The sequence below is a fragment of the Glycomyces artemisiae genome (assembly GCF_003002955.1).
Lineage (GTDB): Bacteria > Actinomycetota > Actinomycetes > Mycobacteriales > Micromonosporaceae > Glycomyces > Glycomyces artemisiae.
The window spans coordinates 287,853-342,943 of record NZ_PVTJ01000004.1 but is presented as its reverse complement, the minus strand read 5'-3'; the positions used below and the strand labels follow the sequence as shown (position 1 = coordinate 342,943).

The following is a 55,091-nucleotide window of genomic DNA, read 5'->3' as shown; positions in this document are numbered from 1 at the left end:
ACGGCAGATTGTGGATGTTGTAGGGACTCTCGTCGGCCCCGGGAACCCAGCACGTCGTCACTTGCTCGTCCTCCATCGGATCGGTGGTGAAGGACTAACGAGCGCGGACGCCCCGAGGTCACTCGGGACGGCGGTGGCGGCGCAGAACTGTGAACCAGCCCACCCACGCGGCGACGGCGACGGCCGCGAAGACCAGGCGCACCCCCGAGTCCATGTCGGAGCCGAGGAGCGCGGGGACGGCGAAGACCACGGCGATCCCGAGGAGCACGGAGCGGCCGAGGGCGCCGCGGAACAGGCCGGGGCCGTAGAGCTTGCTGCGCCAGGCCGGGTCGGCGGGGTCGGCGTCGACCCAGCGGCGGCGCACGCGGCGGGCCTCGGGCGGCATGACGTGGACGTTGTCCTCGACGGCCAGGCCCGGGTCGAGTTCGGCGGCGGCCCGGCGGGAGCGCTTCGCGAGGTCGTCCATGCCGAGGTCCTCGGCGATGGCGGCGAGGACCCGGTGGGTGCGCGGCTGGTCCGGGGCGATGTTGACGGCGTTCCACGCCGCGTCGAGCGCGGGCTGGGCCGCGCCGGCGCGGCGGGTGATGAGCGCGTAGTGGACGTGGTGGAGCCAGGAGGTGCGGTCCAGGTCGAGGAGCGACGCGGCGGCCTGCATGGCCTCGTCCTTGCGGCCCGCGTCGGCGAGCGCGTACCCGCGGGTGATCATGGCGCGGCGGTGGCCCGGGATCTGGGCGAGCGCGGCGCCCGCGTAGACCAGGGCCTCGTCGGGGTCGTTGTCGGCGAGGGCGCACGCGGCGGCCATGGCGTTCGCGTCCGGGCTGAGGGGGTCGAGGCGCAGGGCCGCGTCCGCTTCGGCGCGCGCGTCGGGCACCTGGCCGAGCTCATAGAGCAGCTCGGCGCTCTGGAGGTGCTCGGCGACCGTGCGCTTGGGGTCTGCGTCCATGGGTCTACTCCCGGACAGGTCTCAGGGCTGGTACAGCAACGCTACCGCGGTCGCCGCGACGCCCTCGCCGCGTCCGGTGAAGCCCAGGCCGTCGGTGGTGGTCGCGGAGAGCCTGACGGGGGCGCCGACGGCGGCGGCCATGGCGGCCTCGGCCTCGGCGCGGCGGGACCCGATGCGGGGGCGGTTGCCCACGACCTGGACGGAGACGTTGCCGATGGCCCATCCGGCGTCGCGGACGCGGCGGGCGGTCTCGGCGAGGAGCGCGGCGCCCGAGGCGCCGGCCCATTCGGGGCGGTCGGTGCCGTAGTTGGACCCGAGGTCCCCGAGTCCGGCGGCGGAGAGCAGCGCGTCGCAGGCCGCGTGGGCGGCGGCGTCGCCGTCGGAGTGCCCGGCCAGCCCGGCCTCGCCGGGCCATTCGAGGCAGGCGAGGCGACAGGGCTGGCCATGGTCGAACCGGTGCACGTCGGTGCCGTGCCCGATGACGTAGGGCGTATTGGGACTGGTCACGGTGCGGTCTGCTGGCGGTGCCGGCCTACTTGACCGGGGCCTCCTGGAGCAGGACCTTGTCGAGGATGTTGTCGGCCTCGTCCTTGACGCAGTCCTCGGCGAGGGCGATCTCGCCGGTGAGGATCTCGCGCGCCTTGGAGAGCATCCGCTTCTCCCCGGCCGAGAGGCCGCGCTCGCGGTCGCGCCGCCACAGGTCGCGGACGACCTCGGCGATCTTCAGCGGTGAACCGGAGGCCAGCTTCTCGACGTTCGCCTTGTAGCGCCGCGACCAGTTGGTGGGTTCCTCGGTGTGGGGGGCGCGCAGCACCTCGAAGACCTCTTCGAGGCCTTCCGCGCCGACGACTTCCCGGACGCCGACGAGCTCGACGTTCTTGGCTGGAACCTTGACCGTGAGGTCACCCTGCTCGACGCGCAGCACGAGGTATTCCTGTTCGATACCACCGATGGTGCGAGTCTCTACAGCTTCAACGAGTGCGGCCCCGTGGTGGGGGTAGACAACGGTCTCGCCGACACTAAAACCCATAGGATCGAAACCCCTTTCGCTGTGTCCAGCTTAACACGGCGGTCGGGGTTTTCCCGACATCGGATCGCCACGAATTCCCTGGTCAATTGGTATGTGACTGATTACTCTACGGCACCTTGGGCTTTCGCGCGGCCGACGGTTGGGGCGAATGAGGCCCAGGTCGCTCCGGCGTGCGCGGCGCCGCCCCGGGCGTGCGCGGTGCGGACCGGTGTTCGCAGGAGTGGACGAAGCGTAACCGTCCGGGACGGGCCGGGCGGGGCCGGGCGCTCACCGATGCCGCAGGGCCGCAACGGGACCGGACGGTGCGTGAGACGTGCGTTCCACCGCCGCACCGGCCCGGGCGAGAGGTGAGAGCGAGTCGTCTACGCTGTCGTCAGCATTCCTGTCGGAACTCGGAGAGGACCAGCAGTGGCCAAGGGGATCAGGACGGCGATCACGGCCCGCCGCGCGGCCGCCATCGCGATCGCGGGCGCCGCGGCCGCGGCGCTGTCGGCGTGCGGCGCGGGTCAGGAGACCCAGACCGACCTGAAGGTGAGCGCGATCGCCGGGGTGAACGTCGACGAGGGCGACCTCGCGCTGCGCGACCTCCAGGTCGAGTTCGACTCCGCCGAGGGCTACGCCGCGGGCGACACCGCCGCGCTGCGCGTGTGGATCGGCAACGAGGGCGAGGAGGAGGTCAGCCTCGTCGGCGTCGAGACCGAGGCCGGCACCGTCACCTTCGTGAGCCCGGCCGCGCAGGCCGCCGAGGAGGCCGAAGAGGCCGCCGCGTCCGACGAGCCGAGCAGCCCCGCCGAGGGCGAGTCGTCCCCCGAGGGCGCGGAGAGCTCCGCCCCCGCTGTTGAAGAGGACCCCTTCGAGGGCGAGACGACCTTCGACATCCCGATCGCCGTCGGCGACTACGAGCGCCTCGACGAGGGCGTCGAGGGCGGCGACTACCTCCTCATCGAGGACCTCGCGACCGAGCTGAAGTCCGGCGACACGATCGAGGTCGTGTTCCTGTTCTCCAACGGCCAGGAAGTGGCCGCGCAGCTCCCCGTCGGCCAGGCCCTCGAACCCGACGAGCGCGAGTACTACGAGCCCGCCGAGGAAGCCGAAGGCCACTGAGGCCCAGGCGCACAGCAGCTTCGTTTCCGGGGCCCGGTCCGCGAGGACCGGGCCCCGTCCGCGTCACCGCTGGAGCGGCCAGCGCCGGTCCACCGCCTCCTCCCGCCCCTTGCGCTTGAAGTACGCCTCCAGGCTCGCGGCGTCCTCGGCGTGCCAGCGGACCTGCGAGGCGTGGAGGTCCTGCGGGGTGAGGTCGCCGACCTCCGGGTAGAGCGCGCCGATCGCGCGGGCGAGCGCCACCGTCGCCTCCGCGTCCCCGGCCGCGGAGTGGGCGCCGTCGTGGACGACCCCGTACTGGAGGGCCGTCGCCCCGAGAGTGCGCTTGCCGCGCCGGTACTTGTCGACGCGCTTGTCGAGCACCGACGGGTCGATGACGGCGAGGCGCTCCCAGGCGGGCTGGTCGAGGCCGTGGCGCTCCAGCTCGTACGACAGGAGCGTGCAGTCGAACCCGGCGCGGAACGCCACGACGGGCGTCCCGGTGTCGGCCGCGGCGCGCAGCGCGGCGGCGACTTCGGCGAGGGCCTCGGCCGGGGGCCGGCCCGCCGCGCGGACCTGCTCGTCGGTGATGCCGTGGACGCGGGTGGCGCCCGGGGGGATCGGGACGCCGGGGTCGATCAGCCACGTGGTGCTCCCGGTCCCGGTGACCAGGGCGGCCTGGACGATCCGGTCCTGCTCGACGCTGACGCCCGTCGTCTCGGTGTCGAACCCCAGCAGGGGCCCCTCAAACCATCGCTCGCTCATGCGAACACCGTAGCGGGCGGCACCGACAATCCCCTATATGCTCTCCGGGCGCGGTACAACCCCGGCGTACCGCACGTAACCCCCGCGAAAAGGAGCTATACGACTCAATGGACTTCCTCGATCCCGTGACGGACGCCGTCCAGACCTGGTCCGACGGACTCACCGCCCGCTACGGCGACGCGGTCGCCGACGTCGGCGCCGTGGTCTGGGGGCCCCTGCTGGTCTTCACGCTGTTCGGCGTCGGCCTGATCTTCACCATCCAGCTCAAGGGCGTCCAGTTCCGGCGCCTCGGCTACGCCCTGTGGCTCGCCCTGTTCAAGCGCAAGGAGAACGCCGGCTCCGAAGGGGACCTGAGCCACTACCAGGCCCTGTCGGTGGCCCTCGCCGCCACGGTCGGCGTCGGGAACATCGGCGGCGTCGGCGCGGCCATCGCGATCGGCGGGCCCGGCGCCCTGTTCTGGATGTGGGTCACCGGGTTCCTGGGGATGGCCACGAAGTACTCCGAGGCGCTCCTGGGCGTCAAGTTCCGCACCGTCAACAAGCACGGCGAGCAGTCCGGCGGCCCGCAGCGGTACCTCTCGGACGGCATCCCCGGGCCCATCGGGAAGGTCCTCGCGTTCCTGTTCGCGCTGTTCGGCGTCGTCGCGTCCTTCGGCATCGGCAACGCCGTCCAGTCGGGGAACGTCACCAGCGCCCTCGACGCGCAGCTGCCCGCCGACTCGTGGTGGACGCCGCAGCTGACGGGCCTGGTCATCTTCGTGCTCGTCGGCGTGACGATCCTCGGCGGCATCAAGTGGATCGGGCACGTCGCCGCGGCCCTGGTGCCGTTCATGATCGTGTTCTACGTGGCCGGGGCGCTCGCGGTCCTCGCGTTCAACTGGGACGCCCTCGGCACGGCCATCGCCACCATCTTCGAGCAGGCGTTCACCGGCGGCGCGGCCGTCGGCGGGTTCACCGGCTCGGCGATCATGCTGACCATCCAGATCGGGTTCGCGCGCGGCATCTTCTCGAACGAGTCGGGCCTGGGCACGGGCGGGTTCGCCGCGGCCGCCGCGAAGACCGACCAGCCCGTGCGCCAGGCGATGGTGTCGATGACGCAGACGTTCATCGACACGATCATCGTCGTCACCATGACCGGCCTGGTCATCGTCGTCACCGGCGTCCTCGGCACCGTCGACGCCGACGGGGAGCTCGTGACCTCCTCGGCGCTGACGCGCCTCGCGTTCGAGGAGGGCCTCGGCGGGCCCGGCACGACCGGCGGCGCGATCGGCGGGTTCATCGTCGCGGTCGGCCTGGCGACGTTCGCGTTCTCCACGATCATCGGCTGGTCCTACTACGGCGAGAAGTGCCTGGAGCGGTACACCGGCCGGGCGCTCATCCTGCCCTACCGGATCGTGTACGTCCTCGTGTCCTACCTCGGCGCGGTCACCAGCCTCGACCTGCTGTGGGGCCTGTCGGACATCGCGAACGGGCTCATGGCCCTGCCCAACCTCATCGGCCTGATGATGCTGACGCCGCTGGTGTACCGGGAGACCCGCGAGTTCTTCTCGCGCCCCGACTGGCGGATGCTGCCCTCCGACGCGGTCGCCGACGCCGCCGAGCCTTCGAACAGGACGGTCCCGGCGCCCGCACGGGACTGACGGACCCCGCCGCTACCGTTGCGGCATGGCGGAGGAGCAGCGGCGCCCCGGCGGCGCCCCTCGAAGCGACGGCGTGCCGGGCACGGTCCTTGAGGCGGTGCTCGAACGCGTCACGTACGCGAACGAGGAGACCGGCTACACGATCGCGCGCGCCAGCCCCGCCCGCGGCGGCCCCGACCTCGTCACGGTGGTGGGGCCGCTGCTGGGCGCGCAGGTCGGCGAGTCCCTGTCGCTGACCGGCCGCTGGTCCAGCCACCCCAAGTACGGCCGCCAGTTCGACGTCTGGTCCTACCGGACCGTGCTGCCCGCCACCGTCCAGGGCATCGAGCGGTACCTCGGGTCCGGGCTCGTCAAGGGCGTCGGCCCCAAGACCGCCGCGAAGATCGTCGCCCACTTCGGGACCGCGACCCTCGACGTCATCGACGCCGACCCCGGCCGCCTCATCGAGGTCCCGGGCCTGGGCCCCAAGCGCACCAAGGCGATCGGCGCGGCCTGGGAGGAGCAGCGGGCCATCAAGGAGGTCATGGTGTTCCTCCAGTCGGTCGACGTGTCCACCTCCCTCGCCGTGCGCGTCTACAAGCAGTACGGGGACGCGTCGATCGGCGTGGTCAAGAACGAGCCGTACCGGCTCGCGAACGAGGTGTGGGGCATCGGGTTCAAGACCGCCGACGCGATCGCCCGCGCCGTCGGCGTCCCCGAGGACTCCCCCGAGCGGATCAAAGCGGCCCTCCAGTACACGCTGTCGCAGGCCTCCGACGGCGGCCACTGCTTCCTGCCCGCCCCGAACCTCGTCGCCGACACCGCGGAGCTCCTCGCGCTCCCCGCGCGCCTCGTCGCCGCCGCACTCGCGGAGCTCGCGGAGGCGGGGGAGCGGGTGATCGCCGAGGACGTGCCCGTCGGCGACGCCACCGTGCCCGCCCGGTACCTCGCGCCGTTCTTCCACGCCGAGCGCGGCCTCGCCGCGGGGCTCCTCGCGCTCCTGCGCACCAGCGAGGACCGGCTCGGCGTCTTCGGCGGCGTCGACTGGGACAAGGCGTTCGCGTGGCTGCGGCGCCGCACCGACGCCGAACTCGCCCCCGAGCAGGCCGAGGCGGTGCGCCTCGCGCTCACCGAGCGGGTCGCGGTCCTCACCGGCGGGCCCGGCTGCGGGAAGTCGTTCACCGTCTCCTCGATCGTCGCCCTCGCCCGGGCCAAGGGCGCCAAGGTGATGCTCGCGGCCCCCACCGGCCGCGCCGCGAAGCGCCTCGCCGAGCTCACCGGGTTCGAGGCCCGCACCCTGCACCGGATGCTCGAACTGCGGCCCGGCGGCGACGCCGCCTACGACCGCGACAACCCCCTCGACGTCGACCTCCTCGTCGTCGACGAGTCCTCGATGCTCGACACGGTCCTCGCGAACAAGCTCGTCAAGGCCGTCCCGCCCGGCGCGCACCTGCTGCTCGTCGGCGACGTCGACCAGCTGCCGTCCGTCGGCGCCGGGGAGGTCCTGCGCGACCTCCTCGCCGCCGACACGATCCCCCGCGTGCGCCTCACCCGGATCTTCCGACAGGCCGCCGAATCGGGCGTGGTCGCCAACGCCCACAAGGTCAACCGCGGCCAGTTCCCCGAACTCGACGGCTACCCCGACTTCTTCTGGTTCACGTGCGACGACAACGACCTGGTCGCCGACCGCGTCGTCGAGATCGTCTCCCGCCGCATCCCCGCCCGCTTCGGACTCCACCCCGTCCGCGACGTCCAGGTCCTCACCCCCATGCACCGCGGCGGCCCCGGCGCCGGGAACCTCAACGCCCGCCTCCAGGAGGCCCTCACGCCCGCCCGCGACGGCCTGCCCGAACGCCGCCACGGCGGCCGCGTCTTCCGCACCGGCGACAAGGTCGTGCAGATCCGCAACGACTACCAGAAGGGGAAGGCCGGGGTGTTCAACGGCACCGTCGGCATCGTCCAGGGCATCGACACCGTCGCTCAAACCCTCACTGTCCGCACCGACGAGGACGAGGACGTCGACTACGAGTTCACCGAGCTCGACGAGCTCCAGCACGCGTACGCGCTCACCGTCCACCGCTCGCAGGGCTCGGAGTACCCCGCGGTCGTCGTGCCCGTCACCACCAGCGCCTGGACGATGCTCCAGCGCAACCTCGTGTACACGGCCATCACCCGCGCGAAACGCCTCGTCGTCCTCGTCGGCTCGAAGCAGGCCCTCGCGGTCGCCGTGCGCACCGCCGGGAGCGGGAAGCGCCACACCGGGCTCACGCACCGGCTCGCCGCCCAGGACCCGCGCTAGTCCTCCTGCGGCGCCTCGACGCGCCGGACCGGGTTCTCGATCTGCTCGATGGGCTTCTCGCCGTTCGCGGTCGGGTACACCACCCAGAACTCGGAGCGCTCGTCCTTCTTGTACGCGCGCTGCGTGATCACCACCATGAGCGCGACCAGGCCCCCGCCCACCACGAACAGGGCGAGGGCGACCAGGTCGGAGACGTCCATCGGATCAGCGGTAGTTCGTGAACTGGAGCGCGACGTCGAGGTCCTTGCCCTTCAGGAGCGCGATGACCTCCTGGAGGTCGTCCCGCTTCTTCCCGGTGACCCGCAGCTTGTCGCCCTGCACCTGCGGCTTCACGCCCTTCGGGCCCTCGTCGCGGATGATCTTCCCGATCTTCTTCGCGTCCTCGGTCGAGATGCCCTGCTTGAACGCGACGTCGATCTTCGTCTCCTTGCCCGACTGGCGCGGGTCCCCCGCGTCCAGGGCCTTCAAGGAGATGCCCCGCTTGATGAGCTTCTCCTTCAGCACGTCCAGGGCCGCCTTCGCGCGGTCCTCGGTCTCGGCGGAGATCACCGCCGCCTCCTCGCCGGAGCGCTCCACCGCCGCGCCGGTCCCGCGGAAGTCGAACCGGGTCCCCAGCTCCCGCTGGGTCTGGTTGATCGCGTTGTCGAGCTCCGCGAGATCGATCTCGGAGACGATGTCGAACGAGGCGTCGGCCATGGCGTCCGGTCCTTCCAGTGTCGTAGGCGGCTCAGCATCGGCGCTGCGGCGGCCGCGGGCGCGGCGGCGCGCGCCGCGCAAGGGGCGCGACCGCCAAGCTTAGTCCCGCACCGCCGCACAGGGCGACCGCGCCCGCGGCCGCCGCAGTGAACGCCGTCTCAACCGAGGAGAACCCGCTTGCGGACCCGCCGGGAGGGGACGCTATTCTTGCTCTCGCTACACGCCACGGCAGGTTACCCAAGTGGCCAAAGGGAGCTGACTGTAAATCAGCCGTCATCGACTTCGCAGGTTCGAATCCTGCACCTGCCACCGACAAGGCCCGCATCGCTCGATGCGGGCCTTACACGTTCCCGCCGAACCGGATCGTAGATCCTATTTCCTATAGGATCTACGATCCCGCGGCGTCGGCGCGGACCTCGGCCACCGCCCGCGGCAGCCACGCCGCCGTCTCCCAGCCGCCCTCCGGACGCACCTGCGCCCGCAACTGCCCGCCGACCGCCTCGACGCGCTCACGCAGCCCCACCAGGCCCAGGCCGCCGCCCGACTCCGCCAGGGGCTCGCGGCCGAGGCGGGACCGCGCCGCCCGGCCGTCGTCCCGCACCGACACCTCCACACCCTGCCCGCCCGCAGCGGCCACCACGACCCGCACCCGCGTCGCCCCCCGCGCGTGCTTGCGCACGTTCGTCAGCGCCTCCCGCACCACCCGGTGCGCCGTCGCCGCGATCTCCGGCGCCACCGCGCCCGCCAGCTCCGGCGAGATGAAGCACGACGCGTCCATCCCCTCCCTCGTGAACCGGTCCACCAGGTCCTCGATCTGCGAGAGGTCCCCCAGCGGGTTCACGCCCCCCGCGGCGTCGTCGTCGCGCAGCATCCGCACCATCCGCCGCATCGACGCCAGCGCCGCCAATCCCGCCTCCTCGATGTCCGCGAACGACTTCAGCGGATCGGTCGCCGCCACCTGCCCCGCCTGCGCGAGGACCACCATGCCCGTGACGTGATGCGCCACGAAGTCGTGCATCTCCCGCGCCAGCTCCAGCCGCTCGGCCCGGCGCACCTCCTCCTGCGTCTCGCGCCGCAGCTTGTCCATCGACCGCAGGTACGCGCCGAACCCGATGACGCTGAGCATCGCCATGAGGATCAGCGCCGTCCCGCCCACCGCCGCGCCCTCGATGACGAACAGGCGCGACCCGATCGTCATCACCGCGGCGCCCGTCGCGAACGCCACCCACCGCCCCGGCGCGGCGTCCCAGTGGCGCACCGCGAACAGCATCAGCAGACCCAGGGAGAGCAGCTCCGCGGTCCCCACGCCGCGCACCTCCCCCTGGTCGTACACCGCGTCGAGACCCGTCGCGGCCAGCGACGCGAGCGCCGCCGCCGCGATCCACCGCTTGCGGCCCGGCCGGTAGTACGTGTACACGCCGATCGCGAACAGCGCCGTCGCCATCTGCACCCACGACACCCACGACACGTACGGCGGCCGCTCATCCGGCAGGCTCGACATCGACTCCGCGAGGAGCACCAGCAGCAGGCCTGAGACGATGCCGATCTTCAGCAGCCGCATCACGAGCCGGTTGAAGCGGCCGCCCGCGGCCGCCCTGGGAGCGTTCATGGGCTCGAAGGTAACCCGGATACAGGCGTCCTCGGTCGAACGGCCGACCCGCGCCGCCCGAAACCCGTCGCCGAGCCGAAGCGGCGGGGGCCCGTCCGGGACGAGGCTTGCTGCATGAACGGAATCCTGGCAATCGGCACCGCCCTGGGCCTCGTGCTCACCGCGGTCTTCCTCATCGCGGGCACCGCCGCGCCCTTCCTGACCGAGCCCCGCAAGGCCCGCCGATGAGGCCCCCCATGCTCAGCGCCCGCGCCCTCGTCAAGCACTTCGGCACCGCCCCGGCCCTCGACGGCGTCGACTTCGCCGTCGCACCAGGCGAATCGGTCGCCGTCACCGGGCCCTCCGGGTCCGGGAAGTCCACGCTCCTGCACTGCCTCGCCGGGATCATGCGGCCCGATTCCGGAGAGGTGCGCCTGTTCGACGAGCGCATCGACACCCTCTCCGAGCGGTCCCGCAGCCACCTGCGGCGCACCAGGTTCGCGTTCCTGTTCCAGTTCGGGCAGCTCCTGCCGGAACTGCCCGCCGAAGAGAACGTCGCCCTGCCGCTCATGCTCGACGGCACGCCGCGCAAGGCCGCGCTCGGACCCGCCCGCGAGCAGCTGCGGCGGCTCGGCCTCGAAGGCAAGGAGGGTCGCCGCCCCGGCGAGCTGTCCGGCGGCGAGGCCCAGCGGGTCGCGCTGGCGCGGGCGCTCGTGATCCGCCCGGCCGTCGTGTTCGCCGACGAGCCGACCGGCGCGCTCGACCGGACCACCGGCGACCAGGTGATGGGCGTGCTCCTCGACACGGTCAAGGACCTCGACGCGGCGCTGGTGGTCGTCACGCACGACCCGCGCATCGCCGCGCGGTGCACGCGCACGATCGAGATCCGGGACGGCCGCCTGGGAGGCGTGCCGCGGGCGGGCAAGGGCTTCGACGGCTTCGGCGGCGACGCCGCCGGGCAGCGCCCCGTGATCGCGGGCGACGGCCGCTTCGGGCCCGAGCCGGTCGCGGAGGTGTGGCGATGACGGCGCTGGCCTGGCGCCTGACCCGGCTGGGCGGGCGCAGCGCGCTGCTGAGCACGGGCCTGACGGCGCTCGCCGTCGCTGTGGCGACGCTGCTGCTCCAGTTCGCGGTGGCGGGGAACTTCGCGTTCGACGCCCGCGCGGACCGCACGTCGTGGCGCGCCGCGCCCGAGGCCGACGGCGGGGACGTGCTGCTCGCGACGGCCGCCGACCACTACGGCGGGGACTCGATCACCCGCGTGGACCTCGCCGCGCTCGACGGCGACGCGCCCGCGCCGCCCGGCATGGACGCGTTCCCGGCGGTCGGCGAGGTGTGGCTGTCCCCGGCCGCGGCCGACCTCCTCGACGGCGTGCCGGACTCGGACTTCCTGGCGCGCTACGGCGACGTGGAGGTCGCGGGCGAGCTGGGGCCGGAGGCGCTCGCGCACCCGAACGAGCTGGTCGCTGTCGTGGGGCGCAGCGCCGACGACCCGGTGATGGCCGCGGAGCGGTTCAGCGCCGACGGGGTCTCGCCGCGCGCGGTCGACGGGTTCGGCGGTGGGCAGCCGGACTCGGTATACGGGTTCTACCTGATCCTCATGGTGCTCGCGGCGATCCTCATGGCCGTCCCGGCGGCGGTGTTCGGTGCCGCGGCGGCCCGGCTGACGGTGTCGCGCCGCGACGAGCGGCTCGCGACGCTGCGGCTCATCGGTGCGACCCCGGGCCAGGTGATGCGGTTGACGCTCATCGAGACGGTGCTCGCGGCGGTCGCCGGATCGATCGCGGGCTCGATCCTGTGGATGCTCGTGACGCCCCTCGTCGCGCTCATCCCCATCGACGGCGGCCGCTGGTTCACCGCCGACCTGTGGGCCGGCGCGCCGTGGATCGCGGTCGTCGCCCTCGCGGTCCCGGTCCTCGTCGCCGCCTCGGCCCTCCTCGGCCTCCGCAGCGTCGTCATCAGCCCCCTGGGCGTGGTCCGCCGCGTCAAACCCAAAGGCCTCAAGGCGATCCGAGTCCTGATCTTCGCGGGCCTGGCAGCCATGTTCATGATCGCGACGCAACTGGTCAGCGGCAGCATGATCGCAGTGGCAATCCTCATAGTCCTCTTCGCCGCGACCCTCGCCGCAGTGAACCTCATCGGCCCCTGGCTGGTCCAGCGCCTCGGCCGCATCCTCGCCCGCACCGCCCGCGGCCCCGCTCGCCTCCTGGCGGCGCGGCGCCTCGCCGAGGACCCGAAGGCCGCCTGGCGCACCGTCTCGGGTGTCGCCATCGCGGGCTTCGTCGCCGGATCGGTCGCCCTCTTCCCGATGCTCGTGACCGACACCGGCGCCCAGGCCACCGAGTCCGTCGCCGCCCTGGTCCCCGCAGCCGACGCCGAAGCGCTCGCCGCGACCCTCGCGGCCGACCTCGGCGACCGGGGCGACGTCGCGGTCGCCGACAGCAGCGGCTACCTCACCGCCGGCCCCGGTTCGGCCGTCATCGAGGCGACCACCTCGGGCGCCGACCTCGAAGCGGTGCGCAGCACCATGACCGCGGTCCTCCCCGGCGATCCGCCACAGCGGGAGATCGACTCCAGCATCATGTCGAACCGCCTGGTCAACTCGGTCCGCACCGGCGTGACCGTGGTCCTCGCGGTGGTCTTCCTGACCGCGGCCGTCTCGACTGCGATCAACGCCATCGGCTCGGTTCTCGACCGCCGCCGCACCTACCGCCTCCTCCACCTCGCCGGGACTCCCCAACAGGTCCTCGACCAGGCGCGCCGCCAGGAGACCCTGCTCCCGCTCGCCTTCCTCGGCGGCGCATCGGTCCTCACCGGCATGCTCCTGACCGCCCCGGTCATCGGCGCCATGGGCTTCGACGCGAGCGGCGCCCTGATCCTCGGCGGCACCCTCGCCGCCGGGACCGCATCGGTGATCGCCGCCGGGGCCCTGGCCCGGCCGCTGCTGCGGTCGGTCATGCGGGATGTGAGCCCGCGGCCCGATTGATCCGGCCCGTGACGGGTGCGAGGGCCGGTGGTCGGTTGCCGGTTGTTTGGTGCGGGCGCATCGGCTGGGTGCCGGTGCGCCCGCGATTCGTACCTCGCGAGGTGGTGTTCCGGTAGGAGCCGCGAGCGGATGCACCCGCTCGCGGTCTTCGGGGGCGGCCCCCGGGGATTCCCACATTCACCGCCAGTCCTACCGGAACCAGCTCCACCTGCCTCCTCTCCACCACCACCAGAGACAGGTGTTTTTGCTATCCACAATCACATGCCGGGAAAGTCTTGCCAAGGTTTGATTTTCCGGTTGTGGATAACTTTTGTCTGTGCTGGTGGCGGGGGTTTTGGGGTGGATGTGCCTACTAATGCCTTCTGGTCGGGGGAGATTGGGGCGGGCGCGGCGGGCATGCGGGTGGGGCGGCGGGGTACAACTGATGGGGTGAGGGTTAGGTTCGCCTAACCATGCTTCTCCAGGCGGGGCCGGTGTTGCGGCTCGGGGGTCCTGCCGCATGGAGTCGTTGAGCCGCTTGACCGAAGGAGCCCGAATGGCTGAACGTCGTGAGCGCAGGAGCCCCATCCTCAGGGCCGCCGAAGTGGTGCGGACCGAGCGGGTCACGCCGCACATGATCCGCGTGGTCCTCGGCGGCGAGGGCCTCGCGGACTTCCAGTGCGGCGACTTCACCGACCACTACCTGAAACTCCAGTTCCCGATCGAGGGCGTCGACTACCCCGAGCCCTTCGACCTCGCCAAGGTCCGCGAGGAGCTCCCGCCCGAGCAGTGGCCCGTCACCCGCACGTACACCGTGCGCCGCTGGGACCCCGCCGCCCGCGAGCTGTGGATCGACTTCGTCTACCACGGCGACGAGGGCGTCGCCGGCCCCTGGGCCGCCAACGCCCGCCCCGGCTCGCTCCTGCGCTTCGCCGGACCCGGCGGCGCCTACGCGCCCGCCCCCGCCGCCGACTGGCACCTCCTCGCCGGAGACGCCAGCGCCCTCCCCGCGATCGCCGCCGCCGTCGAGAGCCTCGCCCCCGGGGCGCGGGCCCACGTGTTCCTCGAAGTCGACGGACCCGACGAGGAGCAGCAGCTCAAGTCCGTCGGGGACGTGACCGTGACCTGGCTGCACCGCGGCTCGGAGACCTTGGGGCGCAAGCTGGTCGACGCGGTCCGCGGGTTCGAGTTCCCGGCCGGGGACGTGGACGCGTTCGTCCACGGCGAGGCCGGGTTCGTCCGCGAGATCCGCCGCTACCTGCGGTTCGACCGGGAGCTGCCGCGCGAGCGGATGTCGGTCTCGGGGTACTGGCGCGCCGGGCACGACGAGGACGGGTGGCGGTCGTCGAAGCGGGAGTGGAACGCCGTCGACGAGGCCGACGAGGCCAAGGCCGCCAGCCGGCGAGGTTAGGCGCCCCGGCCGGAGCGGCGCCGGAGCGGTCCCGCATCGGAGCCGCAGCGCGCCGGAGTCCCTCAAGCGCTCAGCCGCTCAGTCGGTTCCCTCGGATTCCGTCTCGGTTCCCGCGTCCGTGTAGCTGTCGGGGTTCGCCGCGTCGCTCTTGACCCATTCGGGGTTCGCGGCCATCCACGCGTCGAGAGTGTCGTCCTGGAGCGCCTGCCACAGGGACGCCGCCGCCTCCGCTTCGACGCCTTCGTGGATGACTTCGACGTCCCCCAGTTCGGTGCCCTGCTCGGAGCTGGCCGGGACGCGGATCGTCGTCATGGTGCTCGGGTCGATGTTCCGCAGGTTCACCGCGAGGTCGGTGACCGTGACACCCTCGGGGAGGTCGAGGGTCACCTTGTCGCCGAAGCCTTCGAGGAGTTCGGTGAGCTTCGCGGGGTCCTGGAGGAAGCCCTGCTCCTTCGCGCGCTCCAGCAGCGACTTGATGGCCTGCTGCTGGAAGTTCTGCCGCGCGTAGTCGCCGTAGAGGTTCAGGTCGTAGTCGATCGTGTCGTAGAACTGGTACCGCTGGCGCACCAGGTCGAGGGCCGCCTCCTTGTCATAGTCGTGGCAGCCCTCCTCGAAGACGCGGTCGGTGTGGTGGGACTGGAAGGTCTTCCACGTGCAGATCTCGACGGTGCCGACCAGGTCGACCATGTCGACGAACCCGTTGAAGTCCGCGGTGGCGCCCATGTGGAACTGGACGCCGGTGAGGTCGTGGACCGTCTGGACGACGTTGGCGCGCGTGACGTCCCAGTCGTCGGAGATCGACGCGGCGTGGTTGAGCTTGTTCTGGCACGGGTTGTCGCCCCAGTCGGGGCCGCAGTCGGGGATGTCGACGAGGAGGTCGCGCGGGAGGGACACCATGGTGGCCTGGGTGAGGTCGCCGTTGATGTGGACGATGATCATGGTGTCGGAGCGGGTGGAGCCGCCCTGCTTGTCGGTGCCGAGGACGAGGATGTTGAGGGGCCCCTCGATGTTCTCCACGTCCATCTCGGCGCGGTTGTCGCCGAGGATGTCCTCGTGCTCGATGGTGTTGTTCGCCCGGTTCAGTGCGTACTGCGCGACCCCGGCGGTCGCGCCGGCGACGACCATCGTCAAGCCGCCCGCGTACATCAGGAAATGGGCCCACCAGGGCGCGCCGCTCTTGCCGGCCATGCGTCTCCAAGCGTCGTCGGAACCGTTCCGACCATAGAGACGCCGCGGACGCGCCCCGGCGTTGCCCTCAGTCGGTGGTCGACTCGGAGGCGCCGTCGCCCGCGGGCTCGTCGGTCGCCGGGCCGGTGTTGCTTCCGGTCTGCTTGACCCATTCGGGGTACTGGGCGATCCACTCGGTCATGGTGTCGTTCTGGAGGGCCTCCCAGAGCGCGTCGGCGGCGATCTGCTGCTCGCCTTCGGCGATGACCTCGGAGGAGCCGACCTCGGTCTCCTGGGACGTCGCGGGGACGCGGATGGAGGTGATGTCCTCGGGGTTGAGGTCGCGGAGGTTGAGGGCGAGGTCGATCGTGGAGAGCCCGTCGGGCATGTCCATCGTCAGCTTGCCTTCGAGGCCGTCGAGGACCTGGGTGAGGCGGGTCGGGTCGGAGGCGTAGCCGTCGGCCTTGAGCTCCTTGATGAGCGACTTGATGGCCTGCTGCTGCATGGCCTGGCGGCCGTAGTCGCCCCACAGGCCGGACTCGTAGTCCTCGGGGTCGTCCCAGGGGTAGCGCTGGCGGATGAGGTCGAGCGCTTCCTCTTTGTTGTAGTAGTTGCAGCCCTCGGGGAAGACGCGCTTGTCGCCGTGGATGGACTGGATCTCGTGCCAGGGGCACAGCTCGATCTCCTCGACGAGGTCGACGAGGTCCATGAAGCCGTTGAAGTCGACGGTGGCTCCCATGTGGAACTCGACGCCGGTGAGGTCGTAGATGGTCTGCACGACGTTGGCGCGCGTGACGTCCCAGTCGTCGGAGATCGACGCGGCGTGGTTGAGCTTCTGCTGGCAGGGGTTGTTGCCCCAGTCGGGGCCGCAGTCGGGGATGCTGACGTAGAGGTCGCGGGGGAGCGACACCATGGAGACCTCGGTGAGCTCCTTGTTGACGTGCACCATGATCATCGTGTCGGAGCGGGTGGACCCGCCCTGCTTGTCGACGCCGAGGACGAGGATGTTCAGGGGGCCCTCGATGTTCTCGACGTCCATCTCGGCGCGGTTGTCGCCGAGGATGTCCTCGGACTCGATGGTGTTGTTCGCGGTGTGGAGGGCGTACTGGGCGATCCCCGCGGTGGCCCCGGCGACGACCATGGTCACGCCGCCGGCGTACATCATCAGGTGGGCCCACCAGGGTGCGCCGCTCTTCACTGCCATGCTTCTCCCAGGGTCTGGACGGCATCGACCGAATTGTTCACGCTTGGTGGGTAACGCCCCCCGGTCGCGCCCCGCCCCAGGCTAATCGGCGGTCTCGGTGGCCCCGTCGGTAGGGGGTGCCGACGTGGTGCCGCCGGTCACGGTCGAGCAGTCGGGCGCGGAGTCGCCGGAGAGCCAGTCGGGGTTCTCGCAGGCCCACTGCTCGATGGTGTCGTTCTTGATGGCGTCCCACAGCGCGTCGGAGGCGGTCTCCTCGTCGGTGCCCTCGTGGATGAGGACGTACGACGTGCCGTTGATGGAGCCTTCGGAGGACGGCGTGCCGACCGAGAGGATCTCGTTGGGGTCGATGTCGCGCATCTGCGTGATCATGTCGACGAGGTTGTACCCGCCGACGTCGACGGTGAGCGCGTCGCCGAAGGAGTTCAGCAGCTCCACGGCCTTCGCGGGGTTCGTCGCGTACCCCTGCTCCTTGGCCCGCTCCAGGATCTTCTTGATGGCCTGCTGCTGCATCTTCTGGCGCCCGAAGTCGCCCCAGGTGCCGTTGGCGTAGTCCTCGTCGGAGTCCCAGCCGTAGCGCTGGCGCACCAGGTCGAGGGCGTCCTTCTTGTCGTACTCGGCGCAGCCCTCGGGGAACGTCTTGTCGGTGTGGATCGAGGTGATCTCGTGCCAGGGGCACAGTTCGATCGTGCCGAGCTCGTCGACCATCTCCAGGAAGCCCTCGAAGTTCGCGATGGCGCCGCCGTTGAACTCGATGCCCGTGAGGTGCGTGATGGTCTCGGCGGTGTTCTGGAACGACTCGCCCCAGTCCTCGGAGTACGCGAACGCCTCGGTCAGCTTCGTCTCGTCGGCGGGGACGCCCGAGGGGATCTCCACGAGCAGGTCGCGCGGCAGGGAGATCATCGACACCTGTGTGAGGTCCTCGTTGAGGTGCACGATGATGTCGGCGTCGGTGCGGGCCTCGCCGCCCGCGTCCACGCGCTCGTCGGTGCCGAGGACGAGGAAGTTCAGCGGCCCCTTGATCGGCTCGCCCTCTTCCACGTCGATGCCCTGGTCGCCCAGGAGGTCCTGCTGGTTCACGGAGTTGTTGACGAGGTTGAGGCTCACCTGCGCGGCGATGGCGCCGCCGCCGGCGACGACCATGACCATCGAGCCGGTGATGACCATCGCCTTCGCCCACCAAGGCGAGGTCGCCTTCGCAGCGTGCTTGATCGGGTCGCCCATTGCCTCTCCCGGGAACTACAAGTGGGGTGTCGCGGCGCAGCCGGGGGAGGCTGGCCCGCTCTGCGGGGAACACGCGTGGTCCGCAAGCAGGGTTGCGTTCACCGAACAGTAGTTCATGTTCATCCGGTAACCGCCTCGTGCACTCCCCCGACGGGCCTTGCGACCGGTCGAAACGGGACTACAGGAGCGAATACAGTATGACGCCTGCCACAGCGGTCGCGAGCGCGAACACGATTCCGAGCTTCATTCCGCTCCATGGGCGGTCCGCGACCACCCGGCCGGTCTCCCCGTGGACCGCGACCATCCGCCGCCGCCCCCGGTGCGGGTACGACGCCAGCCACACCGGCAGCAGCACGAGCCGGTACCCCAGCCCCGCGTACGCGGTCTCGATGACCGGCACGTGCTGCGCGTCCCCGCCGACCAGGGCCCGCACCTCCCGCTCGATCGCGGCGGCCATGCGCGCCTTCGCCAGCTCCAGGCCCACCTCCGGCTCCAGGTCGTACCGCTGCACCCACCGGCCTTCGAGCAGGCCCGGGTCGAACGCCGTCGCGTCCGCGAGCGTCCAGTCCCGCGCCAGGTCCTCCAGCATCCGCGCGTCCACGCGCACCGTCGCCGGGACCGACACGTCGGAGAACGCCCGGTCCACGGTGCCCGCCGCCGGGCTCCACCGCACGCCCCGCACCCGCGAGCCCCGCGACGCGCCCGCCCGGCCCGCCTGCGACCACTGGTAGTCCCCGCGCGCCGCCCGGTACCGCGAGCGCGTCCACGCCCCCCACACCCAGTGCGGCAGGTACGCCGCCCGGAACGACGGCGACTCGTCGACCCGCCGGAACGCCCGCGGCGCCAGCCACCGGCGGGCGGCCCGCTCCCGCAGGAGCCGCCGCGCCGTCGCCCGCTCGATCCTGAACGGCACCACCGCGTCGGGGACGGTGATCCGCTCCGGCGTGTCGTCCGCGTAGCTCGCTTTCACCTTGGGCGGCAACGCCGCCCAGTCCGGGTCGACGAGCCGCTTGGCCGCGGGCCGCCCGTGCAGGGACGTCCCGCAGGCGTCGCAGGCCAGCACCGTCGCCCCCGGCGCCACCGCGAGGGGCGCACCGCAGGACGTGCACGGACACGCAGGGAGCAAAGCCCACCATCCTTCCATTTCGGGCACTGCCCCAATGCTAGGTCCCCGGCCGCCCCGCCGGACGGAAATGCTTCGCGCCCATGACCATCCGATATCCCGCAGCGCGCCCCCTGCGACCTGCGGCACTGGATATATCCGCGCGGCGGTGGCAGGATAGTACGCGTGACGCCACGGAGGGAGCTCACGTCAGCGCGTGATTATGCCGACCAGTACCGGCGTCTGCGCGGACTCGTCCGGTCCGGCCAGGTCGCCGAGGCCGTCAGCGAGGCGACCTGGATCGTCTACAACTCCGAGACCGCCCAGCAGCGCGCCCAGGCGTGGCTGTTCATCCTCCAGGGCCAGATCTCCCAGCGCGCCATCGACAAGATCCCCGGCACCATCGACCAGGCCGGCGCCGCCGTCGCCCGCTGCCGCGACCCCCGCCTCGACGGGAAGTACCACGCGCTCGCGGCCTGGTACTACCACCACCACATCAAGTCCCTGGACTTCACCGCGCAGCGCCTCGTGCTCTCCTCGCGCGCGCTGCGGTCGATGACCGAGGCCAGTCAGGCCGCCGTCGACGCCTGGTACGACCTGGCGGTGATCCTCTCCAACTGCGGGTACCAGCAGCAGGCGGCGGGGTCGCTCGACCAGTGCCACATGCTCGCCGAGCGCGCCGGGGTCACCAGGTCCTCTGTGGAGGGCGTGGAGATCCGGGTGCGGGACGCCCTGCTGCGCTACTACACCGGCGACCCGCGCGCCTGCACGGGCCTGCTGCGGCAGGAGCTGCGGCGCGTCAAGCCGAACCTGCACGACCTCGACACGCGGGAGCTGGAGTGGGTGCACTACGCGCTCGCGCGGCTCTCGCTCCTCGGTTTCAGCGAGCAGTGGTCGGTGGAGCACCTGCTGCCGGAGGAGACCTCGTCGGTGGAGGCGATGGACCTGCGGACGATGGCGCGCGCGTCGCGGCTCATCGCGCAGGCGCGGGGCCTGGAGGCCCTGGAGGTCCTGGAGGCGCGCGACATCGGCGACGAGACGCTCGGCGTCATGGAGCCCCAGCACCTGCGGTCCCTCGCGCTGGTGGCGAAGGGCGACCACGCGGCGTCGATCCTCGCCGCGCACGCCACGACGTACGCGCTGTACAAGCAGATCAACGAGTTCCACACGATCTACCTCGCGTCGGCGGCGGCCCTCGTCGACCACGACCAGCTGCGGCGCGCGGCCGCGGGCTGGGCCGACCGGGCGAACACCGACGAGCTGACGGGCCTGCCGAACCGGCGCCGCCTCGACGCGTTCCTCTCGGACGTCGACGGCGACGGCATGATCGCCGTCCTCGACCTCGACGGGTTCAAAGCGGTCAACGACACCCACGGCCACCAGGCCGGAGACGCGATCCTCCAGCGGCTCGCGGCGCTCCTGTCGAGCGTCGTGCGGTCCGGAGACCTGTTGGCGCGCACCGGCGGCGACGAGTTCATCATGGTCCTGCCGGGCGCCTCGGAGTACGACGCCGACGCGGTCTCCCAGCGCATCCGCGTCGCCGTGGCGGCCGAGAACTGGGAGTACTCGGTGCCGGGCACGCCCGTCGACGTGTCGATCGGGTGGGCGCGCCTCGCGGCGGGCGGCAACCCCGCCCAGACCCTGTGGGCCGCCGACCAGGCGATGTACCAGATGAAGCGGTCCCGCAAGGGCGGCCTTTTAACTCCCGACGAGGCGGGCGACCCGGAGGACTTCGGCGAGGTCTACTGGCATGGTTCGTAAACCGTGTCGAGGTCGACTCCGGCGACGGCGCCCCAGAAGCCTTCTTCGGCGTAGTGGGCGCAGGCCGCGGCCTTGTTGGCCGGGTCGGCGGCGTAGTCGACGGCGAGGATGAGCTTTCCGGCGTCGTGGATGGCGCGGGTGTTCGCGAGGTTCTCGGCGCACCACTCCTCGTCGCACGGGGTGTCGGCGTTGAGGAACCAGAGCTCTTCGATGCCGATGCCGTCGATGGCGTCGAGGTAGCCGTCCTGGTCGACGAGCTCGGGGGAGTTCTGCGGGAGGATCGCGAGGCCGTCGGCGGTGTAGTCGTCGGCGGCGATGACGAGGTCGGCCATCTTGCGGGCGAGCGTGTCGCGGGTCTCGCCGGGGACGAGGGCGAGGTCGATCTCCTCGTAGGCGTTCGGCACGTCGAGGTAGACCCCGTCGAACCCGGCCGCGGCGGCCTGGTCGAGGCGCGGCTCCATGACCAGGTCCCACCAGTCCTGCTCCCAGTACTTCACGAAGTACTCGTCGGGCCAGTCGCCCCACTGGTTGAGGACGAGACCGGAGTCCGCGGCCACGACGGCGTCGTACTCGGGGCGGTAGGTCTCGATGGAGCCCATGGAGAAGTACGCGTAGACGGTCTTCCCGGCCTCGTGGAGCGCGTCGATCTCGTCCGCGGTCCAGTAGCCCTCGCCGCCGTCGCGCGCGAGGTCGACGACCGCGGTGGTCTGGGGCGCGGCGGCGACGGCGTCGAGCGTGCCGTCCTCGTAGCCGGAGAGCTGGTAGAGCCAGCTGCCCGCGGCGGCCTCCGTGTCGGCGCCGTCCTCGGGGAGCGGCTGGCCGAGCGGGTCGGCGTCGGCGATGGTGCATCCGGCCAGGAGGAGGAGTGGGGCCGCGATGGCGGCGCCGATGCGTCTCATGGCCCGGAGCCTAACGCGGTCCGTCTACATTGCGAGTTTTGGTCGCCTCTGTGGTGATGTCGGAGGCCGCGCGTAGCGTTGAAATTGGGGGGTCCCCAGGGTGTCCGGTTTGCGGAGAACCGCCGTGGCGCTCCCGGTTCAGGCGCCCGCACTGATCGCTTCCGCGACCGCCTCGACCGTGAGGGCCCGCACGACGTCGACGTCCGCCGGGACCGCGCCGGTGGCGGCGGCGATGAACGCGTCGCCGTCCATGCGGGTGTGGACCGGGCTGACCGCCTTCGCGAGGCCGTCGTGGGCGCCCTGCGAGACGAGCGCGCACGCCACCTTGTCGAGCCGCGCGTTGGTGACGACCGCGCCGATCGTGGTGTTGCGCCCGAAGCTCCCCGACGCGAAGCCCTCCGGCCGCAGCAGCCCGCGGTCGAGCGGGCCCGGTTCGCCGAACGCGTTCACGGCCACGAGCGCGGCGACGACCACGGGCCCGGCGGCCACGGTCGCCGTGCGCAGCCCCGACGGGAGCGTGACCCCGCGCCACTGGCCGACGGTGGCGCCGCGCCCGGCGCCGATCGGGCCGTCGAGCGCGGGCTCGAACGGCGCCATCGCCGCGTCGCACGCCTCGTACCCCTGCGCGGGGCCGGGCACGGTCCCGGTGCCGTCGAGGTCGTAGAGGCCGAGCGTGGGCACGATCGGGACGGTGCCGCCGGGGGTCGGGACGCCGCGGCCGCGCTCGGCGAGCCACTGCATGACGCCGTCGGCGGCGGCCAGCCCGAACGCGGAGCCGCCGGTGAGCAGGACCGCGTCGATCCCGGCGTTCGTGCGGAGGGGGTCGAGGAGCTCGATCTCGCGGCTGGCGGGGGCGCCCCCGCGGACCTCGCCCGAGGCGAGCACCGCCCGATCGAACAGCAGCACCGTGCAGCCGGTGTGCTCGCCGGTCCAGTGCCCGACGCGAACTCCCAAGTCCCGCATCCGGACAGCGTACCTTCAGCGGGCTCCGAAACGCCCGCGAAATAAGATAACCGAACGGTAACTAAGTGCTTTGTGGACAGTGTTGTGGACTACATGTGACCCACGCGAAATCCCTGGATTTCCCTGGACGAAGGCGCTTACCATTGATTCCAGAGGCACGGAGACGCGGAGCCGGAACGGCGAACCCGAACCGCTTCCGCCAGCGGCCTCCCGAAGCGGTCCAAGGCGATCGCGACGGTTCCCCGCCGTCGACAATGGCGTCATCGACGAGCGGTCCCCCTTCAGAAGATCCACGATCCGGCGCACCCCGCCGGGAAGGAATCACAATGTACGAGTTCGTAGGTGCTTACCTCGCAGTCGACGCCGCCAACACCGTTGCCACCTCGGCCCTGCCGAACGCGCCGGTCGTTGACGACGGACGGGCCGACAAGCCGTATGTCTTCGGCGTCACCCGCCCCGAGAAGGTCCGCCTCTCGACCGCCGGCGCCCTGCGCCGCGTGGCCGACCGCGTCGAGGGCCGCGCCCTCGCCGGCCTGGCCCGCTAGGTCCCGGAGGCGAGCGCGCCCACAAGGCGCCGCGCCCGACTGCACAACTCAACCCACCGAACGCGACGCGCCGGCCTGCGGGCCCGGCGCGTTTCGTCCGCCCGGACACGGGAGCGGGCCCCGGCCATCGGCCGGGGCCCGCGTCCTCGTCCAAGGCGGGATTGCGCGGCGTCTTGCGAGGGCCTGTCTATGCAGGTGAACGGCGCCTCGCGAGGACCAGGAGCGCCGCACCGGTCGCAAGAGTCGCGCCGGCCGCCGCGAGCCAGCCGGACAGCGGCGCCCCGGTCTCGGGGAGCTTCGCGGCCGGGCCCGCGGGCGCGTCCGCGTCGAGCGTGAACGCCGCCGTGTTGTTCGCAAGGTCGCCGTCGAGGAGCGGCACGCCCTCGTCGCGCACCGCGTCGATCTCCACCGCCCCGTCCGTCGTGTCACCGGCGTCGGCGATCCGCACGGTGAACGACAGCCCGTACTCGTCGCCGGCATCCAGTTGGTTCGTGGTGCAGGCGAAGTCGAACCGGTCGAGCGCCGTCTCCGCCGCCTCGTGGGCCGCGGCGAGGTCTGCCGGGTCGAGGCACTCCCAGTGCTCGTTGGATTCGAGGGACACGAGGTCGAGGCCGCCCGGCAGCTGCCCGCGCACCGTGTACGAGCCGTCCGGGTGCAGGAACGGCGCGTTCGCGGGGCCGAGGTTCGCCGCCGAGAACGCGGTCTGCGCCTCGTCGCCTTCGCTTCCAGCGACCGTGATCGGGTCGACCGCCAGGTCGTAGGTGCTCGCGGTCGTCTCGATCGTGATCCGGCCGTCGCCCGGGCCGTCCCAGGCGTCGGCGGTCGTCAGGTGCAGCAGGTTCGGCGAGCCGGGGTCCCAGTCGGGCGCGCCGATCTGCCACGCCAGCTCGTCCGCGTCGATCACGGAGGCGCTGTACGAGCAGGCGCAGGCCGCGAGCGGCCCCGGCAGGCCCTCGTCCACGTGGAACTCCACCGGCCCGGTGAGGGTGAGGATCTCTCCCGGCAGGTCCGGCGGGTCGAGGAAGTAGCAGGAGACGCCGTTCCAGTTGTCGCCCGGCGTGATGCGCTTGCAGTTGTCGTAGCCCGCGGTCGCCTCGGCGCCGTCGACGGGCCATCCGCCGCGCCCGGAGCCGCCGAACGTGACGACCACGGCCGCCGTGTCGGCGGGCAGCGGGTCCTCTTGCAGGAACCGGGGATTCACCTCGACCGAGTCGCCCGGGGCGACATCGGTGAACGCCAGGTCCTCCTCGGTGTACGGGTAGTAGGAGTGCTGCGCCTGCGCGGGCGCAGCGCCGAGCGCGGCCGCCAGTGCCGCAATTGCGGCCGCGCCTGCGAGCCGGTGTGCTGCCTTCATGGGGTGCTCCTTCCGTCCACAACGGAAACGTGCGGTCGGCGTCACCGGTTGCGACCTCCGGATCGAATTTCCGGTGAACACGGAGCGGGCACCCGGCCTGTGGGGGGCCGGGCGCCCAGCGGGTTTCCCTCGGTGGTCTCGTATCGCTATGCGGCGCTGGGGATGCGTCGCTTCCGGGCGGTGAACGCCAGACCCGCGCCCGCGGTGAGGGCCGCGCCCGCGCCGCCGAGGAGCACCGTCATCGACGTGCCGGTGGTCGGCAGGTTCGCCGAGCCGCCCGCGTTGACGCTGAACACGGCGTCGTTGTCGGAGCGGTCGGCCTCGAAGCCGAACTCCTCGTACTCGCGGGACGCGACGGCCAGCGTGCCGTCGTTCGCCGCACCGTCCCCGGTGATCTTCACGCGCAGCGCCAGGTTCATGGTCTCCCCGGCGGGCAGCGCGTCGAAGAAGCACACGAAGTCGAGCCCGTCGACGTCTTCGCGGGGCAGCAGGTCCGCCCATTCGGCGGCGTCGGGGCAGACGGCGTCCTCGTCGTCGACCGCGACGAGCTCCAGACCGGCCGGCAGCTTCCCGAGGATCGCGTACGAGCCGACCTCGTCGAAGAGCCGCACGGCACCGGCGGGCCCGGCGTTGGTGGCCGACACGGTCACAGTGGTCTCGGTGTCCTTGGCGCCCTTGGCGTTCAGGTTCGCGACCGACAGGTCATACTGCTGCGCGGCGGTCTGGATGTTGAGGTAGCCGGTGAACGGGTCGCTGTACTCGCCGGGGCCGTCGGAGGCCTCCAGGCCCATCAGGTTCGCCGAGCCCTCGTCCCAGGTGACGCCGCCGTACGCGGCGAGCCCGTCCGCATCGACCGGGAACACCTCGTACTCGCAGTCGCAGTACCAGTACGGGCCCGGCAGGTCCGCCGCGAGGGCGTAGTCCACGGGCGAGAGCGCGAACGCGGTCCCGGGCTCGTCGGGGAAGTCGGTGATGACGCAGGTGACGCCCGGTCCGCCCCAGGCGTCCCCGGTGCAGTTGTCGTACCCGGCGGTCACCTCGACGCCCTCGATGACGGCGTAGACGGGGCCGGAGAGGACGGCGACGACCGCGGCGGTGTCGGCGGGCAGGGCCGCCTGCTGGAGCACCTCGGCCTCGATGCCGATGGAGGAGCCGGGCGCGACGTCCGTGTAGTCGGCGATGCCGTGCAGGTAGGGCCGGTCGGTGTCGGTGCCGACGACCTCGATGGCGTCCGCTTCGGTCGCGACGGTCTCGCCGTCCACGGCGAACGTGACGGTGTACGGGTATTCGCCGGAGGCGAGCTCCGCGGTCGGCGCGTACCGGAACTCCCAGAACGAGGCCGACGGGGCGTCCTCCCACGAGCAGGAGACGACGGTGCCCGCGTCGTTCGCGGGGCAGTCGCTGCCGGTGCCGTCGGGCAGGCCGATCGCGAACCCGCCGTCGGGGGCGTCGATCTCGACGACGGCCGTGACGTCGTGCTCGCCTTCGGCGAAGTCGTCGCCGAACGCGATGCGCAGCCCGAACTTCTCGGGCGCGTCCCCGTAGGCGATCGGCGAGTAGTCCTCGACGAACACCTCAATGGGCGTGAAGGTCTGGGCCTGGGCGGGGAGCGCGAACGCTCCCGCGCCGAGGGCCGCGGCGGCGAGGGCGGCCGCGCCGCGGAGGGCGGACTTGACGGGTGACATGGCGGGTTTCCTTTGCGCTGAAACGGATTCGGTCCGTTGCCGGGGTTCCTGATACCTAGACGAGGGGCCCCGCGGATCTGACGCACCCGATCCAGAGATTTCTCATGTTTTGTTGTGATATGCGAAACGAGCGCCCGTCCGGCCGGACGGGCGCTCTTCCTGGTTTCCTTCGGGCCTACTCGGCCGGGCCTTCCGCGGACTCCTCGGCCGTGTCATCGCCCCTGCGGCGCCGGGAGACGACGAACAGCACGATCCCGATCACGAGCGCGGCGGCCGCCCCGGCGAGGATCCACGTCAGGGACGAGCCGGTCTTCGGGAGCTGCCCCGAGCCCGCGCCGTTCAGCGTCAGGTCCGCGCTGTTGTTGCCCTCGTCGGCGTCGAGGCGGCCCGGGTAGTCGTGGTCGCCGAACGCGACGACCTGCACGGACCCGTCGGCACCCGCGCCCGGGCCGGTCGCCTTGACGGTGAGCTCGAACGCGAGGTCGCTCTCGGGGCCAAGGGACTGGAAGATGCAGACGACGTCCGCGCCGTCCAGGTCGGCGGCAGGCATCGTGTCGAGGAAGAGGGGGTTGTCCGCGGCGTCGTCCTCGCAGTACGACCACTCGCCGACCGCGGCGGCCCCGACCGGCTCGACTCCGGCGGGCAGGTCCACGATGAGCGCGTACGAGCCGGGGCCGTCGAACACCGGAGGGGCGGCGGCCGTGCCGAGGTTCCGGACGGTGACGGTGGTCGTGACCTCGCCGCTCTCGATGGTCCCGTCGGCGACGGCCAGGTCGTAGTAGTGCCTGGCGGTGGCGATGTCGATGTACCCGGCTGGGGAGTCGAGGAACTCCGACCCGGGGTCGGCGACCGGTTCGATGCCGAACAAGCCCGCGGCGCCTTCGTCCCAGAAGACGCCGCCGAACCGCTCGTCGAGCAGGTCCTGGTTGATCGCCTCGACGGAGAAGGAGCAGCCGCACACGGTCATCGGGCCCGGGGCGGCGGCGTCCACGTCGATGCCGACCGGGTCGCTGAACGTGAACGCCCTGCCTGCCTCGTCGGGGAAGTCGGTGACCACGCAGTGGACCGCCGGGTACTCCTCGGCGACGCAGTTGTCGAAGTCCGCGGCCGGCCGCGTCAGGCCGTTCGAGAGGTAGTCGGAGCCGCTGACGGTGACCACGACGGCGGCCGTGTCCGCGGGCAGCGGTCCGCTCTGGAGGAACTCGGGGCTCACCTGGACGGCGGAGCCGGGCTCGACCGGGTCGAAGGCGATGTTGCTGTGCCAGTAGGAGCGTTCGCCGCCGGGGGCGGCGACGCCCATCGTCTCGTCAACGACCTGGACGGTCTCGCCGTCGACGGCGATGGTGATCGTGTACGGGTGGGCGCCGGGGTCGGCGCCGGTCTCGGCCGCGTACCAGTAGGTGAACTCGACCGTGGCGTCCGCGTCCTCGGCCTCGCAGGTGAGCAGGCCGCTCGTTGCTTCGGGGCCGCAGCCGCCGTACGACGGGTCGTTGTCCGCCCAGTAGTAGACGCCCGTGTCGGGCGCGAGGCTGAACACGGCGGTGACGTCGTGCTCGCCTTCGGCGAAGTCGTCGCCGAACACGATGGTGAGCGAGCCCGCGTGCTCCGAGTCGTCGGCGGTGATGCGGTGGTCGCTCGGGTGGACCACGTCGACCGGGGCGGGGGCCTGCGCGTACGCCGGGAGGGCGAACAGGCCCGCGCCGATGACGGCGGCCCCGGCTGCCGCGGCCAGGCGATTGAAGGGTGCGTTCATGGCTGGGTTTCCTCGGGAGCTCGTCGGCCCCCGGCGGTCGGTCACGTTGAGGGGCTCTTTGGCTACTAGACGCCGCGGCGGCCCCGAATGATGCAGCCGAGGTGAACTTTTCCCCCGGTACGCGCGAAGGGCGCCCGTCCGGCCGGACGGGCGCCCCTGGTTCGCTGATGCGGTTAGGCCTTCCAGCCCGGGATCGGGAACGCCTTCGTGTGCTCGCGGATCTCACCGGCGACCACGTCGAGCTCGGCATCCTTGCCGTCCTTCGCGGCGGCGACGGCCCGGTCGATCCAGCCCGCGATGAGGTCCATGTCGCCCTCGGTCATGCCGCGGGTCGTCACCGAAGCGGTGCCGATGCGCAGGCCCGACGGGTCGAAGGGCTTGCGCTGGTCGAACGGGACCGAGTTGAAGTTCAGCTCGATGCCGGCCGCGTCCAGGGCCTTCGCCGCGGGCTTGCCCGGAATGTCCTTGCTGGTGAGGTCGACGAGGATCAGGTGGTTGTCGGTGCCGCCCGAGACCAGGTCGAAGCCGCGCGCGGTCAGGCCCGCGGCGAGCGCCTTCGCGTTCTTCACGATCTGCGCCGCGTAGTCCTTGAACGAGTCCTTCGCGGCCTCGCGCAGCGCCACCGCGATGGCCGCGGTGGTGTGGTTGTGCGGCCCGCCCTGGAGGCCAGGGAAGACGGCCTTGTCGATCGCCTTCGCGTGCTCCTCGTTCGCGAGGATCATCGCGCCGCGCGGGCCGCGGAGCGTCTTGTGGGTCGTGGTCGTCACGACGTCGGCGAGCCCGACCGGGGTCGGGTGCGCGCCGCCCGCGACGAGCCCGGCGATGTGCGCGATGTCGGCCATGAGGACCGCGCCGACCTCGTCGGCGATGGCCTTGAAGCCCGCGAAGTCGACGGTGCGGGGGATCGCGGTGCCGCCGCAGATGATCATCTTCGGCTGCTCGCGGCGGGCGATCTCGGCGACCTCGTCGAGGTCGATGCGCCCGGTGTCGCGGCGGACCCCGTAGGAGACCGCGTCGAACCACTTGCCGGTGGCCGAGACCTTCGCGCCGTGGGTCAGGTGCCCGCCCGCGGGCAGGCCCATGCCCAGGACCTTGTCGCCCGGGTTCAGGAACGCCATGTACACGGCCAGGTTCGCCGGGCTCCCGGAGTACGGCTGGACGTTCGCGTGCTCGGCCCCGAACAGGGCCTTCGCCCGGTCGATGGCGAGCTGCTCGACCTGGTCGATGAGCTGCTGGCCCTCGTAGTAGCGCTTCCCGGCGTACCCCTCGGAGTACTTGTTGGTCAGGATCGAGCCCGTCGCCTCCATGACCGCCTGGGACACGTAGTTCTCGGACGCGATGAGGCGGATCTTCTCGGACTCGCGGCGGCCCTCGGCCTCGATGAGCCGCTCGATCTCGGGGTCGGCGGCCGCGAGGTTCGCGGTGAGGGCCTCGTAGGCGTCGGACATGCAATGCTCCTCGCTGATCGGCATGATCTCGCACGGCGACCGGGCAGGTGGCCTTGACGGTCCGAGCATAGCCGCATCCCCGCCCGCCGGGCCCGGCCGTTTCCCCTCGTGTGAGACGCCGCGACCGGTCTCACGCTCACCGGATCGGCCGTTCGAGACTCCATTGCGTACACGCAGTAGCGTGCGACGTATGTCACCTAGATCCGCCGCGAAGACCGTCGGCGCCGGATTCGCGGTCGCGGCCCTCGCCGCGCTCGCGCAGCTCGGCCTGGCCTACGGCTTCGGGCTCCTCTCCTGGGCCGACGCGGCCCCCGGTGCCGCCGACCCCGTCCTCGACTACCGCTGGAACGCCAACCTCGCGTGGGTCGCCTGGTTCGCCGCGGCCTCCTGCGTCGTCGGCGGCCTCGCCTCCGGCGCGATCGGCTCCCGCGCTTCCGCGCACGCCACCCCCGGCACCCGCTTCGCCGCGGTCCTCGCGTCCGCGGCCGGGGCGTTCGCCGTCGGCCCCCTCGTCGCCCTCTCCGCCGAGCAGGGCGCCGTCTCCGACGGCTTCCCCACCGACCCGCTCGTCGCCGCCGGGCTCGGCGCCGCCGTCGGGTTCGCCCTCGCCCTCATCGGCCTCTCCTCCCGCTCGGTCGCCGTGAACGTCGGCGCCTCGGCGGCCCTCGTGTGGGTCCTCGCGATCCTCGCGGTGTTCGTGGACGTCGGCGAGCGCGTCTCGCCCGTCACCGAGCTCGGCGTGTGGGGCTCGTGGGCCGCCTCGGACACGTTCCTGGGCACCCGCGGGTTCTCCATCGCGATCCCGTTCGTGACGGGCTCGCTCGTCATCGGCGCGGTCGTCGCCGCGTTCGCGCGCCGCAGCCACATCTCCTCCTCCGGGTACCGCATCGCCGCGGCCTCCGGCATCGCCGGGCCCCTCATCGTCACCGTCGCGCACCTGGTCGCGGGCCCCTCGCGGCTCGACAACGCCGAGTCCCTCGCGGTCATGCTCGTCGGCCCCTACGCGGCCATCGCGGGACTCCTCGGCTCCCTCATCGTGTGCGCGCTCCCCAAGGCGGGCGGGCAGATCGACGACCGGCCGGAGCAGCGGACCGAGGCGCCGCGCACCGACGGGCTCACCGAGACCGTCCCCGGCTGGACCGTCCCCGCCCCCGCCTCCTCGTACGACGACGCGAACGACGGCACCACCGCCGACCTCGCCGCCGCTCCCGTCAAGCCCAAGCGCCCCACCCGCCGCGAGAAGCAGGCCGCGAAGGACTCCGAGCGCGCCGCGAAGCAGGAGGCCGCCAAGCGCGCCGAATGGGAGCCGCAGGCCGGCGACGAGACCCCCAACCCCGACGTCGACTGGGTGCAGGAGCTCAAGGCCGTCGACATGGAGGAGGAGGCCAAGGAGGCCCCCAAGCCCCGCCGCGCCAAGAAGACCACCGCGCGCACCCGCCGCAAGATCGACTCCGGCGACGCCGAATCCTAAGCACCGCAACGCAAAGCGGCCGGGCCCTATTCGGGCCCGGCCGCTCACGTGTTCACACCCCTCCCGTTCGCGGACGGGCCCGGCTCATCCCCGCGGGCGCGGGGCTTGCGGAGATCAGACCTCCCACTCGTGGACCGGCCGCCCGTCCGCGGACCGCGCCGCGTAGTCGAGGACCATGGCCCGCAGCGCGTCCCGGCGTTCGAGGCGCTGCCGGTGCTCGGCGACCTGCACGCGCGCGACCTGCCAGGTCGCGCCGTTCACGCCGCGGCGGCACCGCGACTCGATCACCCCGAGGAACCGGTCCGCGTCCCGCCCGCTCACGCCCAGCGACGACAGTCCCTCCGCGGCCTTCGGCAGCAGCTCGTCGACCACCAGGCGCCGCACCGGGACCAGGCCCAGGCCCGGCCACCACTGGTCCGCGTTGATGCCGTGCCGCGCCGCCGACCGGAAGTTCGCCGCCGCCTGCGCGAAGTCCATCCGCTCGCTCAACGGGACCTCCGCGTCCGCGAAGTGCACCGCCAGGCCGTAGAACAGCGCCATGTTCGCGCAGATGTCCACCGCCGTCGGCCCCGCCGCGACCACCCGGTTCTCCACGCGCACATGGGGCCTGCCCCGGAACACGTCGTACACCGGGCGGTTCCAGCGGTACACCGTCCCGTTGTGGTACCGCAGCTCCTGGAGGCTCGGGACCCCGCCGCCGGACACGACCGCCGCGGGGTCCTCCTCGTCGCACAGCGGTAAAAGGGGCGAGAAGTGCCGGTAGTTCTCGTCGAAGAGGTCGAGCACGCCGCCGATCCACCGCTCCCCGAACCACGCCCGCGGCTTGGCGCCCGCCGCCCGCTGGTTCGCCCGCCGCGTGTCGGTGCCCTGCTCGAACAGGATCACCCGCGTCTCGGCCCACAGCTGCCGCCCGAACAGGTACGGCGAGTTCGCGGCCGTCGCCACCTGCACGCCCGCGAACGCCTGCGCCGCGTTCCAGTACCGCGCGAAGTCCTCCGGCGCGACCTGCAAGTGGAACTGCACCGACGTGTTCGCCGACTCCGGCGCGATCGACGAGGACGTGAAGTCCACCGACTCCGCGCCCCGGATGTCGATCCGCAGGTCCTCCCCGCGCTGCGACATGATCTCCTCGTTGAGGATCCGGTACCGGCGCGCGGTCGACAGCGCGTCCACGCCCATGTGGTCGGTCGCCAGCGTCGGCATCGTCCCGATCGGGCAGATCTGCACCCCGGCCTTCCCGGCCGCCTCCCGCACCTCGGCGAGCACCGCCGCCAGATCGCTCTCGTACCAGGACAGCCCGGCCCCGTCGAGCAGCCGCGGCGGCAGGTTCAGCTCGATGTTGAACGCCCCCAGCTCGTGCTGCGCGCCGTACAGGGCGTCCTCCTCGCCCGACGTGTGCAGGTGCTCCAGCACCGCGTCGTTCGCGAACGCCGGGTCCCCGTCGGGCTCAACGAGGTCCAGCTCCAGTTCGAGACCCGTCATCGGCCTGCCCCGGTCCAGGCGCTCCTCGGCCAGCAACTGCGCGAGGGCCGCTCGTCCCGCCTGGAGTCTCGCCGAATATGCCGGGTGATCCCAGTGCTTCAAGGCAGAGCCGGTCACCTCGTCGCCCATATGTTCCTCCCCAGGAATCGAACGTCCATCAACTCTAGGACGCTTGGTCATGCGCTGGCTACCAAGGGAGAAGTTGTTTCGTCCCAAATGGTGTAGGTCGCGCTCATATTAGGGAGTCGCCCATCGCGGCGGTGTCGGGATCTTGACACAACCGGGTTCCCTCCGGCGACGCTCCGTCGCCGTGCAGGTCGGATGCGTTGCGACCGAGGCCACCCGGTCCTGCGGGGTCTTCCCGATAGGATCGCCGCGTGACCGATCAGCGCCCGTCCCGCAGGCCCGCCGAGTTCTTCGCCGCCAACCGCGGCGGCGGCCTCGTGACCCTGCACCTCGACCAGCGCGGCGGCGCGCTCTTCGCTTACGCCGCATGGCGGACCGGCCTGCGGCCGACCCACCTGACGCTCCTCAACCTGGTGCTCGGCCTCGCCGTCAGCGCCGCCGTGATCGCTTACATCCCGGCGGCGGAGGACGGCGCGCCGTGGTGGCCCGTCGCCTTCGGCGCGCTGGTCCTGTGGCACGCCGCGTACATGCTCGACTGCGCCGACGGCCAGCTCGCCCGCGTCACCGGCACCGGCTCGGACGCGGGCGCGCGCGTCGACATCCTCTGCGACGTCGCGATCCAGGCCTCGGTCGTCGCCGTCGTCGTCGCCGTCGTGGACGCTTACGCCCCTTGGGTTCCCGCGTGGTGCGGGGCGGCGTTCGCGGCCCTGTGGATGACGAACCTCGTCACCGCCGTGATGGCCAAAGAGGACTCGTCGGTGTCGATGGTGACGAGCACGAACATCGTCGTGCGGCTCGTGAAGCTCGTGCGCGACTACGGGTTCGTCGTCGCCGTCATCGCCGTCGCGCTCGCGTGGCCGGAGTCGATGGCCGCCGTGATGCTGTTCTTCGGGGCCGTCAACGGCCTGTTCCTCCTGGCGAGCATCGCCACGAGCGCACGGGCCACCCTCCGCTGAATCCTATAGGATATAGGATATATCCTATGTGGTCTCGGCCCTTACCCCTCGGCGAGCAGCTCCTCGTAGATCTCGACGAGCCGCCGCAGCGTCACCTCCGGCGCGAAGACCGCCTCGTAGCGGGCGCGCGCGTTCGCCGCGTACGCCGGGTCCTTCGCGACCTCGTTGATCGCCGCGGCGAGCGCCGCGGGCTCCGGCGCGGCCACGACCCCCGCGGGCGCGGGCGTGCCCTCCCCGGCGATGAACGGCGCCCCGCCCATGCTCGTGACGACCACGGCGCGCCCCGCGGCCAGGGCCTCGATCCCGGAGGTCGGCAGGATGTCCTGCCAGATCGACGGCACGATCACCGCGGCCGAGGAGGCGACGGCGGCGTCGCGCGCGACGGGGTCGAGCTGGCCGAGGTAGTGGATCTCAGGGTTCGCGGCGGCCGCGTCCTCGACGATCCCGCGCAGCGGCCCGTCCCCGGCGATCCGCAGCGGCACCGCCGGCTTCGCGATCTTCCACGCGTCGAGCAGCAGTTCCACGCCCTTCTCGGGGACGAGGCGGGCGCCGAACAGGAAGCCCTCGCCGAGCGGCGCGACCCCGGGGTCGGCGACCGCGTTCGGCTTCACGCGGATGCGCTCGGGCGCGATGCCGATGCCCTCCAGGTACCCGGCCATGGCGTCGGTGAGGGCGATGAACCGGTCCACGGTCCTCCAGGTGCCCTGGTGGACGCCGAGGGCGACGGCCATCACGGCGCTCTGCGGGCGCGAGCCCCGGTAGCAGGCGTGCTGCACGCCGGGCGCGTTCCAGCGCTTCCCGTGGCAGTCGCGGCAGTCGTGGCCGTCCCTGAAGTAGAGCCCGTTCATGCAGTCGTGCCGGTAGTTGTGAATGGTCTGCACCACTTTGACCCCGTGGCCGTGAGCGGTCCTGACCACGGACGGCGACAGCAGCGGGTACGGGTTGTGCAGGTGGAGGAGGTCGGGCCGCTCGCGTTCGAGGAGCGCGGCGAGCTGGCGCTGCGTCCCGGCGGCGTGGATCGGCGAAGCCGCCAGGAGTGCTTTCCTATGCGCCGGAAGGGAACCGATCTCGTCGGAGGAGCGCAGGAACGGGACCACCTCTATTCCCGCGTCGCGCAGCGCGCCGATCTCGTAGTCCACGATGACGTTCTCGCCGGAGGGCTGGGCCGAGGAGTACCGGTTGTGCGCGATGACGATCTTCACTGGCATCCTTCACGGACGGGGTGGCGGGAACGGCTTTCAGCTCGGCCGAAGATACCGCAGGAGCCGAATAGGTGTAGGTTGTCGGGTACCGTGTCGGCGGGCCGCCCGGTGATCAGGAGACGCAGCGTCGATCTCCGCCCGCGGACACTCACCTCCACCGTAAGCTGACGACCGCAGGGATGTGCAGTGGCTACGAGCCTGGAACGTCCAGCAAACAATATCCAGGGAAGCGGCAGTGTTCCGTACGGACGGACGGGGACCCAGGTGGCCGGTACGCGCGTAGGCGGCGACCCGCAGCTCGTCACCAACGGCGCCACCCGCCGCACCTGGCGGCGCCTCGTCCGCGCCTCGAACTGGCACCGCTACTACCAGGGCGCCCTCGTCGGCGCCGACCTGCTCGCCGCCCTCCTCGCCACCGTCATCGCCGTCAACCTCACCCACTCCCCGAGCGCCGGGTTCGACACCGACGACCAGCTCCACTTCTTCTACCTCACGGTCTGGCTGATCCTGCCCCTCGCCTGGCTGCTCGCCCTGTGGGGCACCGGCTCCTACGACCGCCGCTACTTCGGCATGGGCAACGAGGAGTTCAAGCGCGTCATCCGCGCCTCCATGTTCATGCTGGCGCTCGTCTCGTTCGCGGCCCTCACCTTCAAGGCCGACGTGTCCCGCGTCGCGGTCGCCGTCATCCTCCTCGCCGCCGCCGCGCTCGTCATCGGCTTCCGCTACGGCGCCCGGTACGGCCTGCACAAGCTGCGCCTCGCGGGCAAGGGCGTCCAGCGGGTCCTGCTCATCGGCGCCTACCCCGAGGCGCTGGAGGTGTACCGGACGGTCCGCCGCGCGCCCGCCGCGGGCCTGGTCCCCGTGGGCATATACGTCACCGAGGGCGCCTCCTCGGTCCGCAACCTCGACACCCCGGTCCCGGTCTTCGCCGGGACCGACGTCGTCACCTGCGCCGAGCGCCTCGAAGCCGACACGCTCGCCGTGTGCGGCTCGGCCTCCGCCGACGCCGCCGACCTGCGCCGCCTCGCCTGGCAGCTCGAAGGCACCGGCCGCGACCTCGTCGTCGCCCCCGCCCTCACCGACATCGCCGGGCCCCGCGTCCACATCCGCCCCGTCGAGGGCCTGCCGCTCCTGCACGTCGAGGAGCCGAAGATCTCCGGGATCGGCTGGCTCATCAAGAACATCCTCGACATCTCCTCCTCGGTGTTCGGGCTCATCCTCCTCTCGCCCCTGTTCCTGGCCGTGGCCATCGCCATCAAGACCGACAGCCCCGGCCCGGTGTTCTTCCGCCAGAACCGCGTCGGCCGCGACGGCGAGACGTTCTCGTGCTGGAAGTTCCGCACCATGTACATCGACGCCGAGGAGCGCCAGGCCGCGCTCATGATGCACAACGAGACCGACGGCCTGCTGTTCAAGATGAAGGACGACCCGCGCATCACCAAGGTCGGCAAATGGCTGCGCCGCACCTCGATCGACGAGTTCCCGCAGCTCATCAACGTCGTCCGCGGCGAGATGAGCCTCGTGGGCCCCCGGCCGCTCCCCGCCGAGAACGGCGACTTCCTCGGCGACGTGCGCCGCCGCCTGCTCGTCCGCCCCGGCATCACCGGCCTCTGGCAGGTCTCGGGCCGCTCCGACCTGTCCTGGGACGACGCGGTCCGCCTCGACCTCTACTACGTCGACAACTGGTCCCTCACGACCGACCTCCAGATCCTGTTCCGCACCGTCGCCGTAGTATTGCGACGAAAGGGCGCGTACTGACGGGCACACGGGCGTGCGTTGAGCGAATGCACAGCCTGCGCCCAGGTGAACGCCAGGCCAACCCTGATAATCTGGGATCTTGATGACTACTTACGGAACCGGCAGCCGCATCCTCGTCACCGGCGGCGCGGGCCTGGTGGGCAGCCACCTGGTCGACGCGCTCCTGGCGAAGGGCTGCGACGTGACCGCTGTCGACAACTTCGTGACCGGCTCGAAGGCCAACCTCCAGCCCCACGAGCGCCTCACCGTCGTCGAGGCCGACGTCACCGAGGGCCTCCCCGTCGGCGACGAGCCCTTCGACGCCGTCCTCCACTTCGCGTGCCCGGCCAGCCCGGTCGACTTCGCGACCCTCCCCGTGGAGATCCTCCGCGTCGACTCCGTCGGCACGCTGCACGCGCTCGACCGCGCGCTCGCCGACGGCGCCCGCTTCCTCATGGCCTCCACCTCCGAGGTGTACGGCGACCCGCTCGTCCACCCGCAGCCGGAGTCCTACTGGGGCAACGTGAACCCCATCGGGGTGCGCTCCTGCTACGACGAGGCCAAGCGATTCTCGGAGGCCGCCGTCGCGGCCTACCACCGCCACAAGGGCCTCGACGCCGCGATCGTGCGGATCTTCAACACGTACGGCCCGCGCATGCGCCCCGACGACGGCCGCGTCGTCCCCAGCTTCATCTCGCAGGCCCTCGCCGGGGAGCCCCTGACCATCCACGGCGACGGCTCCCAGACCCGCTCGCTGTGCTATGTCGACGACCTCGTCGCCGGCCTCGTGCTGCTCCTGGAGTCCGGCGAGTACGGGCCCGTGAACCTCGGCACGGAGTACGAGCTCACCGTCCGCGAGATGGCCGAAGTCATCCTGCGGCTCACCGGCTCGTCCTCGGCCATCGAGTACACCGACCGGCCCTCCGACGACCCCGAGCGCCGCCGCCCCGACCTCACCAGGGCCCGCGAGCTGCTCGGCTACGAGCCGCAGGTCCACTATGAGGCCGGTCTCAAGACCACCATCGACGACTTCGTCGCGAGGCGCGCTGCGGGGAAGCTCACCGCCCCCTGAGCGTTCTCCGATATTCCGCCCCGCGTGCGCGATCCGGTGCGCGGGCGGACACCACGTAAGCTGGCACCATGACGTATTCCGGTTCCAACTACCGCGGCAGCGCCTCCGTGCCCCCCGCGGGCGGCGGGGGCGGCGCGCGCGTCGCCGCCGCGGCGGCCGGCGGCGGCTCGACCCGGCGGGGCCTCATCGGCTCCGGGATCGGCCTCGTGGCCTCCATCGCGGCCACCGGCGGCGGGTTCGCGATCTGGTCGACCGCCAAGACCACCGACGCCGACCTCGACCGGCCGTTCGACCTCGAAGCGATCCCCGACGAGGACCGCCCCGAGAAGCTGAACGCGGCCCTGAACATCCTCATCGTCGGCTCCGACCACCGCGAGGGCAACGACGAGGCCGACGCCCGCTCGGACACCAACATCATCATGCACGTCGCCGAGGACGGGACCGAGGCGTACGGCGTCTCCATCCCGCGCGACCTCTACGTGCACATCCCCGAGTACGCCGACGCCAGCAACTACCCCGAGTACACCGGGTCCGACGCGAAGTTCAACGCCGCGTACGCCTGGGGCGGCGTGCCGCTCACCGTCCTCACCATCGAGGAGTTCACCGGCGTCCGCATCGACCACGTCGTCGAGATCGACTTCGCAGGCCTCGTCCAGGTCGTCGACGCCCTCGGCGGCGTCACCATCGACATCGAGGCCGCCGACGCCGACGGCTACATCACCGACGAGCCCGGCGTCGAGTCGATCCACGGCGACCACATGTTCTTCCCCGCGGGCCCCACCGAGCTCACCGGGGAGCAGGCCCTCGACTACGTGCGCCAGCGCAAGCAGTGGAACCGCGGCGACTTCGCGCGCATGCAGCACCAGCAGGACCTCATCAAGGCCATCATGGACTCGGCGCTGAGCGCGGGCGTGCTCACCAGCCGCTCGACGCTCACCAGCTTCATCGACTCCACGTCGGACGCCGTCAAGGTCGACACCGAGTTCAACGTCGTCTCGACCGCGATCAGCCTCATGGACCTGCGCAGCGACGACCTGGTCTTCATGACCACGCCGAACCTCGGCACGGACACCATCGGCGGCGAGTCCGTGGTCGTCTACTCGTACGACCTGGAGAACCCGTCGAACGACAACCCGGAGGCGACGAGCCTCTGGGACGCGATCCGCGAGGACACCGTGGGCGCCTGGGTCGAGCAGAACGCGGACCTCGTCGGCGGCGGCGAGGAGTAGCGGAGTCTTCAGCGCGGGGCCCGGCCGGAAGGCCGGGCCCCGCTGCGTCTCCAGGCGACTTCCGTCGTCCGATGTGCCTGGTGTGCTCACCGATTCCCTTGCGCCCATTGGTGCTCGTGCGACTTCGTGGGGTGATCCCGAAGCCCGGCATTGTGATCAAGGTCGTACGATGTGCGCAACGAACCTTCGACGAAGAGGCAGCGCCATGGCAGAGAACGATGAGTACGTGCCCGAATTCGACATCTCCAGGCCCACGATCGCCCGCGTCTACGACGCGATCCTCGGCGGCAAGGACAACTTCGCGGCCGACCGCGAGGGCCGCGACGCCTACGTGAAGTACGTGCCCAACGCGAAGGACGTCGCCCTCGACAACCGCGAGGGCCTCCGCAAGGGCGTCGAGTACATCGCCAAGCAGGGCGTCGACCAGTTCCTCGACATCGGCGCCGGGCTGCCGACCATGCAGAACACCCACCAGATCGCCCAGGCCGTCAACCCCGACGCCACGGTCGTCTACGTGGACAACGACCCGATCGTGCTCGCCCACGGCCGGGCCCTGCTCGCCACCAACAAGACCACGACGATCGTCACCGCCGACCTGCGGGACCCGCAGAGCATCCTCGACCACGAGGAGGTGAAGGCGAACATCGACTTCACCCGCCCCGTCGGGCTCATGGTCGTGGGCCTCCACATGCACTTCCACGACGACGAGCAGCCCGACGAGTGGGTGCGAGTCCTCCTCGACGCCTGCCCCAGCGGGTCCTACCTGCTCATCACCGACTTCGTCGACACCGGGGAGCCGCTCCAGAAGGCCATCGAGCAGGCCGGCCTGGAGTCCCTGGGCAACGGCTGGATCCGCACCCCCGAGCGCATCCGGGAGCACTTCCTGGGCCTGCCGCTGGTGGACGACAAGCTGGAGTTCATCCCGCGCTGGTTCCCGGGCGAGCCCGACCGCGAGGTGCCCGCGGTCGAGGACCTCGAACCGTGGCACAAGATCATGATGGGCGGCATCGGCTACAAGGCGTAATCCGCGATTCGAAGGCGCACGGCCGCGGCCGTGCGCCTTCGGCGTGTCAGGGGGACTCTCACCCGATGGGGTGAACTTCCTTCGGACGGACGGAAACGTCCACGCCCGGAGGGCGGTCACTAGGAGTAGTGGTCGCGGATGATCTCGTGGATGATGTCCTGCGTGTCGCGCGGTTGGGCCGCCTGGACGCACAGGTGCTCCATCGCCGCCTGGTAGGCGTCCACGTCGGCGTCGCGGTCGAGGTACAGGCCGCCGGTGAGGTGCTCCATGTAGATGACGTCGTCGAGCTCCGGGTACGCGAAGCGCAGCCAGGTGAACGGCGCGCCGGCACCGGAGTGGGCGCCGCTGTCGAAGCGCACGATCTGGATCCGCACGTTGGGGCGGTCGCAGGCCTCGGCGAGGGCGACGAGCTGCTCGCGCATGACGCCGTAGCCGCCGAAGGGCCGGTGCAGCGCGGCCTCGTCGATGACGGTCCACAGTGTGGCCGGATCGGTCTCGCGGTCGAGGACCTTCTGCCGCGCCATGCGCAGCTCGATCCGGTTGTCGATCTCGCGCAGCGGCGTGTGCCCGTAGCCGAGCATGAGCAGCGAGCGGGCGTACTCGCGGGACTGGAGCAGGCCCGGGACGAGCTGGACCTCGTAGGAGCGGATCGTGGAGGCGGCGCTCTCCAGGTCCAGATAGGTCGAGAACCAGTCGGGCAGCGACTCGCCGTACGGGTGCCACCAGCTCGGCCGGTTGGCCTCGCGGCAGAGGTTGACCATGCGCTCGATCTCGGCCTGGTCGGTGATCCCGTACATGACCAGCAGGTCTTCGATGTCCCTGAGCCGGAACGAGACCCGTCCCAGCTCCATGCGGCTGATCTTCGACTCGGAGCCGCGGATCTCGAACCCGGCGTCCTTGCGGGTGATGTCCGCGGCCTCGCGGAGGCGCCGGAGCTGCCCGCCGATCATCATCCGCAGGGCGGTGGCGCCGGTCGGCGTCTCTTCCTTGGCCATGTCGGCCACCTCCTCTCGCGGTGATCGGCCGGAAACGGACCCACCCTGACAGGGTAGCCCGTCGGGCCGGTCCTGCCAGGGTGAGTGTGCAGCCCTTGGGCTTCCGTCTCTCGATCCTTATGCGATCAGGTCGTCGAACTCGCCGTCCTTGGCGCCTTCGACGAGGGCCCGGATCTCGGCGACCGTGTAGACGAGGGCGGGACCCTCGGGGAAGCGTGAGTTGCGCACGGCGATGTCACCCTGCGGGAGTTCGGCCAGCTCGACGCAGTTGCCGCCGTTCGGGCCGGAACGGCTGCTCTTGCGCCATGTCAGCGACGAGGGGAGCTCCCCAGCCGGGATTCCGTTGCGTGCCTTGTCCATAGAGATTCCTTCCACCAGTGGCCGGTACGTCCGACCGGATTCTCTTTTCAATTCGATCGACCGCCGGAGGCGTGGAACCGGGTGCCGCGGGCATACCAGACGGCCGCCCAGGCGGACGATTCCGACATCCCCGTAGTCGATCGGATCAAGTGTCGCACATTACACTCCGTGACTGCACGGGAGGATGGACGCGCAAATGCACGTGCATCTGCCCGGTGTCGATGCATGTTACGATGAATGTGACAATGCACATAGACACGGCCGTAGAAGGTATGCGACCGTTGTCACGGACTCAAATGCCGCTAACCGACGCTTCGGGCAGCGACGGGCGGAACGGGCCGAAACCTCCGGGTCTTCGGACCGGCAACCGCCGTCGCGAACGGGCGTCCCGCATCTCATAACCGGACAAGTGCCAGTGCAGAGCTTGGCCGGGCCCCCGCTCCGGCGAGGCCCGATCGTCGCCCGGAGAGGGGTTGGGTGCCATATGGAACGTCTTGAGGCGCAGACGTTGCTACAGGCAGCCGCGGCAGGCAAGCTGCGGAGCTCGATGTGCCAGCAGGTGATGGCGATCGAGTACGACCGCAGCGGCGCCGTGCTCTACCGCTGCGCCCGCTCCTGCGGCAAGCACACCGCGGACGCCGCCCAGGTCCAGGCAGGACTCCTGTGGCACTACCGCGGGCGCAGCCTCGGCGAGCACTACGGGCTCCCCGACGAGGACATCGTCGACGACATGTTCGCCTCGCTCCAGCTCGCCTGGATCCGCGACGGCGACATCTACACGGCGCGCTTCCGCTTATCGCAGCGCGCCCCCGAGACCTTTCTCTATTTGGTGGGATAGGGCTTCGGGGAGGCCGGTGGGGGCCTCCCCGAGCTCTTCACCAAGACCAGAACACATCGCGAACAGTGCTGACACACTGAAACAACGGGCGGGACCCCAGAGGCCCCGCCCGTTCTCGCTGCCCGGACTCAGCGGCCGCGCCCGGAGGCCGGGTCCGCCTCGCCCCTGCGGTGCCGGCCGCCGCCGGGCCCGAGGTCCTCGGCGCGGCCGAAGTACGCGCGGGCGCCTTCGCCCATCGCCCCGATCGTCACGGTCGCGCCGTCCCCGACGACGCCGATGTGGACGCTGCCGATCCGCGCGCCCCCGAAGAGGACGGCCGCGTGCTCCTCGCTCATGTCGCTCCCTTCTCGCCGCCCTGCTGCTGCTGCGGCTGCTGCCCGGCCTGGTGCTGGTGCTGGACGACGGAGGCGTTCGAGCCCATCGCCGTCACGCTGACGTGGCCGGGCCCGAGGACGCCGGTGTTCATCTCGCCGTTGTTGACCACGTTGTAGTTGACGACCGCCGCGATCTGCTCCTCCAGCGAGCTCGCGTCGATGTTGCGCTCCTTCAGGAACTCCACCACCGCGGTGAGGACCCTGCGGCGGAGGATGCGGATGTACACGAGCGGCTTCGTCAGGTCGAGGTACTCGGCGTCGGGGTTGACGCTGAGCTCCCTGACCCCGTACTGCGCGCCGCGGTCCGGCGGCTGCCACCCGGTCAGCTCCGGGCGGCCCCGGACCGTGTTCCGGATGCCGCGGCCCGCGCGCATGAGCAGGTCGCTCGGGCTCAGCAGCAGCTCCACCGGGAGCGACGCCGCGACCGGGACCGTGCACCACAGCGCCGCGCTCCGCCACCGGATCGGCCCGTTGCGGTACAGGTGGTACCCGGGCCACGTGTCGGGGATGACGCAGGGGGAGAACCACATCGACAGCGACCCGCCTTCGAGCGTGAAGCGCGTGAAGAAGTTGGTGACCGATCCTCCTTCCGCGGTCGACACCTGGAACCGCAGCTCCCTGCGGACCACGCCGTCCAGGGACGCCGCGTCGGCCTGCGGGCCGCCGACGTGGAAGTCGGACACGAAGCACTGCTCCGTGATCTCCAGGTCGGGCAGCGCCGATGCGGACGGCGACGCCGCGGTCTGCTTCTCGACCGACGCGCGGAGGTGGCCGTGCAGCTCGTCAACGGTGAACGGCTGCATCTCGCCCCGTTCGGCCTGCTCCGCGGTCTGCGACAGCGACAGTGAGAACAGGTCCTGCGACAGCCTGAAGCCGAACCCGGGGTAGTCCCGGCGGTACTTCCGCGGGCAGACCACCGGGCCGGACCGCTCCGCGGCGCCGATGCGGCCGATCCGCCCGTTCCGGCGCCGCGGCGACGGCGTCCGGACCGGCACCGTGACCAGGCAGCGGAGCCTGATCCACTCGAAGGCGCTGCGGCACAGGACGAGTCCCACGAGCACCGCCCAGACCGGAACGCCGCCGGAGACCACGTCGATCCAGACGAGCACCGTCAAGGCGACGACCGCGCCGCCGATGTGGCCGCCCTTGATCCGCTCCTCGATCCGGATCAGGAGGCGGTCGAGCCTGGGGCGGCGGCGCATCGACGAGACCCGCAGCGAGGAGCCGACGCCGTGGAGCTTCACCGCGGGCACGGCCCAGGCCGCCAGGCACGCCAGGAGCAGGAACCGGTCCGGGCCCGGGACCGCGATGCAGGCGGCGAGCGCCGCCACCGTCGCCAGGTCCTCGGCGAGGTCGATCGCGCGGGCGCGGCGGGCGTGCAGCAGCACGGGGACCGGATCGCAGCCGGGGCTCGGGGCGACCGCGAGGTCGCGCCGCGAGTAGACGTGCTCCACGACCGCCTCGCGGAACCGGTAGTCGAGGTAGGCGCCCGCGCTCATGTGGGCGGTGGCGTCGCCGCGGAACTGCGGCCGCGGCTCGTCCTGCCGCGCGGCCGGCCTCGGCGGCGCGACGGCGGTGGCGGTCACCGGTCCTCCTCCTCGTCGCGGTAGTGGTGGTGGATGTGGCCCGTGGCGTTGGTGCCGATCGCGCCGAAGGTGGCATTGCCCCCGTCGCCCATGTAGCCGATGGTGGTGTTCGATCCGGGCTGCGGTTCGAAGTGGTACTTCGAGGACGGCGGCGTCGGCGCGGGAGCGGGTTCGACGGGGTCCGGGTCGTACCGGTCGATGAGCGCGAGGGCGAACGCGGCGGCGCGCCGGGCCGCCATCGGCTGGGTCCGCTTGTCGGTCTCCTTGTCCTTGTCGTCCAAGCGGTCCGAGACGCCGCGGATCACGGTCGCCTCGACGCCCCGGACCTGGCGGGCCGCGGCCATGGCGCCGAAGCCCTCCATGTCGATCGCGGTGGCGTCGCTGAAGTGCTTCCGGATGAGCTCCGCGGTGTCGGAGGCGCTCCCGGTGACGACCTTGCCGCCGGAGGCGATCGGCCGGTGGTGGACCTCCGGGGCGGTGTCGGCTTCGGGCTCGGCCCGCCAGATCCAGGTGCCTTCGAGGCTCACCCGCTTCGCCTGCTCGTCGAGGATCGCGGAGGTCGGGAGGGAGTCGATCCGCGGGAGGTACTCCAGGTCGGTGTCCTGGCCGCCTTCGTACCCGTAGACCTTGGTCGCGGCGACGACGTCGCCGACCGCGGAGCGGCGAAGTCCGCCGCCCACACCCACCAGCAGGAGGACCTGGGGCTCCCAGGCGGCGAGGGCGCGTTCGACCGCCGCCGAGGTCTCGGTGTTGCCCCTGCCGGTGAGCGCCAGGACGAGGCGCCAGTCCGCCTTGCGGCCGCGGTAGTCGAACCGCTCGTAGACCGAGTCGCGGCGGTGCTCCTCGGTCGCGGTGCCGCCGATCAGGCCGCGGACGGCGCGGTATTCGAGTTCGAGCGGGGTGCAGATGACGGCGGTGGGATGGGTGGTCATGCGGTGCTCCGTGGGGTGCGGGGTCCGTGATCGGCCTGCGGGGACCGAGGAAGCCGAGGTGAGGACCAATATTGTTTATTGGACAATTGACTGCTACGATCCTAGGCACGAACATGAATTATTGTCAAGTCGTCAAGAAGGGGGAGTCCGATGCGTGACCGGAGCCCGCTCGTCCAGCTCACCGCGGACGTGGTCATCCTGACCGTCCGCGAGGACCGCCTGGAGGTCCTGCTGATCCGGCGCGGCAAGGCGCCGTTCGAGGGCATGCTCGCGATTCCCGGCGGCTACATGGAGGCCGACGAGAACCTGTGGCAGACCGCCATCCGCGAGCTCGAAGAGGAGACCTCGCTCGACGGGATGACCCCGCACCTCGAACTGGTGGGCGTCTACACCGATCCGGAACGCGATCCGCGCGGCCAGATCGCGTCCGGGGCATGGGTCGCGATGATCCCCGACCCGCCGGTCGCCAAGGCGGGCGGCGATGCGGCGGCCACCGAGTGGCTCCCGGTCGACCAGGCGCTCAAGGAGCCCCTCGCGTTCGACCACAAGCTGATCCTCCAGGACGCCGTCGAGAAGGCGCGCCAGAGCCTCAACCAGTCGACCGCGGCCGTCTCCTTCTGCCGCAAGGAGTTCACGATCTCGGAGCTGCGGCGCGTCTACGAGGCGGTCTGGGGCGGGAAGCTCGACCCGGGCAACTTCCACCGGAAGGTCACGCGGATCGACGGCTTCATCGAGCCGACCGGCGAGACGACCACGCGCGACGGCGGCCGCCCGGCCGCGCTGTACCGGGCCGGGGCGCGGAGGTGGCTGCCGCCGTCGATCCCGCGGCCCGAGGTCAGCGCGTAGTCCGAGGCGCGGAGAACGGGCGGGACCTGCGCGGCCCCGCCCGTTCTCGTTGTGGTGCTAGAGGTTGCGGGATCTGCGGACGGCGATGGTCCCTCCGGCCATGGCGAGGAGGGCGGCGATCCAGAGGCCTGCTCCCGGGCCGGTGACGGGGAGGGCCGGGCGGGCGTCGTCGGCCGCGTCGCCGTCGGACGTGTCGTTGCCCGCGGGCGAGGCGGCGGGGGGTTCGGGGACGCATTCGAGACTGAAGGACAGGCCTGAGACGTCGCCGTCGGCGACGTCGACGGACTGGACGGCGGGGCCGTCGACCGGGTAGCCGCCGCCGGAGACGCGGACCTGGTACTCGCCGGGGAAGACCGCCGGGAAGTGGAAGTCGCCCTCGTCGTCGAGGGGCGCGGTCACCGGTTCGCCGTCGGCGAGGACGGGATCGCCGTTCGCGTCGAGGAGTTCGAGGACCACGTTGCCGGCCATGTCCTCGCAGAAGCCGACGTCGCCGCCGACGGCCCCGGGCACGATCTCGATCGGCTCGGTCTCGACGACGACCTCGTAGGCGTCGGCGGCGAGCCAGAACTGGAACATCGGGATGCCGGTGAAGTCGGTGAAGGTGAACGTCAGCGAGGCGATGGAGGCGGCGGGCCGGAACCAGCCGGTCGCGCCGACCGTGTCGCCGGAGTTGGTGCCCGTCAGCGTCATCGTGGCCGCGTCCCAGGTGGGCTGGTCGGTGGCCGCGGACTTGCACCCGGCGGGGCGCGGGGAGTTCTGGCAGAGGTTGAAGGAGCTCTGGTAGCCCAGGTCGGCGGCGGTGAGGGGGTTGCCGTCGGCGTCGGTGCCGGAGATCCGCACCATGTCGACGTCGATGTCGCCCAAGGCGAAGCCCCAGTTCGCGTCGGGGGTCGGCGAGTCGAACACGACGGTGGTCGTGGACGGCAGGTTCCCGCCGGTGGTGCCGATGCCGATGTAGCCCTTGTTCTGGGACGAGCCGAACGCGGCGCCGAAGGGGGTGTCCTCGCCCATCCAGATCGACTTCCCCGACGGGGTCGTGACCGGGGACCCGTCGGTGGTCAGGCCCGCGCCGGGGAACCCGGTCGCGGGGCTCGACATCTGGAACGACCCGGAGCCGCCCGACCAGGCGGCGTACTCGGCGGCGAGGGCCGCCGACGGGAGGAGCACCGCGGCGGCGGCTGCGGCGGCGACGGTGCCCGTCCTGATCCATTGTGAACGTTGCTTCCACATGGAACGATCGTTGCAAACCAGGTCGGAAGAAGCATTGCGCGACACGCGGAAGTCACACGGGGGTGCGGCGTCCGGTCGCCGCACCCCGGCCGGTCAGCTCATCCAGATGTTGGAGTAGCCGCTGGACTGGTAGCCCTCGGTCGCGAGGATCATGTAGTAGTTGAACGAGCCGAGCTGCATCCCCTTGCCCGCCCACGCGTCGAAGTGGTTCCCGGTGGTGATCGCCCCGCCGGTGCTCTTCGACTGGCGCACGCTCCAGAACTGCGGGAACGTCTTCGTGCCCTCCACGGACGGCGCGTTGTACCGCATCGTCTGGTAGATGTCGTAGGTCCCGCCGTTGCTCGACACGGTGCCCTTGTGGGTCCCGGTGGGGCGGTAGGTGCCCCAGCTGTCGACGATGTAGTACTCGACCAGCGGGTTCGACGTCCACCCGTACAGGCACAGGTACCCGTTACCCGAGAGCGAGAAGTTCCCCGACCAGTTCACCGTGCGGCGGCTGCCGTTGCTCCAGCCCTTGCCGCACACGAAGTTCCCGGTGTTGCCCCAGTTCACCGTATAGTTCCCGCCCGAGCCGAGGGTCATCGAGACGGTGCCCTGCGAGTCGGTCCAGAACGAGTAGTAGTACCCGCCCTGGCTCCCGGTCTGGTTGGTGGTGATCACGGTCTGCGCGTTCGCCGCGCTCGGCAGCAGCAGGCTCGATCCGCCGAGCGCGAGCGCCCCTGCCCCGCCGAACAGGAGCCCCCGGCGGCTGAACGGGCCGCGGCGCGCGTCGGACGGGGAACGGTCCCCTGTCGGGCGCTTGTCAGCCATGCGTCCTCCAATCGATCGATGAATTTCGATGCGATAAGTATCCGTACGCCCCTTCTGTGCGTCAATGACTTTCGGAGAACTTCCGGAATTTTCTCGGACTCATCACCCCAGGCTATGGGTGAATGCGCGCCGAAGGACTACCTGGATTGCGGAGATTGCGGCAAGGAGGATTTCCGAGAGTTTCGGAAGCGGCTGTCGCCGGAGTGGGATGGTGCCCCAGGCAGGATTCGAACCTGCGACGCACGGTTTAGGAAACCGACGCTCTATCCCCTGAGCTACTGGGGCGACGGATGCCGAGTCTAGCCGATCGGCCGGAGGCGGGCGAGGCGGCGCAGGTCGACCGCGGCGAGCCTGGCGGTCTCGGCGGCGTCGTCGTCGGGCTGCTGCTGGGAGCGGCGCTCGGCGCCGACGCGGTGGACGTACGTCTCGACTTCGAGGGCCTGCCGGGCCTCGTCCCAGCCGAGCACCGCGCCCGCGAGGGATGCGGCGTCCTCGGCGGCGCGCGTGCCGCGGTCGAAGGTCTCGATCGACAGGCGCAGCCGCCGGGTCAGGACGTCGTCGAGGTGGAGCGCGCCCTCGGCGCGGGCCGCGTAGACGACCTCGGCGCGCAGGTAGTGCTCGCCGCGGGCGAGCGGGCGGCCCAGCTGCGGCTGGTCGGCGACCATGCGCAGCAGCTGCGGCGCGAGGTTCCCGTAGCGGCGCAGCAGGTGCTCGACCACGGGGACGCCGAGCCCGCTGCGCGCCGCGATCCGCTCGCGCGCCTCCCAGTAGGCCGCGAAGCCGTCGGCGCCCAGCAGCGGGAGCCGCCGCGTGCCGCTCGGCGGCACCTCCGGGCCGAGGCTCACCGCCGCGGCGTCGATCGCGTCCTTCGCCATGATCCGGTACGTGGTGAGCTTCCCGCCCGCCACGAAGAACAGCCCCGGCTCCGGCTCGACCACGGCGTGCTCGCGGCTGAGCTTCGAGGTCTCCTCGGTCTCGCCGCGCAGCAGCGGCCGCAGCCCCGCGTACACGCCTTCGACCTGCGCCACGTCGAGTCTGCGGCCGAGGACCTCGCTGGCCTGCTGGAGCAGGTACGCGACATCGCTCGCCGACGCTGCCGGATGCGCCGGGTCGAGCTCCCACTCCGTATCGGTGGTGCCGATGAGCCAGTGCCCGTCCCACGGGATGATGAACAGGACGCTCCACCTCGTGCGCGAGATGATCCCCGCCGACCCCTCGATCGCCGAGCCCGGGAGCACCAGGTGCACTCCTTTGGACGCCTGCACCGCCAGGCCCGGCCGCTCCGGGAGCGTCCGCGCGAGCTCGTCGCTCCACACGCCCGCCGCGCAGACCACGGTGCGCGCCTTGACGAACCGCCGCGTGCCCGTCTCGACGTCGAGCACCTCGACGCCGGTGATCCGCCCGTCCTGCCGCCCGAAGCCGACCGCCTGCGCCGACGGCACGACGGCCGCGCCGAGCGACGCGGCCGTGCGCGCGAGCGCCACCACCAGGCGCGCGTCGTCCACCTGCGCGTCGTAGTACCGGATCGCGCCGCGGATCTCCGGGTCCAGGTCGGGGAACGCGTGCAGCGCGCCCTCGCGCGAGAGGTGCCGGTGCCACGGCAGGCCCCCGCGCCCGCGGCCCGCACCGAGCGCCGTCGCGAGCACGTCGTAGGCCGCGACGCCCGCACCGTAGTACGCCCGGTCCCAGATCCCCTTGAGCGGCAAGAGGAACGGCACGGGACGCACCAGGTGCGGCGCGATCGTCCCGGCGAGGAGCCCCCGCTCGGTGAGCGCCTCGTGGACCAGGCCCAGCTCCAGCTGCTCCAGGTACCGCAGGCCGCCGTGGACGAGCTTGCTGGACCGCGACGACGTGCCCGACGCGAAGTCCCGCGCCTCCACCAGCGCGGTCCGCAGGCCCCGCGAGGCCGCGTCGACCGCCGCGCCCGCGCCCGTGGCGCCGCCGCCCACGACGACCACATCGAACGGTTCGGAGGCGAGCCGCTCCAGGTCGGCGCGCCGCCGCTCGGGGGAGAGGCGGCCGGCCTGCGATCGGGACCAGGACACGGGCGTGCGCATTCGTTCACGATACGTGCAGCGAGCTGGGCTGACACCCGTCTCCGCGCACGAGACGCGTAAATTGGAAGGGTGAGCACGAATGCCCCTGCGCGCCCAGACAAGCTCACCGTCTTCGCCCGGTTCGTCCAGTACAAACTGAAGGTCCCGGTCCTCGTCGCGGTGTGCGCCTCCATCCCCGCGGTGTTCCTCACCGTCTGGACCGACGGCGGCTTCGCCTTGGCGGGCAAGGCGATCGGCTGGGCCGCCGGGGCGGTGCTGTGGTTCGAGTCGGTGGTGCTGCTCCTCGCGGCCGAGCACAAGCGCGAGTGGCTGTGGCGCCACAAGTGGATGCTCCTGGTCTGCCTGCTCACCGTCGCGAGCCTCGTGCTCGCCGCGGGCGGCGCCCAGGTGCTGCGCCTCGCCTACCTTGTCGGCACCATCCGGGCCCTGCGCGCCAAGCGGATCTTCGACGCCGCGGGCATCCTCGCCCGCCGCCTCAGCCTCGGCCTGTGGTGGCGCTCGGGCCTGTTCACCGGCGCGGGCGTGGTCGCCGCGGGGATCGCCGCGGTGCTCCTGTTCGACCCCGACGCTGAGTACCGGGAGCTCCTGCACTGGTTCGACGCGAACCTGCGGCTCCTGCCGATCCTCCTCGCGGGCGCCGTCCTCGCGGTCGCCACCTGGTACTTCGTGCGCTCGCGCACCGCCGCCCGCCGGGCCGCCCGGGACGCGCGCGCCGGGGTCCCCGCCCAGCGCGCCCCCGCCGAGGCCGCGGAAACCGCCGTGGAGGCCGCCGCCGCGCCCGCAGAGGGCCCCTGACCGGGCCTCCGATCGTCCTTCCTCGACTCCACGGGTGTGTCGAGTAGGCTCGGGCGCGTGGAAACCGACCTGATCACCCTGACCGGCCTGCGCGTCCACGGGCGCCACGGCGTCTTCGACTTCGAGCGGGACGCCGGGCAGGACTTCGTCATCGACGTCGCCCTCCGCACCTCCACCGCCGCGGCCGCGGCCACCGACGACCTCAAGCACACCGTCGACTACGGCGCCCTCGCCGACGCGCTCGCCGCCATCGTCGCGGGCGAGCCCGTCAACCTCATCGAGACGCTCGCCGAGCGGCTCGCGGACGCCTGCACCGCCCTCGACGGCGTCAGCTCCGCCAGAGTGACCGTCCACAAGCCCCAGGCGCCGATCGCGCAGCAGTTCGCCGACGTCGCCGTCACCATCGAGCGGAGCGCGCCATGAGCAGGGTCGTCTTCAGCATGGGCTCCAACCTGGGCGACCGCGAGGCCGCGCTGCGGTCCGCCATCGCCGCCGTGGAACCGACCGCGGTCTCCGACGTCTACGAGACGCCCCCGTGGGGCGGCGACGACGAGCAGCCCGCGTACTACAACATCGCCGTCATCGCCGAGGACCCTGCGCGCAGCGCGCACGACTGGCTCGAACTCGGCCAGCGCCTCGAAGCCGAAGCGGGGCGCGTCCGCGACCCCGAGCGGCCCTACGGGCCCCGGACCCTCGACGTCGACCTCGTCGCCGTATGGGACGAATCGGGCGCCGTCCACTCGGAGGAGCCGCGCCTCCGGCTGCCGCACCCGCTCGCGCACCTGCGGGCGTTCGTGCTGGTCCCGTGGTTCGCGGTGGACCGGGACGCGGAGCTGCCCGGGAAGGGCCGGGTGAGGGACCTGCTACGGGACGCCACCGTCGCGGCGGACGCGCGCGCACTGCGCCGTCTCCACCCGATATGGTCGAAGCATCATGAGTGACGGGAAGCACGGTCCGCAGCCGAGCCTCAGGCCGACGGCGGCGTCCACCATCGCGGTGGCGGCCCTGGTCGGGGCGGCCCTGACCCTGCTCCTCGTCGCCCGCTACTACCAGCAGGCCCCCGACCTGAACTGGTACAACTCCGCGGTGATCCTCGCTCTGGCCGCGCTCGTCGCGTGGCTGGCGTGGACCACCCGGAAGGCGCTGCGTCCCAGCGGGAAGCGGCTCCAGGAGGCTTCGCTCGACGGGAAGGCGCCATCAGGCGCCGGGCGGCTCGACGGTCCGGAGCACGCGCTCCAGATCGCCCGCTTCGCCGTGCTCGGCAAGGCCGCCTCGATCGCCGGGGCCGCGTTCTTCGGCGCGTACCTGGGGTTCACGGTGTGGCTGGCGGTCCAGGCAGGACGCCTCACCGCCGCCGCGGACGACCTTCCCATGGCGGTGCTCGGCACCGTCGCGTGCGCGCTCCTCACCGCCGCCGCCGTCTGGCTGGAGCACTCCTGCCGCATCCCCCCGCAGGACCGCGACGAGGACCGCCGCGACCGACCCTGACCCGTCCCCCTTCGACCCGATGCTGGACCCATCCCCCCATATCCCCAATATTTCGCGCGTTTAGAGGTGCGCCCCATGAAATTCGACTCCCCATCCCAAGAGCGCGACTCCACCACGCAGATGAGCGCCGTGTCAGAGGGCGGAGGCGAGGCCTCCGCCGACCGCATGGCGGTCCACGTGGTCTGGGAGATCGGCCTGCTGCTCCTCGGCGGCGGCGTCCTGTTCGCCCTCTCCCGCTCCACCGCCGGGCCGTTCGCCGACGGCGGCTGGTCGGCGTTCGGCGCGGCGCTCGCGCCCGCGATCATGCTGGCCTGCGCCATGTCCGTGTCCTTGCGCGTCGGCGCCGTGAACCTCGCGGTCGGTCCGATCGCGCTGCTGTCGGCGTGGCTGTTCGTCGACGCCTCCGGCTCCGGTTCGGCGATGGCCCTGGCGTTCGGCCTCGGCGCGGCCGCGTTCACCGGGATCGTCCTGGCGACGCTGACGGCGTGGCTGCGCGCGCCCGGCTGGGCCGCGTCCGGCGCGGTGGGCGGCGCGATCGGCCTGTGGGCCGGGACGCAAGGCGACCCCGGCGCGTTCTCGCTGTCGGAGCTCCCGACGACGGGCGTGCTCGCGGCGCTCGCGGGCGCGGCGGGCATCTCGCTGTTCCTGGGCCTGGTCGGCGCGTTCGCGGGCGTGCGCTCGCGGCTGGCGCCGATCCGCGACACGCCGGTCGGCGAGCGGCACGGCCGCGGCGGCCTGGTGTTCCTGGGCCTGCTCGTCTCCTCGTCGCTGGCGGGTGCCGCCGGCGTCGTGGCCGCGTGGACGTCGGTCCCCGACGCGGGCGCGGCCGGGCTGCCGGACCCGATCCTGCTGACGGTGCTCGCGCTGGGCGCGGCGCTGCTGGGCGGGACGAGCCTGGTGGGACGGCGCGGCGGCGTGTGCGGGACGGTGTTCGCCGCGCTGCTGGTGCTGGCCCTGATGTGGCTGGCCGAGGCGCGCGGGTGGGGCTTCGACCCGAGCTGGATCGCGTTGAGCGCCATCGTGGCCGGGTTCCTGGTGACGCGGCTCGTGGAGGCCATGAACCAGGTCGACGAGAACGAGGCGGCCTCGACGTCCCGCGCGGGGTCGGTCGACGACCTGCGCGAGGACGACCCCCGGGACACCGGCTCCTACGAGCGCTACGACGACGACCTGGCGGACCTCGGGTCCGGCGGCGAGTCGTGGTCGACGTCCACGGGCGGCATCCGCACCAACACGACCGGCGGCATCCCGAAGCAGCCCGCCGACCCGTTCGGCGCGTCCGGTGCCTTCGACGACCTGCGCGACGGCTACGGGAACCGCTTCGACAACGACCGCCGCTACGGCCGCTGACCACCGCCCTCCATCCCCCCATAGAGGACAGACGACATGACGTACGTACCATCCGACCGCGACGACGACATCATCCTGGACCAGACGCAGCGCCTCGACACCACGCCGGCGCCCGCCTTCCCGGCCGTCGGCAACGGCGTCGACGCCCAGAGCGCCCAGCCCGTGGACCCGTTCGCGGGCCGCCCCGCGGTCACCGTCGGCTACGCCGAGGCGCCGTCCGCGCCCCGCGACCGCACGGTCTTCCAGTTCGTGTGGGAGGCGATCCTCCTGCTGCTGACCCTGAACGCGCTGTTCCTGGTCTACCAGCGGCAGGACGAGATCTTCGGCGGCGACGCGACCATGGACACCCTCGGGACCCATTTCGCGACGCTCACCTCGCTGCTGCTGGTCGCGACCGGCTTCGGCCTGACGCTGCGCCTCGGCGCGGTGAACCTCGCCGTCCCGGCGATGCCGATGCTCGCGCTCATGCTGCCGTCGCTGTTCATCGGCGAGAACCCGCTGGTGGGCCTCGGCTACCTGGCGGGCGCCGCGCTCGCGCTCGCGATCGTGTTCACGGTGCTCACCGTGGTCTTCCGCGTCCCGCCGTGGCTCGCGGGCCTCGCCTCGCTCGTGGTCCTCGCCGGGTCCTTCCAGGCGTTCACCGAGCTCGCCGAGCTGATCGGCGCGACCGACGGCGGCACCTGGACCAACCCCGGCGACCTGTGGGTGTTCCTCGGCGCGGTCGCGCTCGCGGTCGCGGGCGGCCTCCTCGGCCTGGTGCCCGCGGTGCGCGACCGGTTCAGCAAGGTCAAGGGCGCCGCGGACGGCACGGGCGACCGCGACGCGGCGTCGGTGTTCATGCTCCTCGGCGGGAACCTGCTCGCGCTGCTCCTGGCCGCGCTCGCCGGGTTTCTCCCGGTGGCCTTCGCGGGCGGCCCGGAGGGGGTCCAGTGGACCGCGACCTCCCCGTTCACCCTCGGGATGCTGTCGGGCCTCGACCTGACCCCGTTCGCACTGATCGCGGTCCTCCTGGCGGGCACGAGCCCGTGGGGCCGCCGCGGCCCCGTCTTCGGCACCGTCCTCGCCACCATCGCGGTGTGGGCGCTCCTCCTCGTGTGGTCCAGCCTCACCGGCCCGGCCTCCGACCCCGAGCTGTTCCAGAGCTGGACCGGCGCCCTCTACGCGGGCCTGCTCCTCCTCGGCCTCTTCGTCGCCTTCGGCCTCGACCGCCTCGGACGCCCCAAGGAGCCGACCCCTGACGACGACACCGCCGCCACCACCGAACTCCCCGCCAACACCGACCCCACCGACCCCGGCACCGGCCTCTTCGACCCGAGCCTCCAGGACCCCGCGACCGCGGACCGGTAGGACTCCATAAGCGGGTGGGTCCCGGGCGCGAAGCGCCCGGGACCCACCCGCTTGTTTGTGGCCGAGGGTTCAGATGGCGGCGTGGTATTCGAGTTCGTAGGCACTGGCGTCGAGCACCATCTCGGTGACTTCGACGCAGCGGTCCTCGCTGTCGTAGGCCATGCGGGTGATGGCGATGACGGGTGTGCCGCCGGGGAGTTCGAGCGCTTCGGTCTCGGTCGGCATGGGCATCCTGGCCCGCAGCCGCTCGGTGAACCGGACCGGGGCATGGCCGATCTCATCGAGA

General features: G+C 71.7%; 52 protein-coding genes and 2 tRNA genes (2 of these 54 cut by a window edge). 24 read left to right on the top strand and 30 right to left on the bottom strand.

Annotated elements, in window-relative coordinates; genetic code table 11:
- The 4 genes in view from B0I28_RS12935 to B0I28_RS12920 are tightly spaced (at most 42 nt apart) and all read right to left on the bottom strand, a layout consistent with a single transcriptional unit that may run on beyond the window.
- Positions 1-76, bottom strand: partial view of a fumarylacetoacetate hydrolase family protein gene (locus B0I28_RS12935; RefSeq protein WP_106364238.1) — the 5' portion only. Its footprint begins 1,034 nt before the window's first position; the window shows 76 of its 1,110 coding nt (coding positions 1-76); it begins with the start codon at positions 74-76; its stop codon lies beyond the left edge, outside the window.
- 42 nt (positions 77-118) lie between these two features.
- The gene (locus B0I28_RS12930) at positions 119-943 is read right to left on the bottom strand and encodes a tetratricopeptide repeat protein (protein ID WP_106364237.1); all 825 of its coding nucleotides are present in this window, start codon (positions 941-943) and stop codon (positions 119-121) included.
- A 21-nt stretch (positions 944-964) separates the two neighbouring features.
- Positions 965-1,450, bottom strand: a complete 486-nt coding sequence (ispF, locus tag B0I28_RS12925; protein ID WP_106364236.1) for a 2-C-methyl-D-erythritol 2,4-cyclodiphosphate synthase — start codon at positions 1,448-1,450, stop codon at positions 965-967.
- A 25-nt stretch (positions 1,451-1,475) separates the two neighbouring features.
- Positions 1,476-1,973, bottom strand: coding sequence for a CarD family transcriptional regulator (locus tag B0I28_RS12920; protein WP_091049057.1), 498 nt, complete (start codon positions 1,971-1,973; stop codon positions 1,476-1,478).
- A gap of 408 nt (positions 1,974-2,381) precedes the next feature.
- On the opposite strand from B0I28_RS12920, the gene B0I28_RS12915 reads away from it, so the two are divergent.
- Entirely contained in the window at positions 2,382-3,077 is a 696-nt protein-coding gene (locus B0I28_RS12915; RefSeq protein ID WP_106364235.1) for a copper chaperone PCu(A)C, read from the top strand.
- Between the two features lie 63 nt (positions 3,078-3,140).
- Here the strand turns inward: B0I28_RS12915 and B0I28_RS12910 are convergent, their stop codons facing one another.
- Positions 3,141-3,818, bottom strand: a complete 678-nt coding sequence (locus B0I28_RS12910; RefSeq protein WP_106364234.1) for an exonuclease domain-containing protein — start codon at positions 3,816-3,818, stop codon at positions 3,141-3,143.
- Between the two features lie 107 nt (positions 3,819-3,925).
- Between B0I28_RS12910 and B0I28_RS12905 the strand changes: the two genes are divergently transcribed.
- Positions 3,926-5,458, top strand: coding sequence for an alanine/glycine:cation symporter family protein (locus B0I28_RS12905; RefSeq protein ID WP_106364233.1), 1,533 nt, complete (start codon positions 3,926-3,928; stop codon positions 5,456-5,458).
- 25 nt (positions 5,459-5,483) lie between these two features.
- Positions 5,484-7,736, top strand: a complete 2,253-nt coding sequence (recD2, locus tag B0I28_RS12900) for an SF1B family DNA helicase RecD2 (protein ID WP_106364232.1) — start codon at positions 5,484-5,486, stop codon at positions 7,734-7,736.
- Here the strand turns inward: recD2 and B0I28_RS12895 are convergent.
- On the bottom strand, positions 7,733-7,936 hold the full coding sequence (locus B0I28_RS12895) for a hypothetical protein (RefSeq protein ID WP_106364231.1): 204 nt from the start codon (positions 7,934-7,936) through the stop codon (positions 7,733-7,735). The genes recD2 and B0I28_RS12895 overlap by 4 nt on opposite strands.
- 4 nt (positions 7,937-7,940) lie before the next feature.
- Complete coding sequence (locus B0I28_RS12890) at positions 7,941-8,432, bottom strand: YajQ family cyclic di-GMP-binding protein (protein WP_106364230.1); 492 nt, start codon at positions 8,430-8,432, stop codon at positions 7,941-7,943.
- Positions 8,433-8,659: 227 nt separating this feature from the next.
- On the opposite strand from B0I28_RS12890, the gene B0I28_RS12885 reads away from it, so the two are divergent.
- A tRNA-Tyr gene (locus B0I28_RS12885) sits at positions 8,660-8,741 on the top strand.
- A gap of 79 nt (positions 8,742-8,820) precedes the next feature.
- Here B0I28_RS12885 and B0I28_RS12880 read toward each other — a convergent pair.
- Positions 8,821-10,041 carry a sensor histidine kinase gene (locus tag B0I28_RS12880; RefSeq protein WP_106364229.1) on the bottom strand — a complete coding sequence of 407 codons (1,221 nt, stop codon included), beginning with the start codon at positions 10,039-10,041 and terminating at the stop codon, positions 8,821-8,823.
- A 114-nt stretch (positions 10,042-10,155) separates the two neighbouring features.
- On the opposite strand from B0I28_RS12880, the gene B0I28_RS27645 reads away from it, so the two are divergent.
- The 4 genes from B0I28_RS27645 (at position 10,156) to B0I28_RS12865 (ending at position 14,396) form a co-directional block, all read left to right on the top strand.
- On the top strand, positions 10,156-10,269 hold the full coding sequence (locus B0I28_RS27645) for a cell wall metabolism sensor histidine kinase WalK (protein ID WP_146148079.1): 114 nt from the start codon (positions 10,156-10,158) through the stop codon (positions 10,267-10,269).
- 8 nt (positions 10,270-10,277) lie between these two features.
- On the top strand, positions 10,278-11,045 hold the full coding sequence (locus B0I28_RS12875; RefSeq protein WP_245888963.1) for an ABC transporter ATP-binding protein: 768 nt from the start codon (positions 10,278-10,280) through the stop codon (positions 11,043-11,045).
- Positions 11,042-13,006: an FtsX-like permease family protein gene (locus B0I28_RS12870; RefSeq protein WP_106364227.1), complete on the top strand. Its 1,965-nt coding sequence runs from the start codon at positions 11,042-11,044 to the stop codon at positions 13,004-13,006. Before B0I28_RS12875 ends, B0I28_RS12870 begins: the two co-directional genes overlap by 4 nt.
- Positions 13,007-13,541: 535 nt before the next feature.
- The gene (locus tag B0I28_RS12865; RefSeq protein ID WP_106364226.1) at positions 13,542-14,396 is read left to right on the top strand and encodes a siderophore-interacting protein; all 855 of its coding nucleotides are present in this window, start codon (positions 13,542-13,544) and stop codon (positions 14,394-14,396) included.
- 78 nt (positions 14,397-14,474) lie between these two features.
- On the opposite strand, the gene B0I28_RS12860 is transcribed toward B0I28_RS12865, so the two are convergent.
- From B0I28_RS12860 to B0I28_RS12845, 4 genes are all read right to left on the bottom strand, one after another.
- Positions 14,475-15,584 (bottom strand): LCP family protein, encoded by a 1,110-nt coding sequence (locus B0I28_RS12860; protein WP_106364225.1) that lies wholly within the window; start codon positions 15,582-15,584, stop codon positions 14,475-14,477.
- Between the two features lie 67 nt (positions 15,585-15,651).
- Positions 15,652-16,767: an LCP family protein gene (locus B0I28_RS12855; RefSeq protein WP_146148078.1), complete on the bottom strand. Its 1,116-nt coding sequence runs from the start codon at positions 16,765-16,767 to the stop codon at positions 15,652-15,654.
- 81 nt (positions 16,768-16,848) lie between these two features.
- On the bottom strand, positions 16,849-17,988 hold the full coding sequence (locus tag B0I28_RS12850; RefSeq protein WP_106364223.1) for an LCP family protein: 1,140 nt from the start codon (positions 17,986-17,988) through the stop codon (positions 16,849-16,851).
- Positions 17,989-18,166: 178 nt separating this feature from the next.
- A complete protein-coding gene (locus tag B0I28_RS12845) occupies positions 18,167-19,114 on the bottom strand; it encodes a hypothetical protein (protein ID WP_106364222.1) in 948 nt (315 codons plus the stop codon).
- Positions 19,115-19,276: 162 nt separating this feature from the next.
- Here B0I28_RS12845 and B0I28_RS12840 point away from each other — a divergent pair, with 162 nt between their 5' ends.
- Positions 19,277-20,851, top strand: a complete 1,575-nt coding sequence (locus tag B0I28_RS12840) for a GGDEF domain-containing protein (protein WP_106364221.1) — start codon at positions 19,277-19,279, stop codon at positions 20,849-20,851.
- On the opposite strand, the gene B0I28_RS12835 is transcribed toward B0I28_RS12840, so the two are convergent.
- Positions 20,833-21,750 (bottom strand): glycoside hydrolase family 191 protein, encoded by a 918-nt coding sequence (locus B0I28_RS12835; protein ID WP_106364220.1) that lies wholly within the window; start codon positions 21,748-21,750, stop codon positions 20,833-20,835. The two genes, B0I28_RS12840 and B0I28_RS12835, sit on opposite strands and share 19 nt — an antisense overlap.
- Before the next feature lie 138 nt (positions 21,751-21,888).
- Positions 21,889-22,713 (bottom strand): P1 family peptidase, encoded by an 825-nt coding sequence (locus B0I28_RS12830; RefSeq protein WP_106364219.1) that lies wholly within the window; start codon positions 22,711-22,713, stop codon positions 21,889-21,891.
- 326 nt (positions 22,714-23,039) lie between these two features.
- Between B0I28_RS12830 and B0I28_RS12825 the strand changes: the two genes are divergently transcribed.
- Positions 23,040-23,258 (top strand): hypothetical protein, encoded by a 219-nt coding sequence (locus B0I28_RS12825; protein ID WP_106364218.1) that lies wholly within the window; start codon positions 23,040-23,042, stop codon positions 23,256-23,258.
- A gap of 187 nt (positions 23,259-23,445) precedes the next feature.
- On the opposite strand, the gene B0I28_RS12820 is transcribed toward B0I28_RS12825, so the two are convergent.
- The 4 genes from B0I28_RS12820 to B0I28_RS12805 all read right to left on the bottom strand — a co-directional run bounded on the left by B0I28_RS12820 (position 23,446) and on the right by B0I28_RS12805 (position 29,498).
- Positions 23,446-24,612, bottom strand: coding sequence for an LPXTG cell wall anchor domain-containing protein (locus B0I28_RS12820; protein WP_106364217.1), 1,167 nt, complete (start codon positions 24,610-24,612; stop codon positions 23,446-23,448).
- Positions 24,613-24,758: 146 nt separating this feature from the next.
- Positions 24,759-26,297 carry an LPXTG cell wall anchor domain-containing protein gene (locus B0I28_RS12815; protein WP_106364216.1) on the bottom strand — a complete coding sequence of 513 codons (1,539 nt, stop codon included), beginning with the start codon at positions 26,295-26,297 and terminating at the stop codon, positions 24,759-24,761.
- Between the two features lie 175 nt (positions 26,298-26,472).
- The gene (locus B0I28_RS12810; protein ID WP_106364215.1) at positions 26,473-28,050 is read right to left on the bottom strand and encodes an LPXTG cell wall anchor domain-containing protein; all 1,578 of its coding nucleotides are present in this window, start codon (positions 28,048-28,050) and stop codon (positions 26,473-26,475) included.
- 173 nt (positions 28,051-28,223) lie between these two features.
- Positions 28,224-29,498, bottom strand: coding sequence for a serine hydroxymethyltransferase (locus B0I28_RS12805; RefSeq protein WP_106364214.1), 1,275 nt, complete (start codon positions 29,496-29,498; stop codon positions 28,224-28,226).
- Positions 29,499-29,688: 190 nt separating this feature from the next.
- Here B0I28_RS12805 and B0I28_RS12800 point away from each other — a divergent pair, with 190 nt between their 5' ends.
- Positions 29,689-30,969, top strand: a complete 1,281-nt coding sequence (locus B0I28_RS12800) for a hypothetical protein (RefSeq protein WP_106364213.1) — start codon at positions 29,689-29,691, stop codon at positions 30,967-30,969.
- A gap of 114 nt (positions 30,970-31,083) precedes the next feature.
- Here the strand turns inward: B0I28_RS12800 and B0I28_RS12795 are convergent, their stop codons facing one another.
- Positions 31,084-32,451 carry a glutamate-cysteine ligase family protein gene (locus B0I28_RS12795; RefSeq protein ID WP_146148077.1) on the bottom strand — a complete coding sequence of 456 codons (1,368 nt, stop codon included), beginning with the start codon at positions 32,449-32,451 and terminating at the stop codon, positions 31,084-31,086.
- Positions 32,452-32,828: 377 nt separating this feature from the next.
- Here B0I28_RS12795 and B0I28_RS12790 point away from each other — a divergent pair, with 377 nt between their 5' ends.
- The gene (locus B0I28_RS12790; protein ID WP_106364211.1) at positions 32,829-33,533 is read left to right on the top strand and encodes a CDP-alcohol phosphatidyltransferase family protein; all 705 of its coding nucleotides are present in this window, start codon (positions 32,829-32,831) and stop codon (positions 33,531-33,533) included.
- 41 nt (positions 33,534-33,574) lie between these two features.
- On the opposite strand, the gene B0I28_RS12785 is transcribed toward B0I28_RS12790, so the two are convergent.
- Positions 33,575-34,735, bottom strand: a complete 1,161-nt coding sequence (locus B0I28_RS12785) for a glycosyltransferase (RefSeq protein ID WP_106364210.1) — start codon at positions 34,733-34,735, stop codon at positions 33,575-33,577.
- 186 nt (positions 34,736-34,921) lie between these two features.
- Here B0I28_RS12785 and B0I28_RS12780 point away from each other — a divergent pair, with 186 nt between their 5' ends.
- The 4 genes from B0I28_RS12780 (at position 34,922) to B0I28_RS12765 (ending at position 39,797) form a co-directional block, all read left to right on the top strand.
- Positions 34,922-36,493: a sugar transferase gene (locus B0I28_RS12780; protein ID WP_106364209.1), complete on the top strand. Its 1,572-nt coding sequence runs from the start codon at positions 34,922-34,924 to the stop codon at positions 36,491-36,493.
- Between the two features lie 82 nt (positions 36,494-36,575).
- Entirely contained in the window at positions 36,576-37,544 is a 969-nt protein-coding gene (locus B0I28_RS12775) for a UDP-glucuronic acid decarboxylase family protein (RefSeq protein ID WP_106364208.1), read from the top strand.
- A gap of 68 nt (positions 37,545-37,612) precedes the next feature.
- Positions 37,613-38,773 (top strand): LCP family protein, encoded by a 1,161-nt coding sequence (locus B0I28_RS12770; RefSeq protein WP_106364207.1) that lies wholly within the window; start codon positions 37,613-37,615, stop codon positions 38,771-38,773.
- A 205-nt stretch (positions 38,774-38,978) separates the two neighbouring features.
- Positions 38,979-39,797, top strand: coding sequence for an SAM-dependent methyltransferase (locus B0I28_RS12765; protein ID WP_106364206.1), 819 nt, complete (start codon positions 38,979-38,981; stop codon positions 39,795-39,797).
- Positions 39,798-39,916: 119 nt separating this feature from the next.
- Here the strand turns inward: B0I28_RS12765 and B0I28_RS12760 are convergent, their stop codons facing one another.
- Together B0I28_RS12760 and B0I28_RS12755 are read right to left on the bottom strand one after the other, a co-directional pair.
- Positions 39,917-40,792, bottom strand: coding sequence for a helix-turn-helix domain-containing protein (locus tag B0I28_RS12760; protein WP_245888961.1), 876 nt, complete (start codon positions 40,790-40,792; stop codon positions 39,917-39,919).
- Between the two features lie 117 nt (positions 40,793-40,909).
- Positions 40,910-41,152, bottom strand: a complete 243-nt coding sequence (locus B0I28_RS12755; protein WP_106364204.1) for a DUF397 domain-containing protein — start codon at positions 41,150-41,152, stop codon at positions 40,910-40,912.
- 508 nt (positions 41,153-41,660) lie between these two features.
- Between B0I28_RS12755 and B0I28_RS12750 the strand changes: the two genes are divergently transcribed.
- Entirely contained in the window at positions 41,661-41,990 is a 330-nt protein-coding gene (locus tag B0I28_RS12750; protein ID WP_146148076.1) for a hypothetical protein, read from the top strand.
- A 128-nt stretch (positions 41,991-42,118) separates the two neighbouring features.
- On the opposite strand, the gene B0I28_RS12745 is transcribed toward B0I28_RS12750, so the two are convergent.
- Genes B0I28_RS12745 through B0I28_RS12735 form a run of 3 tightly spaced genes read right to left on the bottom strand, consistent with a single transcriptional unit; the run spans position 42,119 to position 44,882 of the window.
- Entirely contained in the window at positions 42,119-42,325 is a 207-nt protein-coding gene (locus B0I28_RS12745) for a hypothetical protein (protein WP_106364202.1), read from the bottom strand.
- Entirely contained in the window at positions 42,322-43,950 is a 1,629-nt protein-coding gene (locus B0I28_RS12740; RefSeq protein ID WP_106364201.1) for a hypothetical protein, read from the bottom strand. Before B0I28_RS12740 ends, B0I28_RS12745 begins: the two co-directional genes overlap by 4 nt.
- On the bottom strand, positions 43,947-44,882 hold the full coding sequence (locus B0I28_RS12735; protein WP_106364200.1) for a 5'-methylthioadenosine/S-adenosylhomocysteine nucleosidase family protein: 936 nt from the start codon (positions 44,880-44,882) through the stop codon (positions 43,947-43,949). The genes B0I28_RS12740 and B0I28_RS12735 overlap by 4 nt, the downstream gene beginning before the upstream one ends.
- A gap of 150 nt (positions 44,883-45,032) precedes the next feature.
- On the opposite strand from B0I28_RS12735, the gene B0I28_RS12730 reads away from it, so the two are divergent.
- Positions 45,033-45,728: an NUDIX hydrolase gene (locus B0I28_RS12730; RefSeq protein ID WP_106364199.1), complete on the top strand. Its 696-nt coding sequence runs from the start codon at positions 45,033-45,035 to the stop codon at positions 45,726-45,728.
- A 57-nt stretch (positions 45,729-45,785) separates the two neighbouring features.
- Here B0I28_RS12730 and B0I28_RS12725 read toward each other — a convergent pair whose 3' ends face one another.
- From B0I28_RS12725 to B0I28_RS12710, 4 genes are all read right to left on the bottom strand, one after another.
- Positions 45,786-46,958, bottom strand: a complete 1,173-nt coding sequence (locus B0I28_RS12725; RefSeq protein WP_106364198.1) for a carboxypeptidase-like regulatory domain-containing protein — start codon at positions 46,956-46,958, stop codon at positions 45,786-45,788.
- 93 nt (positions 46,959-47,051) lie between these two features.
- Positions 47,052-47,768 (bottom strand): glycoside hydrolase family 11 protein, encoded by a 717-nt coding sequence (locus B0I28_RS12720; protein WP_106364197.1) that lies wholly within the window; start codon positions 47,766-47,768, stop codon positions 47,052-47,054.
- Between the two features lie 209 nt (positions 47,769-47,977).
- Positions 47,978-48,053, bottom strand: a tRNA-Arg gene (locus B0I28_RS12715).
- 14 nt (positions 48,054-48,067) lie between these two features.
- A complete protein-coding gene (locus tag B0I28_RS12710; RefSeq protein WP_106364196.1) occupies positions 48,068-49,825 on the bottom strand; it encodes a glycerol-3-phosphate dehydrogenase/oxidase in 1,758 nt (585 codons plus the stop codon).
- Between the two features lie 69 nt (positions 49,826-49,894).
- On the opposite strand from B0I28_RS12710, the gene B0I28_RS12705 reads away from it, so the two are divergent.
- From B0I28_RS12705 to B0I28_RS12680, 6 genes are all read left to right on the top strand, one after another.
- Complete coding sequence (locus B0I28_RS12705; RefSeq protein ID WP_106364195.1) at positions 49,895-50,620, top strand: hypothetical protein; 726 nt, start codon at positions 49,895-49,897, stop codon at positions 50,618-50,620.
- A 57-nt stretch (positions 50,621-50,677) separates the two neighbouring features.
- Entirely contained in the window at positions 50,678-51,043 is a 366-nt protein-coding gene (folB, locus tag B0I28_RS12700; RefSeq protein ID WP_106364194.1) for a dihydroneopterin aldolase, read from the top strand.
- A complete protein-coding gene (gene folK / locus B0I28_RS12695) occupies positions 51,040-51,561 on the top strand; it encodes a 2-amino-4-hydroxy-6-hydroxymethyldihydropteridine diphosphokinase (RefSeq protein ID WP_106364193.1) in 522 nt (173 codons plus the stop codon). The genes folB and folK overlap by 4 nt, the downstream gene beginning before the upstream one ends.
- Positions 51,554-52,108, top strand: coding sequence for a DUF3180 domain-containing protein (locus B0I28_RS12690; protein WP_106364192.1), 555 nt, complete (start codon positions 51,554-51,556; stop codon positions 52,106-52,108). Before folK ends, B0I28_RS12690 begins: the two co-directional genes overlap by 8 nt.
- A 75-nt stretch (positions 52,109-52,183) precedes the next feature.
- Positions 52,184-53,458 carry a hypothetical protein gene (locus tag B0I28_RS12685; RefSeq protein ID WP_106364191.1) on the top strand — a complete coding sequence of 425 codons (1,275 nt, stop codon included), beginning with the start codon at positions 52,184-52,186 and terminating at the stop codon, positions 53,456-53,458.
- Positions 53,459-53,494: 36 nt separating this feature from the next.
- Entirely contained in the window at positions 53,495-54,805 is a 1,311-nt protein-coding gene (locus tag B0I28_RS12680) for a hypothetical protein (RefSeq protein ID WP_106364190.1), read from the top strand.
- Between the two features lie 69 nt (positions 54,806-54,874).
- Here B0I28_RS12680 and B0I28_RS12675 read toward each other — a convergent pair whose 3' ends face one another.
- Positions 54,875-55,091, bottom strand: the final stretch of a protein-coding gene (locus B0I28_RS12675) for a GntR family transcriptional regulator (protein WP_181245770.1). Its footprint extends 524 nt past the window's final position; only the last 217 of its 741 coding nucleotides appear in the window; the start codon falls outside the window, past its right edge; the stop codon is at positions 54,875-54,877.

Excerpts from the sequence above, each read along its gene's own strand:
- B0I28_RS12825 (WP_106364218.1), top strand. The coding sequence starts at position 23,040 with ATGTACGAGTTCGTAGGTGCTTACCTCGCAGTCGACGCCGCCAACACC.
- B0I28_RS12725 (WP_106364198.1), bottom strand. The coding sequence starts at position 46,958 with ATGTGGAAGCAACGTTCACAATGGATCAGGACGGGCACCGTCGCCGCC.
- B0I28_RS27645 (WP_146148079.1), top strand. The coding sequence starts at position 10,156 with ATGAACGGAATCCTGGCAATCGGCACCGCCCTGGGCCTCGTGCTCACC.
- B0I28_RS12760 (WP_245888961.1), bottom strand. The coding sequence starts at position 40,792 with ATGGCCAAGGAAGAGACGCCGACCGGCGCCACCGCCCTGCGGATGATG.
- B0I28_RS12820 (WP_106364217.1), bottom strand. The coding sequence starts at position 24,612 with ATGAAGGCAGCACACCGGCTCGCAGGCGCGGCCGCAATTGCGGCACTG.
- B0I28_RS12905 (WP_106364233.1), top strand. The coding sequence starts at position 3,926 with ATGGACTTCCTCGATCCCGTGACGGACGCCGTCCAGACCTGGTCCGAC.
- B0I28_RS12720 (WP_106364197.1), bottom strand. The coding sequence starts at position 47,768 with ATGGCTGACAAGCGCCCGACAGGGGACCGTTCCCCGTCCGACGCGCGC.
- B0I28_RS12875 (WP_245888963.1), top strand. The coding sequence starts at position 10,278 with ATGCTCAGCGCCCGCGCCCTCGTCAAGCACTTCGGCACCGCCCCGGCC.
- B0I28_RS12745 (WP_106364202.1), bottom strand. The coding sequence starts at position 42,325 with ATGAGCGAGGAGCACGCGGCCGTCCTCTTCGGGGGCGCGCGGATCGGC.
- recD2 (WP_106364232.1), top strand. The coding sequence starts at position 5,484 with ATGGCGGAGGAGCAGCGGCGCCCCGGCGGCGCCCCTCGAAGCGACGGC.
- B0I28_RS12895 (WP_106364231.1), bottom strand. The coding sequence starts at position 7,936 with ATGGACGTCTCCGACCTGGTCGCCCTCGCCCTGTTCGTGGTGGGCGGG.
- B0I28_RS12685 (WP_106364191.1), top strand. The coding sequence starts at position 52,184 with ATGAAATTCGACTCCCCATCCCAAGAGCGCGACTCCACCACGCAGATG.
- B0I28_RS12855 (WP_146148078.1), bottom strand. The coding sequence starts at position 16,767 with ATGGCAGTGAAGAGCGGCGCACCCTGGTGGGCCCACCTGATGATGTAC.
- folK (WP_106364193.1), top strand. The coding sequence starts at position 51,040 with ATGAGCAGGGTCGTCTTCAGCATGGGCTCCAACCTGGGCGACCGCGAG.
- B0I28_RS12835 (WP_106364220.1), bottom strand. The coding sequence starts at position 21,750 with ATGAGACGCATCGGCGCCGCCATCGCGGCCCCACTCCTCCTCCTGGCC.
- B0I28_RS12850 (WP_106364223.1), bottom strand. The coding sequence starts at position 17,988 with ATGGGCGACCCGATCAAGCACGCTGCGAAGGCGACCTCGCCTTGGTGG.
- B0I28_RS12930 (WP_106364237.1), bottom strand. The coding sequence starts at position 943 with ATGGACGCAGACCCCAAGCGCACGGTCGCCGAGCACCTCCAGAGCGCC.
- B0I28_RS12710 (WP_106364196.1), bottom strand. The coding sequence starts at position 49,825 with ATGCGCACGCCCGTGTCCTGGTCCCGATCGCAGGCCGGCCGCCTCTCC.
- B0I28_RS12910 (WP_106364234.1), bottom strand. The coding sequence starts at position 3,818 with ATGAGCGAGCGATGGTTTGAGGGGCCCCTGCTGGGGTTCGACACCGAG.
- B0I28_RS12775 (WP_106364208.1), top strand. The coding sequence starts at position 36,576 with ATGACTACTTACGGAACCGGCAGCCGCATCCTCGTCACCGGCGGCGCG.
- B0I28_RS12860 (WP_106364225.1), bottom strand. The coding sequence starts at position 15,584 with ATGGCCGGCAAGAGCGGCGCGCCCTGGTGGGCCCATTTCCTGATGTAC.
- B0I28_RS12815 (WP_106364216.1), bottom strand. The coding sequence starts at position 26,297 with ATGTCACCCGTCAAGTCCGCCCTCCGCGGCGCGGCCGCCCTCGCCGCC.
- B0I28_RS12890 (WP_106364230.1), bottom strand. The coding sequence starts at position 8,432 with ATGGCCGACGCCTCGTTCGACATCGTCTCCGAGATCGATCTCGCGGAG.
- B0I28_RS12755 (WP_106364204.1), bottom strand. The coding sequence starts at position 41,152 with ATGGACAAGGCACGCAACGGAATCCCGGCTGGGGAGCTCCCCTCGTCG.
- B0I28_RS12810 (WP_106364215.1), bottom strand. The coding sequence starts at position 28,050 with ATGAACGCACCCTTCAATCGCCTGGCCGCGGCAGCCGGGGCCGCCGTC.
- B0I28_RS12870 (WP_106364227.1), top strand. The coding sequence starts at position 11,042 with ATGACGGCGCTGGCCTGGCGCCTGACCCGGCTGGGCGGGCGCAGCGCG.
- B0I28_RS12805 (WP_106364214.1), bottom strand. The coding sequence starts at position 29,498 with ATGTCCGACGCCTACGAGGCCCTCACCGCGAACCTCGCGGCCGCCGAC.
- B0I28_RS12865 (WP_106364226.1), top strand. The coding sequence starts at position 13,542 with ATGGCTGAACGTCGTGAGCGCAGGAGCCCCATCCTCAGGGCCGCCGAA.
- B0I28_RS12690 (WP_106364192.1), top strand. The coding sequence starts at position 51,554 with ATGAGTGACGGGAAGCACGGTCCGCAGCCGAGCCTCAGGCCGACGGCG.
- B0I28_RS12730 (WP_106364199.1), top strand. The coding sequence starts at position 45,033 with ATGCGTGACCGGAGCCCGCTCGTCCAGCTCACCGCGGACGTGGTCATC.
- B0I28_RS12765 (WP_106364206.1), top strand. The coding sequence starts at position 38,979 with ATGGCAGAGAACGATGAGTACGTGCCCGAATTCGACATCTCCAGGCCC.
- B0I28_RS12770 (WP_106364207.1), top strand. The coding sequence starts at position 37,613 with ATGACGTATTCCGGTTCCAACTACCGCGGCAGCGCCTCCGTGCCCCCC.
- B0I28_RS12830 (WP_106364219.1), bottom strand. The coding sequence starts at position 22,713 with ATGCGGGACTTGGGAGTTCGCGTCGGGCACTGGACCGGCGAGCACACC.
- B0I28_RS12795 (WP_146148077.1), bottom strand. The coding sequence starts at position 32,451 with ATGACGGGTCTCGAACTGGAGCTGGACCTCGTTGAGCCCGACGGGGAC.
- B0I28_RS12735 (WP_106364200.1), bottom strand. The coding sequence starts at position 44,882 with ATGACCACCCATCCCACCGCCGTCATCTGCACCCCGCTCGAACTCGAA.
- B0I28_RS12800 (WP_106364213.1), top strand. The coding sequence starts at position 29,689 with ATGTCACCTAGATCCGCCGCGAAGACCGTCGGCGCCGGATTCGCGGTC.
- B0I28_RS12680 (WP_106364190.1), top strand. The coding sequence starts at position 53,495 with ATGACGTACGTACCATCCGACCGCGACGACGACATCATCCTGGACCAG.
- B0I28_RS12920 (WP_091049057.1), bottom strand. The coding sequence starts at position 1,973 with ATGGGTTTTAGTGTCGGCGAGACCGTTGTCTACCCCCACCACGGGGCC.
- B0I28_RS12880 (WP_106364229.1), bottom strand. The coding sequence starts at position 10,041 with ATGAACGCTCCCAGGGCGGCCGCGGGCGGCCGCTTCAACCGGCTCGTG.